This is a genomic window from Enterobacter sp. WCHEn090032, assembly GCF_003986875.1.
GTDB lineage: Bacteria > Pseudomonadota > Gammaproteobacteria > Enterobacterales > Enterobacteriaceae > Enterobacter > Enterobacter sichuanensis.
On the sequence record NZ_RXRN01000007.1, the window covers coordinates 113759 to 171034 of the forward strand.

Sequence of the window (57276 nt, forward strand, 5' to 3'; positions counted from 1 at the left end):
CACAATATTTGAGCTGACTGCCGCCGCGATCTGGTGCCAGTCCGCCCCCACCGTCAGCAGAATGGCCACGTAAACTGGAGACTGGAAGGTCACATACGCCAGAACGTCTGCCAGGTTTTTCACCCAGCCAGCGGGGCTGAGTCGCCGCGCAAAACGCATTACCGCATCGCGGTATAAACCGTAAGGCCAGGCAATAATAATATTGACCGGGATCGCTACCAGGCGAGAGGAAAGTGACTGCTCAAAGGTCATTCCGGAGAGGAATATTTCAATCAGCATGTTCACGACGGAACAGTAGACAACCATCGCGAAAGTATCCGCTACCGCATGGCGCAGGCGTGATTGCGGTGAGAACATGGCTGAACTCCTTGAGAAGAACACAAAAGAAACGATTTTCCCGCAGCGTATAGTGCTTTAGGTTGGTTTGTTTGACGTGTATAGCGTATCTCTCTGTGTTTGAACTAACAACTAGTGATTAATTTTTATTTAATCGCGTTTTGTCCACAAAATTCTCTAAAAATGATTGTTTTTTGGCCGGTTCGTTATAATCTGTCCCGCTTAATAATTTTTTATTTAAAAACAATTGGTTATTGGTGGTGGTGCTGACGTGTGTGTAAGAGTCGTTCCGGGTGGCGCAGAATGCTGTAATTTGGCTTAAGGTTGACCATTTATAGTGTGGTCAGAGATAAATGCAAACATACCCCGCAAACCGTATATGATAATATAAAGGGTGACATATAAAGGTATTGGCATTATTGGCAGAGCGGACCCGTGGGTAGATATTTTCACAGAAATGAATTATTCTTTCGGTGATTTATCTATTTACCCAAAGAAAAGGTTTTCAAATAATATGTCTTTGACGTTACAGAATCTTAATAATATCCGAACTCTGCGCGCCATGGCGCGTGAATTATCCCTGGACGTTCTTGAGGAAATGCTGGAAAAGGTCAGGGTCGTTGCCGAAGAGAAACGGAGTGAGCTGGCGGAATTAGAACAGCAGCGCGCTGAGCAGCAGGAAAAAATTAATGCCCTGCTGGAACTGATGAAAGCCGATGGTATTTCTCCAACCGAACTGCTGAACTCTGAACGGGCGCTGGCGGGTAAAACGGTGAAAAAACGTAAACCGCGTGAAGCGAAATATCGCTTTATTGACCAGAACGGTGAAGAGAAAACGTGGACCGGCCAGGGTCGTACGCCGAAGCCTATTGCCAGCGCGCTGGCTAACGGTAAATCACTGGATGATTTTCTGATCTAATCCGTGAGCCGGGCGGAAGCGTCCGCCCGGATGTCTGTTTAGCAGACGCCGAAATCACCTTCTTCGCTATACAGCACGACTTCTGCTGCTTTTAGGGTAAATTTCTCACCCTCTTCATTGCTGGCCTGCACCACCACAATGCTATCCCCCTTCACGTCGAGCACTTTCAGTTTTGGCCCGCCCTGACGCGGTTGTACATAATCACCGACAGCAAACATAGAACCTCCTCATCGTTTTAGCGATCTTCACCTTAGCCCACGCAGGACGTCGGGTACAGCGTATTTCACCGATGACGGATTACGAGGTGCGCCGGTTCCAGGGCATCACCCTGAGCAGTCTCGCCATACCGCAAAAGCCCGTCACACCGGCGAACAGCAGCCCGGCTCCGACAAAACCGCTGAGCAGGAAAAAACCGCCGGAGACGCTATAGCCCAGCACCACGCCGCACAGAATGAGCAGCCCGGCGGCAATCTGCACCTGACGCATCAGCGGCAGCGGCTGGGATCTGTCTTCGACGGTCTGCAGCCCGGCCTGCTTCCAGCCCTGAATCCCCCCTTCGATCACAAATGCCTGAGCAGGCGAGGCTGCCCGGGCAAGGCGATCGGCATTCCCCGAGGTCCGGGCACCGGACTGGCAGTGGAAAATTATCGTGTCACCGGCACCGGCTTTAAGCCCTGCGGACAAAGCATCCAGCGGCACGGACTGGGCGACAGGAATATGCTCGAGGGCGTATTCGTCGGCATCACGGATATCAATCAGTTTTGCCCCTTCTGCGACGCGCGCGCTGGCCTGTTGAGGTGAAATCAGAGGAAGTGACATGGCGGCTCCTTACGGACAATAAACGGTTTTCAGGGTGCTGATGAGCTGATGCACCGCATCGTTTTTTATGAAATAGAGAATGCGCTGCGCGTCGCGGGTGCTGTCGATCAGACCCTCTTCACGCATACGCGCCAGATGCTGCGACGTGGCAGAGGCGCTAAGGCCGGTCGCGCGGGCCAGTTCGCCTGCGCTGGTCCCCGGCGCGCCGCAGAGTGTGCAGAGGATCAGCAGCCTGCGTGGGTTGCTCATCGCTTTTAAAAGGGTGGCGGCCTGCTCTGCGCTGGCCTGAAGCTGTTCGAGTTCAGTCATGATAATTTAGCATTTACTTAATTAAGGTAATGCTAAAATAATTGCGGGCATTAAGCCAGTGTCAAAAGCGTAAAAGAGGGTAAAAGCGAGGCATGGAACTGGCGCAGACCGATAAACTGACTACGCTTAGAGGGTGTTCTTTTATTATTTTCAATGGATTAGCTTGCACGGAGTTTTTATGGGTTTTTGGCGTATTGTCTTTACCATCCTGTTGCCGCCGCTGGGCGTTCTGTTGGGCAAAGGGCTTGGCTGGGCGTTTATCATCAACATTCTTCTGACGCTGCTGGGCTACTTCCCCGGCCTCATTCACGCGTTTTGGGTACAAAGCAAAAGCTAAGCGCGCCAGAGTAAGTCGCTGTAGATCCCGGTCAGCACGCCCTGTGGGCCAAACTGCTGTTTGATCCAGCGCGTGACCTGGCCGGTTGCGGCATGCTGCGTGGCGAGCAGCATGCGCGAGTCCTGACGCGGGTTATTGATACGTCGCGTCACCAGCAGCCCGTCTTCCACCGCTTCCCGCGCCATATATTCCGGCAAAAATCCTATCCCTTCCCCCAGGATCTGACACTGGCATTTGGTATTAAAGTCCGGCACCAGAATCGCCTCCTGTCCGTGCAGCAGCCAGCCAACCTTCTTGTTAATGGTATGTGCCGTATCTTCCACCATGATGTTGGGATACAGGCGCAACTGGCTCTCCGCTATCGGTTCCGGGACGAAGGCCAGCGGGTGTTCCGGCGCGATGGCAAACACCCAACGGATGGCGCCGATCTCGGTGTAATCAATCCCCCCGCCGTCGAGCAGCGTGTCCGGGGCGCCAATGGCGATATTGGCCTGGTTATTAATGATCGAGTCCCAGACGCCGTTATACACCTCGGTGGTGACGGTGATCTGGCAGGTAGGAAACTGTTTTTTCAGCACCTGCAGCAGCCGCGCGGTATGGCGCGGGGTATATAACAGCTGATTAATACAGATGCGCACCCGCGCTTCGATGCCCTGAGAAATGGTATCAATTCCGCGCTTGATGGCATGAAAATCATTCAGCAGGTCGGTCGCTTTGCGATAAAAGTAAAAACCGGACTCGGTCAGCTCAATGCTGCGCGTGTTGCGGACAAACAGCACCACGTCCAGCCCGGTCTCCATCCGCTTAATGGTGTAACTGATGGCCGAAGTGGTAACGCCCAGTTCGGCAGCCGCCTTGCTGAAGCTGCCGAAACGTGCCGCGGTCGTGAAGGCCAGCAAATTCTCTTCAGTAAAGATCGAATTCATATTACGGCTCCAGGTTGCCATCAGTTTTGAACATATTTTAACAGCCTCGCAACACGGTATTTGACGCCGGTCACAGTTCTGATGATTTACTACAGGCCTTGTCGTGCAAGGCTTTATCAGCCATAAGAACAATGCCGTCTGCGGCGATAAAAAGCGGCCAGCCATAAGGAAAAGGTTGCACAGACGCACGTTTTAGCTGAACTATTGAATTTAACTCAACAATGAATTGACTGTCGATGAATGATTTTTAAGCGGATTCTTTTCTGAAAGGGCTGTTGCTATTCTCAGGTCATCAGCAACACATCATCGGGAGTCTTTATGTCTGCGAACGAACTCGTTACTGAATTTCTGCTGGCGGCAGAGCAGGGCAATGCCGACGCGCTAAAAGCCTGTCTGGAGAAAGGCGTGGATATTAACGCCACCAACCGTCAGAAAAGAACCGCGATTATTCTTGCCAGCCTGAACAAACATTATTCCTGCGTGTCCTTATTAATTGATGCCGGCGCGGATATTGATAAACAGGACCAGACCTGTTTTAACCCCTTCCTGATTAGCTGCCTGACCAACGATATCACCCTCCTGCGGCTGATATTACCCGCGAATCCGGACCTCGACCGCCTGACCCGCTTCGGCGGCGTGGGCATTACCCCTGCCAGTGAAAAAGGGCACGTGGATATTGTGCGTGAGCTGCTGGAAAAAACCGATATTAACGTCAACCACACCAACTTTGTCGGCTGGACGCCGCTGCTGGAAGCCATCGTATTAAATGACGGCGGAGCGAAGCAGCAGGAGATTGTGAAGCTTCTGCTGGAACACGGCGCGAACCCGCATATGACCGACAAATACGGTAAAACGCCGCTCGAACTGGCGCAGGAAAAAGGCTACCACGAGATAGCCGACCTGCTGCTGGCGGCGGGCGCATAACGTATTCGGCCAGCCTTTTCCGGCTGGCCAGTAATTAAAAAACGCATTTTTACCGACGTGTATTTCGCGCGACGGCGGCCCCCTTTTATCCGCTCTCAGGAGAAAATAATGCCCACGAAAATCGTGATTAAAAAGAACACGTATTTTGACTCCGTCTCATTAATGTCCGTTTCCACCAAAGCCAATAAATTGCCGGGCGTCGAGCAGGCCTTTGTGGCCATGGCGACGGAGATGAATAAAGGCGTCTTAAAAAACCTCGGACTGTTAACGCCGGAATTAAATGAGGCTAAAAACGGCGATCTGATGATCGTGATTAAAGGCGACGCGGCCAATGATGAAACCCTGGCGGCAATTGAGGCGCTGTTCACGCGTAAAGAACGCCAGGGCGCCCATGAAGCACGCTACGCCACGATTGCCAGCGCCAAAACCCATCGTCCTGATGCCAATCTTGCGGTCATTTCGGTCAACGGGACCTTTGCCGCCCGTGAAGCGCGTCAGGCGCTGGAAAACGATCTTAACGTGATGCTGTTCTCCGATAACGTGTCGCTCGACGACGAGCTGGCGCTGAAGCAGCTGGCGCACCAGAAAGGCTTGCTGATGATGGGGCCAGACTGCGGCACCGCCATTATCAACGGCGCGGGGCTGTGCTTTGCCAACGCGGTACGCCGCGGGCCCATTGGGATTGTCGGCGCATCCGGTACCGGCAGCCAGGAGCTGAGCGTGCGCATCCATGAATTTGGCGGCGGCGTATCGCAGCTGATTGGCACCGGCGGGCGCGATCTCAGCGAGAAGATCGGCGGCCTGATGATGCTCGACGCCATCGGGATGCTGGAGGCCGACGAGGGCACAGAGGTGATTGCGCTGATCTCCAAGCCGCCAGCCCCCGCCGTGGCCGAAAAAGTGCTGGCCCGGGCGCGCGCCTGCCGCAAGCCCGTTGTCGTCTGTTTCCTTGGGTGCAATGAGCCGCCAGCAGATGAAGACGGGCTGCAGTTTGCGCGCGGCACCAAAGAGGCGGCCCTGAAGGCCGTCCTGCTCACCGGCATCAAAAAAGCGTCTCTGGACCTGCACCCGCTCAACTGGCCGCTGATTGAAGCGGTGCGCGCCCGCCTGACCCCGCAGCAGAAATACATTCGCGGCCTGTTCTGCGGCGGCACCCTGTGCGATGAAGCGATGTTCGCGGCGCTGGAAAAATTCGACGACGTCTACAGCAACATTCAACCGGATCCGGCGAAGCGCCTGCGCGATATCAACGTCAGCCAGGGCCATACCTTCCTCGATTTCGGCGATGACGATTTCACCAACGGCAAGCCGCACCCGATGATCGACCCGACCAACCGCATCAGCCGCCTGCTGCAGGAAGCGCGCGATCCGGAAGTGGGGGTGATTGTGATGGACTTCGTGCTGGGCTTCGGCGCGCACGAGGATCCGGTTGGGGTGATGCTCGACGCCATCAAAGAGGCGCAGGCCATTGCGAAAGCCGATAACCGTCCGCTGGAGATCCTCGGCTACGTGCTGGGTACCGATCAGGATCCGCAGCCGCTGGCGCAGCAGTGCCAGCGGCTCACCGATGCCGGCGTCATCTGGGCCAGCAGCAGCACCAACACCGGATTACTGGCCCGTGAATTTGTCTGCAAAGGGGAGAAAGCATAATGACCACTTTATTTAACCAGCCGCTGGACGTGATTAACGTCGGCATCGCGATGTTCAGTGACGATCTCAAAAAACAGCACGTTCCCGTCACCCAGCTCGACTGGACGCCGCCGGGGCAGGGCAATATGCAGGTTGTTGAGGCGCTCGACCAGCTGGCACAAAAACCGCTGGCGGAGAAGATCGCCGCCGCCAACCAACTCGCTCTTGAGCGCATTATTCAGTCTCATCCGGTGCTGGTGGGCTATGACCAGGCGATTAACGTTGTGCCGGGGATGACCCGCACTACCATCCTGCATGCTGGTCCGCCTGTGACCTGGGAAAACATGTGCGGAGCGATGAAGGGTGCTGTCACCGGCGCACTGGTGTTTGAAGGGCTGGCGACGGATCTGGAGGACGCGGCCAGGCTGGCGGCCTCAGGCGACATCACCTTCTCGCCGTGCCACGAGCACGACTGCGTGGGCTCCATGGCGGGCGTCACCTCCGCGTCGATGTTTATGCACATCGTTGAGAACAAAACCTATGGCAACCGCGCGTTCACCAACCTCAGCGAACAGATGGCGAAGATCCTGCGCATGGGCGCCAACGACCAGAGCGTGATCGACCGTCTGAACTGGATGCGCGACGTGCTCGGCCCGATGCTGCGCGACGCCATGAAGATTATCGGTGAAATCGACCTGCGTCTGATGCTGGCCCAGGCGCTGCATATGGGCGATGAGTGCCACAACCGCAACAACGCGGGCACCACGCTGCTGATCCAGGCGCTGACGCCGGGGCTGATTCAGGCGGGCTACCCGGTTGAGCAGCAGCGCGAGGTGTTTGAGTTTGTTGCCAGCAGCGACTACTTCTCCGGCCCGACGTGGATGGCAATGTGTAAGGCCGCGCTGGATGCCGCCCAAGGCATTGAATACAGCACCGTGGTCACCACCATGGCGCGTAACGGCTACGAGTTTGGTCTGCGCATTTCCGGCCTGCCGGGACAGTGGTTCACCGGCCCGGCGCAGCAGGTGATTGGCCCTATGTTTGCGGGCTATAAGCCGGAAGATTCCGGGCTGGACATTGGCGACAGTGCAATTACCGAAACCTACGGCATCGGCGGCTTTGCGATGGCAACGGCCCCGGCGATTGTCGCCCTTGTGGGTGGCACGGTGGAGGAAGCCATCGACTTCTCCCGCCAGATGCGTGAAATCACCCTCGGCGAAAACCCGAACGTCACCATTCCGCTGCTCTCGTTTATGGGCATCCCGAGCGCCATCGACATCACTAAAGTCGCCGGCAGCGGCATTCTGCCGGTCATCAACACCGCCATTGCCCACAAAGACGCGGGCATCGGCATGATTGGGGCGGGCATTGTCCACCCGCCGTTTAGCTGTTTTGAAAAGGCGCTGTTGACCTTCCGCGATCGCTACTTTTTATAAGGCATGCATCCATGAAAAACATGAAACTGGAGTGGAAAAGAGGTGACTGGGCGGCCTATTTCGGGTTGATGACCAACAACCTGACCAATTTGCTGACCATGATGGGGTTGCTCATTTTTGTCGTCGGCATCCCGAAGGAGATTGTTTATGGACGCATTGCGCCCGCCTTCGGGCTGGCGGTGCTGGCGGCGAGTATTTGCTACGCATGGTTCGGCATGCAGATGGCGCGCCAGACCGGGCGCACGGATGTGACCGCGCTGCCGTCCGGCCCCAGCGCGCCGTCAATTTTTACCGTGACCTTCCTGGTCCTGATGCCGGTATATCAGCAAACGGGCGATGCGGAGTTCGCCATTCAGATTGGCCTGGTGTGGTGCTTTGTTGAGGCGATGATCCTGGCGGGCGGTTCGTTTTTAGGGGAAACCATCCGCAAGATGATCCCGCGTACCGTGCTGCTGTCGTGCTTGTCCGGCCTGGGCCTGCTGCTGCTGGCGATGAACCCGATGCTGCAGGCGTTCGAAGCGCCCACCGTGTCCTTCATCGTCCTGCTGCTGATCTTCATCAACTGGTTCGGTAAAAAGCCCATTTTTGCCCGCATCCCGACAGGGCTGCTGCTGCTGATTGCCGGCACGGCCCTGGCGTGGATCTCCGGCCTGCAAAGCCCGGAGGCGATTAAAGCCTCGATGTCATCGTTCGGCTTTAACCCGCCGCAGGTGCATGTGGAAGGGTTCCTGCAGGGGCTGCCGCACGCGCTGCCGTATCTTGCCTCGGCAGTTCCGCTGGGCCTGGCGAACTATATCTTTGACCTGGAGAACATCGAAAGCGCCCACGCGGCGGGGGACGAATACCCGACGCGTAAAGTGATGCTGGCAAACGGTCTGGCGTCGATGCTTGGTTGCCTGATGGGCAACCCGTTCCCGGTCACGGTCTATGTCGGCCATCCGGGCTGGAAAGCGATGGGGGCGAGCATCGGCTACACGCTGGCTTCCGGCGTGACCATGTTCATCGTGCCGCTGTTCGGGCTGGGGGCGTTTATGCTCGCCATCATTCCGATGACCGCCATCGTGCCGATTCTGGTGTTTATCGGCGTCGTCACCGCCAACCAGGTGGTGCGGGAGACGCCGAAGGTGGAGGTCCCCGTCATCTTCATCTGCCTGTTCCCGTGGATCGCCAACTGGGCGCTGACCATGATGAACAGCGTGATGGGCGCGGCCGGGACAAGTGCGGCGAAAATCGGTACCGACGTGCTGCACAGCAAAGGGATCTACTACGAAGGGCTGATGCATCTCGGCAACGGCGCGCCGCTGGCCAGTATGCTCTGGGGCTGTATCGCCATCTTTGCCATCATTAACAAACCGCTGCGCGGGGCTGTCGCCGCCGCGGGGGGCGCGCTGCTGGCGCTGTTTGGCGTCATCCACGCCCCGGTAGTGGGCTTTGCCGAAGGCAGTTCGCTGATGTTCGTGACGGCCTACCTGATGATGGGCGGTATGTTTGTGGTGAAGCATGTACTGGATAGCCGCGAAACGGCGAGCGTCGAACCCGGCCCGATTGTGAAGGAAAACGTATGAAAGCGCTTATGGTCGTCGCCATTGGCGGCAACAGCATTATCAAAGACAACGCCAGCCAGTCGGTCGAGCATCAGGCGCAGGCGGTGAAAGCGGTGGCAGAGTCGGTGCTGGAAATGCTGGCCTCGGACTATGACATCGTGCTGACCCACGGTAACGGCCCTCAGGTCGGGCTGGATCTGCGCCGCGCCGAAATCGCTCACGAGCGGGAAGGGCTGCCGCTGACGCCGCTGGCGAACTGCGTGGCGGACACGCAGGGAGGAATCGGCTATCTGATCCAGCAGGCACTCAACAACTGCCTGGCCGCCCGCGGGGAGCAAAAAGCGGTCACGGTCGTCACGCAGGTGGAGGTGGATAAAAACGATCCCGGCTTCAGCCATCCGACCAAACCCATCGGCGCGTTCTTCAGTGAGGCGCAGCGTGATGAACTGCAGCAGGCGCACCCGGACTGGCACTTTGTTGAAGATTCAGGCCGGGGCTATCGCCGCGTGGTGGCGTCACCCCAGCCGCTGCGCATCGTTGAAGCGGAGGCTATCAAAGCGTTAACGCAAAAAGGCTTTGTGGTGATCGGCGCGGGCGGCGGCGGGATCCCCGTTGTGCGCTCGGCGCAGGGCGATTACCAGAGCGTGGATGCGGTGATTGATAAAGATCTCTCCACCGCGCTGCTGGCGCGCGAGATCCGCGCCGACGTGCTGGTTATCACCACCGGGGTGGAGAAGGTGTGCGTCAACTTCGGCAAGCCGAACCAGCAGGCGCTGGACACCGTCAACGTGGCGCAGATGACGCGCTACATGGAAGAGGGACATTTCCCGGCGGGCAGCATGCTGCCCAAAATTGTCGCCTCGCTGGCGTTTTTACACCACGGCGGCAAGCGCGTGATCATCACCTCGCCGGACTGCCTGCCCGCCGCGCTGCGCGGGGAAACCGGCACCCACATTGTTAATGAAGGAAGATAAGATGAGTGAGAATAAAAGCCGCCGTGAATTCATTAGCCAGAGCGGCAAAATGGTCACCGCCTGCGCGCTGTTTGGCGCGACCGGATCCGTCGCGTATGCTGCTGATTCCGCAAAGCCACTCTGCGAGACCGGTAAACCGATGACCATCACCGCAAAACATTACTATCTGGACAACGTGCTGCTTGAAGCCGGGTTCAACTTTGACGGCAGCGTGGCGACAAGCACCCGCACCGAGCTGAAAACGCTGGAGATTAAAGACGGCAAGATCGTCGCCCTGCGCGACAACAAAAGCCACGCGGTCGCCTCGCTGCCGCACTATGACGCGGGCGGCAAGCTGATGCTTCCGGCAATGCGCGACATGCATATCCACCTGGATAAAACCTTTTACGGCGGACCATGGCGGTCGCTCAACCGCCCGGCGGGCACCACCATTCAGGACATGATCCGTCTTGAGCAGAAGCTGCTGCCGGAGCTGCAGCCGTACACCCAGGCGCGGGCGGAAAAGCTGATCGACCTCATCCAGTCGAAAGGCTCTACCATCGCCCGCAGCCACTGCAATATCGAGCCGACCTCCGGCCTGAAGAATCTGGAAAACCTGCAGGCGGTTTTATCGCGCCGCAAGCCCGGCTTTGACTGTGAAATCGTCGCTTTCCCGCAGCACGGGCTGCTGCTGTCAAATTCCGAAAAGCTGATGCGTGAGGCGATGCAGGCCGGGGCGCACTACGTGGGTGGGCTGGACCCTACCAACGTCGATGGCGCGATGGAGAAATCCCTCGACACCATGTTCCAGATTGCGCTGGACTACGACAAAGGGGTGGATATTCATCTGCATGAAACCAGCCCGGCGGGCGTGGCGGCGGTGAATTACATGGTGGAAACCGTGGAAAAAACGCCGGCGCTGAAGGGCAAACTGACCATCAGTCACGCCTTTGCGCTGGCGACGCTTAACGAACAGCAGGTGGATGAGATCGCCACCCGCATGGCGGCGCAGCAGGTCACCATCGCCTCTACCGTGCCAATTGGCACGTTGCATATGCCGCTGAAGCAGCTGCGGGATAAAGGCGTGTTTGTGATGACGGGCACCGACAGCGTGATCGACCACTGGTCGCCATACGGCCTGGGGGACATGCTGGAAAAAGCCAATCTTTATGCCCAGCTCTACATCCGTCCGAACGAGCAGACGCTTTCCCGCGCATTAGGTATTGCCACCGGCGACGTGTTGCCGCTCAACGACAAAGGCGAGCGCGTGTGGCCGAAAGCGCAGGACGACGCCAGCTTTGTGCTGGTGGACGCCTCCTGCTCCGCAGAAGCCGTGGCGCGCATCTCCCCGCGAACCGCGACGTTCCATAAGGGCAACCTCGTCTGGGGATCGGTGGGTTAATGTGGTGCCGGGTGGTGCTGCGCTTACCCGGCCTACGGTTCGGAGATTTTGTAGGTCGGGTAAGGCGAAGCCGCCATCCGACAATGCAGTATACTGTTATGCACATTCTTAAAGAGGGATCTGCCATGGCACAAAACATCTACGACAACCCCGCGTTTTTCGAAGGCTACGCCCAGCTTCCGCGCTCGGTACAGGGGCTGGACGGCGCGCCGGAGTGGCCCGCGCTGAAAAGCATGCTGCCCGATCTCACCGGTAAATCGGTTGTCGATCTCGGCTGTGGCTACGGCTGGTTCTGCCGCGCCGCGCGTGAGCTGGGCGCGTCTGAAGTGACCGGCGTGGATATCTCAGAAAAGATGCTTGCCCGCGCCGCTGAGCTGACGCATGACGCCCGGATCCACTACCAGCGTAGCGATCTCGAATCGCTGACGCTTAACGAGAACAGCCTCGATCTGGTCTATAGCTCCCTGGCACTGCACTACCTGCCAGAGCTGGACACCCTGTTTGCTAAGGTTCAGCGCGCGCTCAAACCCGGCGGCAGCCTGGTCTTTTCGATGGAACACCCCATTTACACCAGCGCCACGCGTCAGGGCTGGCTGACCGATGACAACGGCGAGCGGTTCTGGGGTGTGAATCGCTATCAGGACGAAGGTAAGCGCGTCAGCAACTGGCTGGCAGACGGGGTGATCAAGTATCACCGCACGCTGGGCACCACGCTTAACGCGCTCATCAGGGCCGGGCTAACGATAAGTGAAGTCAACGAGTGGGGCCCAACGCAGGCGCAGATTGACGCCTGGCCTGCGCTTGCCGAAGAGGCGGAACGCCCGATGCTGGTGTTGATCGCCGCGCGAAAGGCTTAATACCCCACCTTATACACCCGCCCGCTCTGCACGCCTTCCACGCTGCGGCGATAGGCTTGCGCCACCGTCGCGGCAGGCACGCTTTCGAAGCCCGGGAAGAAACCATCGTAGGTTTCGACGGATTCGGTGAGCACCGTCGGGCTAATCAGGTTGATGCGGATCCCGCGCGGCAGCTCGCAGGCCGCGGCGCGCACAAACCCTTCCAGGGCCGCATTCACCGTGGTGGCATTCACGCCCTGAGCGATCGGCTCGTGCGCCACGATGCCGCTTATCAGGGTGATCGAGCCGCCTACGTTCAGGTAGTGCTGGCCGGTCAGCGCCAGGCGCACCTGCCCGAGAAGTTTATCCTGTAAGCCCTGTTTGAAGTCGCTGTCCTTCATGGTCGCGAGCGGGCCAAAGTAGAGTCCGCCGCTGGCGGAGACAATGGCATCCACCGGGCCGATTTTTTCAAACAGCGCCTGGACGCTTGCCTGCGAAGTAATATCCACCTGGTAGTCACCCTGCGTGCGGCCCACGCGGATCACCTCGTGGCGACGACTCAGCTCTTCACTTACCGCACGACCCACTGTACCGCTGGCACCAATAATGACGATTTTCATAGCCGACTCCTTCTGTTGTGAGCCTCCATTCTTTAATAAATTAAAAACCGGATAAACTGGGCTAAAGTTAGAAGATTGCTAACCAGAGGTTTGGAATATGGATAAGCTTCGCGGCATGGAGACCTTCATCGCGGTCGTGGAAAGCGGCAGTTTTACCGGTGCCGCATCCCGGCTGGAGATGTCGTCAGTGATGGTGGGGAAGTACATTGCATTGCTGGAATCGCAGCTCGGCACCCGTCTGCTGGAGCGTAATACGCGGCGGCAAAGTCTGACCGACGCCGGACGGGTCTATTATGACGAAGCAAAGCGGGTGCTGGAGCAGGTATCGATTGCCGAAAGCGCGGTGGAGCGTCTGCGCGCCGCACCGGCCGGTACGTTGCGCGTGACGGCACCTACCTCGTTTGGGGGCTGTGTTATTGCTCCGCTGACCGCAACGTTTTTGCAGCGCTACCCGGACGTACGCGTGGAGCTGGACCTGACCAACCGGATGGTGGATCTGGTGGAGGAGGGTGTCGATCTGGCCATTCGCATTGGCGATATTCATCACGACGATCTGGTGGCGAAATATCTCTGCCCATACCGGATGGTGATTTGCGCCGCGCCGGACTATCTGGCGCGCTACGGCACGCCGCAAACGCCCGCCGACCTGGTGAATCACCTTTGCCTCTCCCACAGCGTATGGACTGAGCGCAACGAGTGGCGGCTACCGGGGGTCGAAGGGGAGGTGCGCTGGAAGCGGGATGCGGTATTAAGATGCAACGACGGTTACGGGCTGCGGATGGCGGCACGCGCCGGAGCGGGGCTGTTGCTGCAGCCGGAAGTGCTGGTGGCGGAAGAGCTGGCAAGCGGCAGGCTGGTACGGGTGCTGGAAAATTACATCCCGCAGCCGAGGCCGGTCCATCTGCTGTGGCGCCAGGATTTACGCCCGCTGCCTAAGCTTACGGAATTTATCGCTCATATTCTGCTAAGATTGGGCACACTATAAAAAAAGAAGGTAAGCAAACAATGTCAGTGAATAAACTCGCCAGCAGCGCGCAGGGCCTGCAATCATCTGCCATCCGTGAATTATTAAAACATAGCAAAATGGCAGGCGTTATATCGCTGGGCGGGGGGATCCCTAACCCGGCCTTATTCGATCACGAAGGCCTGAAAATGGCCGCGGATGCCGTACTCTCACAGCATTTTGGCGAAGCCTTTCAGTACGGTCTGACCGAAGGCGTGCCGGGGCTGCGCGAAGAAATTCAGCGCATCTGTGAAGGGCGCGGCATTGCCTGCAAAGCTGATGACGTGGTAGTGACATCCGGTTCGCAGCAGTCCCTGGACGTGCTGGCGCGGGCGTTGATTAACCCCGGCGATACCGTCGTTGTCGAGCGCCCAACCTATCTCGCTGCCCTGCAGGTGTTCGGCCTGGCGCAGGCGAGTTTTGAATCCGTAGGCACTGATGGCGACGGCATGATCGTCGACGAACTCGAAGCGCTGGTGGCCAAAAAAGCCATTAAAGCGGTTTATATTGTGCCGACCTTCGGCAACCCTGGCGGGGTTACGCTTTCTGAAGCGCGTCGTAAAAAGCTGGTGGAACTCTCGAAGCGCCATGACTTCGTGATCATCGAAGACGATCCGTACAGCGAAATTAACTACACCGATGAGCTCTTCCGTCCGTTACTTGCCCATGCCAAAGCTATCGGTAACGAAGAGAACGTGGTGTATACCTCCACCTTCTCTAAAATTCTCGCGCCGGGCACGCGTGTAGGCTGGGTGCTGGTGCCGGAGTGGCTAAAGCGCGCGGTGGTAAATCTGAAGCAAACCACTGACCTGCATACCAGCACCCTGTCGCAGCTGATGACCTACGAATACCTGAAAACCGGCCGTCTGCCGGATCAGATTAAAATGATCCGTGAGGCCTATCGTCAGAAATTCCAGACCTTCGCGACGGAACTGGAGGCGGAGCTGGGCGATGTGATGTCGTTCCACAAGCCAAAGGGCGGCATGTTCCTGTGGGCGAAAATGAACAACGGCATGAACACCACCCGCTGGCTGGAAAAAACGTTAAGTAATGGCGTAGTCTTTGTACCGGGCGAATTTTTCTACTGCAATGAGCCAGACCCTTCAACGCTGCGTATGTCGTTTGTCACGCCAACGGATGAAGATCTGAAAGAGGCGGTTCGTCGCCTGAAAAAATCGTTGTAAAAGACCTGCGCATAACGGTGGTTCTGCCGTTATGCGCAACAGGCGTTCAGGGCGGCAAAGCCGCGATCGTTCATGGTGATCTCCATGTTTGAATTTCTGATCGGTGTTGTGACGCACACCCCCGTCTGGGTGTGGGTGCTGTTTCTCTTCCTTCTCTCTCGCGGCATAAAAGCCCGCAAGCCCGCAACCGTGACCCTGGAGCGGCTCTCCATCATTCCAGGGATCTTTCTTGTCTGGGATATCTACGATCTGGTGGTCTATCGCCAGCTGACCTTTGTGACGGTAGCACTGTGGTTCGCAGGGATAGTTATCGGCGCGGCGCTGGGGTATGTCCTGATTAAGCGGACGGTTGTCACGCGTACGGATGCGCCGCGCACCCTGTTCCGTCAGGCTGATTACACGGCGCTGCCGTTTATGATGCTGGCGTTTGGGGTGAAATATGTGCTGGGTGTTATCAGCGCCATCTCTCCCCAGACCCTGCAGCAGCCCGCGATGAGCGCGCTGGCAATTGTCTCCGGCGGCGTCTTTGCGGGCGTATTTATCGGCAAGTTTGTGCGCTATGTCGGGGTGTATAACAGCGTCGCCCTGAACCCGGCGGAGTAGCGTTACTGTGTCGCGTGAGCCAGTGCGCGGTCTGATGCATTGCCGCTGAGGGCTCGCGTGACCTCATGGATCCGCCAGATTTTTCCTTCACGCAGCGCCGCAAACATGTACACCTCCAGTACGGCCTGATGACCCTCCGGATAGGTCACCGTTACGATATGCCGGTCTGCCAGAAGGTGGTTCTGGCAGCTTATCTCCTCCACGGTGAATGCGATCTCGCGGATCTGCGCGCGAACGTGGTTCAGGTGCTGCACAAAACCCTGATAATCAAGCGTATGGCCGTCTGTGAACTGCTGGTAGTCGGCAGTGAATACCTCTGCCGGATCGATTTCGCCTTTAAACAGACCCGTCAGCAGGCAGGCCATGTTCTCGCGCTGTGCGCTGTTTTCTGCAGGGTCGAGCAGGGATGTGATAATACGCATGATGACTCCTTGTGTGGGTGAGCCACCATTATCCTTGACAGAGGAAGGCGCAGTTTCTGTAATACGTCGATGAATAACGATTTTCGGTCAAATGCGATGTTCAGCACTGAGATACTCAGTCATCCCGGCGGCTATCGTACTCCGTGGCACAGTCATCATCCCGGCCAGCTCTGGCGCATTCAAACAGGGCTGCTGGTGATTGAGACGCAGCAGGGGCGCGCGGTGGTACCGGCAAAACATATCGGCTGGGTCCCGCCCGGCCAGCAGCACGCCGCCTTTGCGGAAAGCGCCGTTGAAGGCTGCGCGATCTACCTCGATCCTGAGCAGTGTGCTGCGCTTCCCGGTGCGCCTGCGCTTTTCGAACCCGACGATCTCACGCATGCGCTCTTTTCGCGTGTAAGCGTGGGAGGAAGTGAAGGCGATCCGCGAAAGCTCGCTCTGCTGCTGGATGAACTTGCCCTGGCGCCACAGGTCCGTTATTACCTGCCTGTACCGACAGATCCGCGCCTGAAGCACGTGGTCAGGCATCTGCTGCAGTTCGTCGATGATAACCAGACGGTTGAGGACCATGCGCGCCAGGCGGGGATGAGCGTGCGTACATTCAACCGTCGGTTTCGCGCCGGGACCGGCATGAACTTCGTCAACTGGCGGCAGCTGGCGCGCGTTATGCAGGCAATGGAGTGGCTCGCGGCGGGAAAACCGGTGGGGTGGATCGCGCTGTCGTGCGGTTACAGCAGCGTCAGCGCATTTATTGAGGTTTTCAGAGCATGGACCGGTAAAACGCCGGGACAGTGGGCGGTTAAAGACGTCCCTTTTGGGCGAAGGTAATGCGCGTGGCTGGATCAGGCGACATCCGGCTGACCAGATTTCCTTTTAGCCATGACTTCTGCAACGGTCTTTATACGGCTTAATTCCTCCCGCGTCCTGGAATGAGATTGCGCTTCCCGGATATCGACGTTCAGTTGTAAATTCAGCCAAAATTCAATAGTGGTATCAAAGGCTTTTGCCAGTTTTATTGCCATATCGGCAGTAAGCTTGCGATTGTTATTGACCAATGCGCTGATGGAATTGCGGTGGACATTAAGCATCTCCGCCAGATCGCTGATTTTAAGATTGAGCGGTTCAAGGTACTCGTACTGCAACACGTCGCCCGGCGTGGTGGGTTTGCGGAGTGCCTGCTGAAGTGTCATAGATGATGCCTCACTTGTGTTGCGTGTATTTGTGTGGAGAGAGGTAGAGATCGTCTGCTTTACCCGCAGTCCAGCGAAAAACGAGCCTGTATTGTTTGTTGACCCGGATTGAAAAATAGCCTTTCAACGGAGGATTCAATGCTTCATACATGTTGCCCGGTGGCGCTACGCTTGCACGGGCCTACGGGAATGTAGGCCGGGTAAGGCGAAGCCGTCACCCGGCAATCCAGACTCAACCCAGCAACGCGACGCCAGCCTCCGTTCTCAGCCAGCGCGGGGCGGTGAGCTGGTCGGCAAAGTAGCCCGTCAGCTCAAAGAGTAAATCCCCCATCACGCGGGCGGATTCAGGTGAGAGCACGCCTGCTATCAGCAGTTGTGTAATTTCCTCACAGTAGCGGCAGAGTTGATCGGACTCGGCGTGGAATGCAGGTTCAGGAAACACATCGACGGTAAGACGTTCCTCTAAGTGCTCAGGGATTGGCTCCAGCAGCATCGGGCGGAGCAGGGCGAGAGTTGAGGCAAGACGACCGCAGAGCGCTATTTTTCTTGCAGGATCGGTCTCTTCCACCAGCGCTTCGCAATAGCGTTGGCAGTTGTCGGCAAGTTCGGTGAAGTCGGTATTGCGGTCGAAAGGGGTTGTGAAAAGTGCGTTGCTGGTGGTCATATGACAGTTTCCATTAAGTGATTAAGACACTGCCAGAGAAATGCCAATTTCCCGGGTGGCAGGACTGAACGGAGTTGGCATTACCGGCCTTAATGGACACCGGCGCGTCTTGCGACGCCCCCGTCCAGCCCACCATTGGAATGTAGCCAGACGCACGGCGCAACAAGCGCTTACGCCGCCATTAAGTTTAACCGGGATGCCAATCCCGACGCCAGATTTTGCTGGCGTGGGAAGAACATACGCCCGGTTAGCCATAAAAAGAAGAGGGTTATACAGGAGAAATCAAATCCTGCGAGGCGGCTTCAGGAAATAGCATAGAGTTAGAGAAGTTGTACCTGAAACCAAAAAGATATGTAAAATCAATCCATAAAAAAGACCACCCTAAGGTGGTCTCTCTCAGAAGGTCTGGCCCAAAACCAATCCGGGACGTAACCACAGGCGAAAGGTGAGGGCCGTTTTTTTCATAATCCGTCGCTTTTTGTGTTCGGCGGCGGATGTTAATGCGTTATGATGGTTTAGAATTATAACAAAATAAAAATGAGATGCAACTCTTATGAGAATCGATACTCGCCTTGAACGTCAAGGATTGACACCACAGCAAATCTTTTTTATCGAGTGTTGGGGCAACTTATCCCATAAAGACAGCATAGATACTGATCGGGTCAGTTTCAATAATGTGCTCAATGCGCTGAATGAAATAAAATTTTTGTATAGTTTAGGGCATAAGTTCAGCGGCGCTGAAAAACGCTCTCGGGCTGCAGAAGAGCTTCTTGAACATCTTGAGGTCGATGTTGTTCTGCAAGCGCCTGTTTTCAAAAATGTTGTCAATGAAATAAAAGTTCTGTTAGGCACAAGGGAGCAGTTAAAGGATTCTGGCCAAAGTGTAATCGAAAAAAAGATTCGTTTGATGGAGAGCTTTTTTAAGCAATTAGAAAATAAGCTGCAAATTAATTATATTCCAATTGCAGTAGAATTAACGGAGGACGCGTTATCATCTGTCAGTCCTCCAACGGATACTGAATATGAAAAAATTGCTAATCTTTGTAACTCAATGATTAGTATGCTTTTGACTCTTGGGATGCCTCTTTCTGAGTGTTACTTAATTTATCAAAGGACGCTATTAGGACGTGATGGAGTCGATTTTAATACCAGAATTAATTCCTGGAAAGAAAAAATCCTGTCACCGATAAAAAAATATATTGTGAAATTGACTGTCGAAAATGATCGTCTTTATGAAATGCTCATTGCTGATTCACCGCCGCTAATATTTAATGAATGTAAGTTTATGCCCTTCCTAACGGCTAAAAATAGAAAGGCAACTCATATTGAGATTGTTACTAATGCCATATCTGTATTAGCTGCAAGAAATATGGCTGATGCTTTGCTTATGGAATCGCTCGATGTTATTACCTATATGCTTGGTAAAAGCGTAGTAAATGCACATAATGCATTCACTGTAATACTTGAAGATGGCAGTGAGGTGAATATCGCTACCTTCGATAATGAGATTAATGTTAATAGTGATAGATTGACCATTAGCGAATTTTCTCATTTTATTAAATGCATGAGTACGTTATATACGAATGCATCACCAGAATCAGTAAAAAAGATAAGTTCTGCTTTTCATTTTATGCGTAGTGGGGTTAGTAATAAATCAAAAGAAAGTCGGTTTACGTCTTTTTGGTCTGCCCTGGAGTCATTAACGCTGGGTGTTTCGCAAAATGAATTAGCTCACGATGAGCATGTCATTTATTCTGTCGTTCCTTGTATGGGATTAGACTACATAGTAAAACAATTGTTTGCATTGCGAGGTATGTTAAGATATTTAAAAGGAGACATTGTTGATGCTCAGAATAATAATATTGATTTTAGTACGGTTGACTTAGGGTCTCTATATGATTTTTTGAAAGATCCTGCTGTAGTTCAACAAATCGATTCATCTTTTGCACCATACCCCTATGCAAGATTTATGTTCAAAAAATTATCTTCTCTTTGTAGCGATCACAGAACAATGGCTGATAAGTTAATCAAACATTCAGAAAAAGTGACGCTTCATATTCATCGGCTATACATTTTGCGAAATGCCATTGTTCATAATGCTGGTTCAAGCCCCTATATCGAGCTCTTAACGGCAAATTTGGAACACTATCTCCGGGCAACAATTAATGCTATGTTTTATACTGTTGCAATTCTCCCTCATCTTCAATCCCCGGAGGAAGCTTTTACGCGTTATAAGCATATGTATGAATCGATGCTTTCTGCATTACATCCTGCATGGAATGTCAAAGCAAATAAAAAAGCGGGGGTAAATAAACAAGTTGACGAAGGGCAAATAAAAACAGATGACAACATTCTTTGCACATGGTTGAAATTACATAGCTAATGCAAGAATTCAGATCGCGTTATGTCTTATTCAGGGAGTTGTGGGCTTGCTGGCATTAAATAAACAAGCCCAACAACACAATTTCATCACCGCTCCCTCAGCGCCTCTTTCGCCCGGTTAAACGGTTTAATCATGTAATCCAGCACCGTTTTCTCACCAGTCTTGATATCCACCGTCGCAATCATTCCAGGCACAATCGAGAAGCGCCTGCCCGCCTTATTCACCAGATAATCCTGGCTGGTGCGGATAAACACCCGGTAATAGAACACCTCCGGCTTGGCTTCGTCCTGGATGGTGTCCGGGGAAATGGTCTCGACCACGCCGTGCAGCCCGCCGTAAATGGCGTAGTCGTAGGCCGTGATCTTCACCAGCGCTTCCTGGTTTGGATGGATAAACGCGATGTCCCGCGGCGAGAGGCGGGTTTCGATCAGCAGATGGTCGTCCACCGGCACAATCTCCATCAGCTCGCCGTTGGGCGGGATCACGCCGCCGATGGTGGTGACCTTGATGTTTTTCACGATCCCGCGCACCGGGGATTTCACCGTCAGCCGCGTGACGGAATCCTGACGACCTTTCAGAACCGCCGCGACCATATCGACTTCCGCATTGGCTTTGGAAAGCGCCTCGCGCGCCTGCACGTAATACTGCGAACGCACGTCGGTGAGCTTCAGCTCCAGATCACTTTTCTGCCGCTGCAGGCGCAGCACCTCCACGTGGCTGGCGGCACCGGTTTTCACCAGCCGCTGGGTGATGGCCAGCTCTTTATTGGCGAGATCGAGCGCGGCGCGCAGCTCCCGCTGAGTATCCTCCAGCTGCGCACGCCGCGAGTTGAAGAGCCGCGTTTCGTCGGCAATCAGATCCGGCCATTTCGCCAGCGAAGGGGGGAACTTCAGCGGCAGATCGTTCACTTCGGCGTACAGGCGGGCGCTGGAAGCCAGAGACGCGCGGTAGCGTGCCGCGCTTTCGCCGACGTTCGACTCGGAACGGGTAGGATCAAGGCGCGCCAGCACCTGCCCGGCCTGCACCTGATCGCCCTCGTGGACGTTCAGCTCGGTGAGGATCCCGCCGTCCAGCGACTGTAATACCTGCTCGCGGGAGCTGGGGATCACCTTCCCGGAGCCGGTGGATACCTCGTCCAGCACGCCAAACCACGCCCAGACCCCCAGCACCACAAACATCAGCAACGAAAAGATCACGATCCGACGCGCGCCGGTGTACCCGCTTTCGGAGTCGAGGGCGTTATCCAGATCGTCCATTGCCGCAACGTCACGCTGACTGATTTTCATTTTTCCACTCCCTTGCGGCGGCTGCCTGCTGTTGTTGCATGCGACTGTTGTTCAGCGCCTGCGCTTTCGGGGCATCCATCACCAGCATGCCATCCTTGAGCACGACCACCCGCTCGACCAGCTCCAGCACCGGTACGCGATGGGTGGCGACGATCAGGGTGCGGTTGCCGAGCCAGTCGCCCAGCCGCTGGATAAACTCCCGCTCGGTGTGCTCGTCCAGCGACGCGGTGGGTTCATCCATCAGCACGATATTCGGATCGCGCAGCAGCATGCGCGCCAGCAGAATCGACTGGCGCTGCCCGCCGGAGAGTCCCACGCCGTTTTCCATGATCGGGTAGTCGAGACCCTTCGGCAGCTTCTGCACAAAGCCCGCCGCGCCGGTCAGCTCCAGCGCCTCGAAAATCTCTTCGTCGGTGGCGCGCGGCATGCCGAGGGTGATGTTTTCACGCAGGGTGCCGTAAAACAGCCGCGCGTTCTGGGTCATAAAGCCGACGTTGCGCCGCACGTCGGCGACGTCGAGATGCGGCAGGCTGAAGTTGTCGAGTCGCAGTTCGCCGGCCGCCAGATCCATTCCGCCCGCCATCGCTTGCAGCAGGGTCGATTTCCCGGCGCCGTTGCGACCGAGGATCGCCACTTTTTCGCCCGGTTTGATCTCCAGACGGTTGATGCGTAGCGCCATGCGCGGATCCTCCGGATGATAGCGGAACTGCGCCTGTTCAAAGAGATAGTGCCCGCGCAGCACATCCTGACGGATCGGCGTCTCTTCGCGCTGGTTCTCGGTGGGAAGCTGCATGATACTGTCCAGCCCCTCTTTTGCCGCTTTGACCTGCTGCCAGCGGGCCAGCACGCCGCATAGCGTCGCCATGGGGGCAATCATCCGAGAGGCCAGCATTGAGGCGGCCACCACCGAACCGGTGGTCAGGGTGCCGTCGATCACCATCGGCGCGCCGACCACGATCACGGCGGCGTAAACCAGGCTCTGGATAGTCATCCCCCAGCTGATCAGGTTCTGCGTCAGCTCGCGGGTGCGCAGGCCGGATTCCGCGGTGATCTGGATATAGCTGTTCCACTGCTGCAAAAAGCGGTTTTCCGCCTGCATCAGCTTGATGTCCTCCAGCCCCTGCACGCTCTCCACCAGCACCGCATTGCGCAGGGTCGATTCATGTGCCGACTGCTTCGCCAGCGCCGCCAGCTTCTTCTGCAGCAGCAGGCCGGGCAAAACCATGATCACCGCGGCAACCGGCGCGATCCACGCCAGCTGCGGGGCGATGATCGCCAGCACGACAACAAACAGCAGGAAGAAGGGCAGATCGACAATGGTGGAGATGGTGGAGGAGGTCACCATCTCGCGGATCTGCTCCAGCTCGCGCAGCTGTGAGATAAAGCTGCCGGTGGAGCGCGGAATCGCGCTGTTGCGCAGCCGCAGGGCGTGACCGAATACGCGGTCCGAGACGCGCAGATCCGAGCGTTTGCCCAGCAGATCCATAATGTGCCCGCGCGCCACGCGCAGCACGAAGCCAAACAGGGTGGCAATGAGTACCCCGATGGTCAGGACGTAGAGCGTCGGATAGGACTGGGCGGGGATCACCCGGTCGTATACCTGCATGGAAAAGACAATCCCCGAAAGCGACAGCACGTTGATAAACAGCGCGGCGAGCATCACCCAGCTGTAGGGGCGCAGGTCGCGCATTACCAGCCGGTAGAGCCAGTCCGGCCGGTATTTCGAGATATAGGCGTCCACCCGGCTGTCCTTCAGCGCCGCCAGCGGCCTGAGAGCGATAACGTGACGGATGGCGGGCAACATCCCCGTCATCGACAGCCGGTTGGTGTAGGTCTGGTCGTCGAAAAAGCTGACCTCCAGCGTATCGTCGCCGTCGAAGTGTTCGATCACCCCGATCCTGCCGTCGTTCAGCGCCACGACTACCGGCAGACGCCAGCTGTTGAGCGACGCCTTATCGGCTGTGAGCAGCTGAAACGACAGCCCCGCCTCACGGGCAAGCTGAGTCAGAGCGGGTACCATCGGTTTGCCTTTTAGCCACGGCGCGCCCGCCAGCAGGGCGCCTGGGGAGCAGGCAACGCGGTAGCGCGTGGCGACAAAGCCAAAAGCCTGCGCCCACTGGACCAGAGCCTCATCCGTCATGTTTTCACCTTGCGGAATCTCACGCTGCTTCATGGCTGGATCTCCACGGTCTGGATGGTGCGGTTATCAAGGTCAAACGCATGACGCAGCTGCCCGGTGTTGTAGAGGCAGTTGAGCTGCAGCTGGTGCAGCTGGCCGAGGGTCTGCTGCTGGGTGAAACGTGCCTGATAGACCTCCTGCTCGGCGTTGAGCACGTCGAGCAGCGGGCGTGAGCCCAGGTCAAGATACTGCTGCTGGTACAGCTCGCGGGTGCGGGCGCTGAGCGCCTCCTGGCGGCCCTGAATCTGCAGGGTACTGAGCAGGCTCATCACCTGGCTGCGCGCCTCCAGCAGCTTCTGGCGTACCTCAAGCCGGGTGCGCTGGATGGTGGACTGCGCCGCTTCCACCGCGTGTCCGGCGGCGTTACGCCGGGCGGTGAGGCCGCCGCCCTGATAGAGCGGCATCTGCACTTTCACCCACGCGGAGTACTGGGTGCGATCCCGCGTTTCGTTTCCCGCGTAGCGGTCGTTGAGGTAATGGCGCACCTCCGGCTCCAGCGAGACGGTGGGCGTCATCTGCGCGTCGGCATAGTCAAGGTTGGCCTGGGCGACGTTCGCCTGCGCCCATGCCGCTAACACCGCTGGCACCAGACGATCGTCCGGCTCGGCGACGTCGCAGCTGCGGGCCAGCTTTTGCGGAAAATCATTTCCTACCTCGTTCAGTGAATTCCAGCCGAGAAAACTCATCAGCGTGGCGCGGGCGCTGTCCAGACTGGCCTGGTACTGCATCAGCTGGGCGCGGGCCCCTTCGATGCGGGCATCGGTCTGTACCACGTCAGAAAGCGAAGTCGCCCCTTCGTCGTTACGCTGGCGGGTCAGCTTGCCAATCGAGGAGAGGGCGTCGAGCTGCTCTTTGGCGGTGTCGACCATCTGTTGCCAGGTTTGCACCTGCACCATGGCGATGGCGGTATCATGGGCGATGGTGTCGATGCTCACCAGCACGTTCGCCTGCTGCTGGGCCACTCCGGCGCTTTCGGCACGCACCTGGCTTGCCACTTTGCCGAAGTCATACAGCATCTGGGAGAGAGAAAGAACCAGCGATGGGGTAAAGCCGTTATCGTCGCCGTCATGGCTGTAGCCGTTGTCCATTCCGGCATTAATCTGTGGATAGTATTTTGATTTCGCGACGTCCACCTCTTCGCTCTGCTGGTAGAGTTTTCCCACCGCTTCGCTAATCGCCGGGTGCCAGGTCACGGCGCGGTTAACGGCGTCGCTCAGCTGCAGCGTGCCGGGGGCGGCATTGCCCGCGACAGGCGCCACGCGGCCATTCAGTGAGGGGAGTTCCTGCGTTTCGCGAAGTTGTCCGGTATTGATCGTTGCCGCCGGGTTCGCGCAGAGAGCGGGTACAGAGATCAGGCAGCACGAAAGCCACCAGTAAGGCATCTTCATTCCCATGTCATGTCCCTAATAAAATAAGTACAGCTTTATTGTTTATGCCCGGGCGCTGTGCGCCCGGGTCAGGTACTACAGGTGCTATCAGGTAACGATGTGGTGCTGGTTGACTAACTCGTCGTAGGTGGTCTGAACGCCATCAAGCGTAACGAGTGCACTATTAGCGTAGGTGGTTCCTGTCCCATCGCGGTCGATGGAGATCACGGTATTGCCATTACTATTAGTAACATGGAGATAATTACCGAGCGTTGAGGCACTACCGTTCCAGCCCACCAGCAGATCGCCGATGTCGATTTTATCCCCCTGCGCCAGCGAGAAGTTGGTCCAGTGATCGCCGGTGCTGTTCCCCGCCGTGGCGTTGCCTGCGGTGCTGTTCAGCACCTGGTAAATCAGCGTATCGCCGTAGGCCGTACCGGTTATGACGTCGTTATGTTCAGAGCTGATGAACTGCGGCGCCATATTGATGGTCAGCGTGGCGCTGTCCGTTTTCCCGTTGGCATCGGTCAGGGTGTAGTTGAAGGTCTCCTTCGAGGTGATGGATGAGAGCGACACCCCGGTATTGAGGGTGTAGGTGTAGTGGCCGTCCGCGCCAATCGCCAGCGTGCCGTAATGGCCCACCACGTTCACCGTGGTGCTGCCGGTATACGGATCCAGCGTGGTGGTCACGCCGTTGTACCCGGTAATGCTTACGCGGGTGTCCACCGAGTGCAGCTGATCCATCGCCCCGGCGGAATCCGTGCCGTCGAAGATGTTGCCGTCAACCGTATGGCCACTGGTTGAATCGAACTGGGTCAGCGAGTAGGTGGTGCCGTTGACGCTCGGGGTAATGGTGATGGTGCCCACGCTCAGCCCCGGTACGCTGCCGGTATAGCTCAGCGTATAGGTCCCGGCGCTCAGGTCCAGCCCGGTCAGCGGAACGTCGATACTGCCGCCGAGCAGCGAACCGCCGCTGAAGGAGCCGTTACGGATCACCCCGTTGGCGTCGCTGATTGCCCAGTTCACCGTCAGACCGCCCAGCGCCAGCAGCGAGGAGACGCTAAAGTGCAGCGACGCGTTATGCAGCGCGGTGTTTGGATCCACCACAAAGGTGCCGCTTCCGCTGCCCTGGGTGGACGAGAACAGCGCCGTCGTCCACTGGGCGCTGCCCACGGTGGTATCGGAGTAGGTCGACGTGTGGTGTACCGAGGTCACGTCCATTGCGGCACTGACGTCGTTAACCGCATCCATCGCCCGCGCGGTTGGAGTGATGTTAAGCGTCGCCGTATCCTTCGACCCGTCTGGCGCAGTGATGGTGTAGACAAACGTATCCGGGGTGCTGATATGGTCCGCGCCCATGCCGCTCTTCAGGGTATAGGTGTACTGGCCGGACGAATCGATGGTCAGCGTGCCGTATTCCCCCTGAATGGTGGTGGTGCCACTGCTGTTGACCGCCACGCCGTTCACTTCCGAGACCACCGTTCCTGCCGGAACCGGGTCATTGGTCAGCACGTCGCCCGTGGTTGTCTCGCTGATACTCGCCACGCTGTAGACATGATCCTGCAGAACGCTCAGCGTATAGCCCGTCAGCGCGGTGATCCCCGCCGCGGTATTGAGCAGGAACAGATACTCCCCGGCAGGCAGGTTCAGCGTCAGCTGTGGTGACGTGCCGCCCAGCAGCGGGGCGCGCAGCCAGCCCGACTCAACGCGAACCTGCTCGAAGGTCTGGGTGGCGTTGTTGAACTTATAGACGTACAGATCGAACACCGACGCCAGCGCCACGCCGCCGACGGAGGCCTGGATGGTCATGGTGCGGGTGGTGCCTTCCTCCACGTTGTAGATGATCGGGTTGGTCATGTCGTCCAGCAGGTTCAGCCCGAGCGTGTTGCCGAGATTGATCCCCACCAGGGTAAAGCCGCTTTGCGACGAGGTACCGTTGTCGATGGCGTGTACGCTGGTGTCGAAGGTGAGGGAAGCCGTATCGTCAACGGCGACAATGCCGTTCGTTACGCTGCCCGCGCCGAGCGACAGCACGAGGTTTGCCGACGCGCTGATGCCGTTATGGGTAATGGTGTAGGTGAAGCTCTCCGTGCGGCCTATCACCGCGGCGCTGGTGTCGGTGAGGTTGTAGGTGTAGCTGCCGTCGCGGTTAATGGTCAGCGTACCGTACTGCCCCTGTACGACCGTGCCGTCAGCGTTCACGCTGGTGGTGACCCCCAGCGCGTTGGTGACGGCGGAGACCGTCGTGCCTGCCGGGGCGTTGTCGCTCCCCGCGGTGGGGTCGGTATCGAGGATCACGTTGCCGTTCAGGCTGGTGTCGCCGGTGACGGTGCCCGCGCTGGTCTCTTTCACCGCCACGTCGAGGCTGGTGTACGAGCCGGTGGCCAGCAGGTTGGTGTTATAGCTCAGCACGCGATAGTCACCGTTCGCCAGCCCGGTGAGGTTCAGCGATACGCCGGTGGCCCCCAGTGTCAGCAGGTCGGCGAACTGCGGCTGGCCGGTATCGACCACCGTGGTCCAGGTGCCATTGACGGTATCGAAACGCTGCACCACCAGCTCAAGGGTGTTGAGCAGAGAGAGCACGGCGCCGGTGGCGTTGGCATTCACCACGATGTCGGCACTGCCGCCGCTGCCTACCGTGAAGTCCACCTGAGCGGTGTCATTCCCCAGCAGCGTCAGGACATTGCCCACCGCACCCACCAGCAGGAAGCCGTAATCGCTGTACTGGCTGTTGGTGACGGTGGCGGTGGTGCTGAGATCCAGCTCTTCGACGTTATTGCTGGCGGAGAGCGGCACCACCGGCGCGAGGGCTGAACCCGGCTGCGAGGTATTCCCCGCGGCATCGGTGGCGGTGATCTGCAGCGTCTGGCCTTCCGTCTGCTTGTTGAGGAAGGTGTAGCTGTAGGTCCCGTTGCTTCCCGCGGTGGTGGTCACCGTGGTGCCGTCAGCAAGACGGATGGTGACGGTGCTGCCGGCCTCCGCGTTGCCGGTCAACACGCTGCCGTCGGCGTTGAAGGTGCCCGTTGGCGCCGTTGGGGCGGTGAGATCGACGATCACGGTGGTCGCGCCGGAGACCGGGCTGGTACCGGCGCTGTTACTCGCGGTGGCGGTAAAGGCGTGAGCGCCTTCACCTAACGCCGGAGTGGTGAAGCTCCAGTTGCCCGAACCGTCGGCCACCACGGTGCCCATTGACACGCCGTTGTTATACAGCGTGACGGTGGAGCCCGCCAGGGCCGTCCCGCTCAGGGTTGGCGTGGTGTCATCAGTGGTTTTGCCGTTGGTCAGATTGCCGGTCACGGTGCCCACGTTATCGTTGATGCTGGCGATAACCGGTGCGTTCGGGATCGGCGTAACAGGCGCGGTGACCGAGGCGCTGAGGCTGGCGTTACCGGCCTTGTCGGTGGCGTAGACCAGCAGGGATTCACCGTCGGTCTGTGCCGGGGAGATGGTCGCGTTAAAGTTGCCGCTGCCGTCCGCCGTTGCGGTACCGAGCACCGTGCCGGTGCTGCTGGTGATGGTGACGGTACTGCCCGCTTCGGCGGTACCGGTCACGTGCGTCCCGTTGGTGATGACCGCAAGGCTGCCCGGTGCGCCAGGCGCGGTCAGATCCACCGTAATGGTGGTAGGGGCCGAGGCCACGCTGGTGTTGCCCGCCGCATCCGTGGCGGTGGCGGTAAAGGTATGCGAGCCTTCCGCCAGCGTGGTGGTTTGCGGCAGCGTCCAGTTGCCGTTGGCATCAGCGGTGACCGTGCCAACCAGGGTAGCACCGTCGTAGATGCGCACGGTGGCATTGGCTTCCGCGGTACCGTTCAGCGTTGGACGCGCGTCGTTGGTTGGGTTGCCGCCGGTTATCGGTCCGGTGATGCTGCCCACATCATCCACAACCGAGCTGATGACCGGCGCCGCTGGCGCGGTGGCATCTACGTTGATCACATACCCGGTGGTGGGGGTGCTGGCGTTGCCGGCCGCATCCGTGGCGGTGAAGGTCAGGCTGTGCTGGCCGTTCGCGAGCGGTGTGGTTGGCGTAAAGCTCCACGCCCCGCCGGTGGCGGTCACGCTGCCAATCTGCACGCCGTTATCGAAGATTTTCACCGTCGCGCCCGCTTCCGCCGTACCGGTCAGGGTCGGCTGCGCGTCGTTGGTTAATCCGCCGTTGGCGATCGGCGTGGCGGCATTACCGACGTCATCCACAATGCTGCTCAGCGAAGGCTGCGCAGGCGGTGTGGTGTCGATAGTCAGGCTGAAGGTCGCTGACGGAACGCTGGTGTTGCCTGCCGCATCCGTCGCGCGGGCCGTGAAGCTGTGCGCGCCCGTCGCCAGGGTGGTGTTAAGCAGAATACTCCAGCTTCCGCTGGCATCCGCGGTGCCGGTTCCCACAAGCGTTGCACCTTCATAGATATTGACGGTGGCAAACGGCTCGCTGGTTCCGACAAGGCGCGGCACGGTGTCGTCGGTGGTCTGCCCGGAGCTGAGTGCGCCGGTGATACTGCCTACATCGTCAATCGCCTGGCTGATAACCGGCGCGTTTGGCGGGGTAGTATCCACCACCAGGGTGAAGCCAGAGGAGGCCGGGCTGACGTTGCCCGCCGCATCGGTGGCCGTGGCGGTCCAGGTGTGGCTGCCATTCGCCAGCGGTGTGGACGGCGTAAAGCTCCATGCGCCGCTGCCGTTCGCCGTGGCGGTGCCGACCGGCTGACCATTCTCGTAAATCGTAATGGTGGCATTGGCCGCCGCCGTGCCCGTCAGCGTTGGCGTGGTGTCATCGGTGCTCTGGCCGGAGGTGAGCGGGGCCTGCACGCTGCCGGCATTGTCCGCCGCGGTGGAGATCACCGGTGCTGACGGCGCGACAGTGTCCACCGTCAGGTTAAACGGTGCCGTGGTGGCGCCCGTGTTGCCTGCGGCGTCGGTGGCGTTGAAGGTGATGGCGTGTGCCCCCTCGCCGAGCGCGGTGCCCGGAGTAAAGGTCCAGTTCCCCTGAGCGTTGACCACCGCGGTGCCAATTTCGCTTCCGTCCACAATGATATGCACCGTGGAACCGACTTCGCCCGTGCCGTTGAAGGTTGGACGCGCGTCGTTGGTGCTGTTGCCCGACGTGAGCGTACCGGTGACCGGGCCGACATCGTCAATCACGCTGGTGATCCCCGGCGCGGAAGGGCCCGTAGTATCGACCGTGAAGACGAAGACTGGCGAGTTAGCGGAGACGTTACCGGCGGCATCGCTGGCGTTGATGCGGATGTTATAGCTGCCATCCCCCAGCGCCGGGTTAGGGGTAAAGCTCCAGTTGCCGTTGCTGTCTACCGGGGCGGTGCCAATTTCCACGCCGTTGTTCAGAATGTGGATGGTGCTGCCCGCGGTACCTCTCCCGGTGAGGGTTGGCGTAGCGTCATTGGTGACCTGGCCGGTCGTGAGATTCCCGACAATCCCGCCCGCCGCGTTGTCGCTGACGGTATCCAGCACAGGAACCCCGGGAGCCGTCAGGTCAACCACCACGCCCCAGGTGTTGGAGACCTGGCTGACGTTACCCTGCGGATCGGTGGCGATAGCGGTAAAGCTGTGCAGCCCTTCACCGAGGGCGGTTTCAGGGGTAAACGACCATGCGCCGGTGCCATCCGCGGTGACCACGGCAATCTGCGTGCCGCCATCGAAGATCGTCACGACGCTGTTCGCATCTGCCGTACCGGTAATCGTTGGCGTCGCGTCGTTAGTCGGATCGCCGCTGACCACGGTGGTGGGGGCGTTGCCGACATTATCGGTGACGCTGGTGATCACCGGTGTGGTGGAGAGGGTATCAACCACGATGGTAAAGCCCGTCGAATCTCCGCTCTGGTTTCCGGCCGGATCGGTCTCGCGGATGGTCAGGACGTTATTACCCTCCGCCAGCACAGGCGTCGTGTAACTCCAGGTGCCCGTGCTGCCAACCTGCGTGGTCCCCAGCAGCACGCCGTTGCTGTAGACGGAAATGGTATCGCCCACCGCGCCGGTGCCGGTAAGGGTAGGCTGGTTGTCGTTGGTGGCCTGGCCGTTGGTCAATGGGCCGGTGCCCGGCGCGACATCATCAATCACCGCGCCTATGGTTGGGGTGTCTGGGGCGGTGAGGTCGATGGTCACCGTGGCGGCCGGGGAACGGCCACTGGTGATTAAGTTGGCCGTGGTAGTCGCTTCAAAGAAGTGATCGCCAGCGCTCAGCGGTACGAGCAGCTGATAGCTCCATGTGCCGCCTGACCCCACCAAAATTGTGGTCAGCGGGATCAAACTGCCGTCCAGGTAGAGCGTGACGAGACTGCCGGCAGGGGCCGTTCCGCTGATGACCGGGGCGGTATCGTCCGAGGTTTTACCCAGTACGTTGCCCGTTACGTCCCCGATATTGTCAGTGATGTCGGTGATGATCGGTACATCCGGCAGACCTGGCAACGTACCGGTAACGGTATAGCTCGCGCCGGGGCTGCCATTGCCTGCCTCATCGGTGGCGATCACGGTCAGCGTTTTACCGTCCTGCTGGGCCGGGCTGAGTGCGATGGAGAAGCTGCCGTCAGCGGCGGCGACACCGGTACCAATCACCACATTACCGTCTTTTACGGTGATGGTGGCACCTTCTTCCGCCGTACCCGTCAGTGGCGTGCCCTGCGCGGCCACGTTGATATTGATCGGGTCTGCCGGCGCGACGGTATCCACCGTTACGCTAAGCGGTGCAGAACTGCCGGAGGCGTTACCCGCCGGGTCAACCGCAGAGACGGTAAAGGTGTGGGGGGTATCCGACAGCGTACTGCCCGCGGTCCAGCTCCAGCTGCCATCCGGCTGTACCGTCACCGTTACAGGTGATGGTACGCCGTCCACGGAGACGATCACCGTACTGTTCGGTTCGCCTGTACCGGTGAGGGTTGGCGTGCTGTCGCGGGTGTAAAGCGTGCCGTTTGCGAACTGGCTGTCTGAGATCGCGTTAATCTGCGGTATTTCAGGCGCAACGGTATCCAGCGTGACGGTAAAGACCGGGCTGGTGGCGCTGACGTTACCCGCCGCGTCAACGCCCGCCACGGTGATGTTCAGCGGACCGTCGGTCTGGGCCGGCAGGGTGAAGGACCATTCGCCATTGGTTACGTCAACACGTCCCACCTCGGCGCCGTTGTTATAGACGATCACCGTCTCGCCGTTGACGCCGGTTCCGCCAACGGTAGGCGTGGCGTCCGTGATCGTACTGCCATTTGCTCCGCCGCCGACGGCACCAATGACCGGAACGTCCGGTGCCACGGTATCAACGGTAATCGTAATGCCGGGTGAGGTGGCCGAAACGTTGCCCGCCTCATCTGTCGCCGTGGCGGTAAACTGGTGGCTTCCCTCGTCAATATCGCTCTCAGGACGCCAGCTCCAGTTGCCATTGCTGTCTACGGTGACGCGACCCACTTCGGTGGCAGGCTGATTATTAATGCTGTCATAAATAATAATCACGTCGTTTGCCGTACCGGTGCCGCTGAGTACCGGACGCGGATCGTTCGTGGTTTCGCCATCGGCAACCGGGCCGGTTATCTGGCTCACGCTGTCGGTCACGGTAGGGGCATCAGGCGTGGCCGGTGCGTCGGTATCAATGGTGATGGTCACCGGCTGGGACGGGGCGCTTTCATTGCCCGCGCCATCCTTGTTGGTGACGGTGAGGGTGATGTCATAGGTGCCGTTATCCAGCGGGGTCGTCGGCGTCCAGCTCCAGTTGCCGTCGCTGCCTACCGGGACCTCATCAACTTTGACGCCGCCGATATAGATAGCGACGGTATCACCCGCCTCTCCGGTGCCGCTCAGCGTTGGGGTGGTATCGCGGGTCACTTCTCCCGGGTTCAGCGGCGTTGGCGTTGTGTCATCCGGATTAACGGTGACGGCCGGGGTGTCCGGCGTGGCAGGGGCGACGGTGTCCACCACCAGGTCGAACGGATCGGAGACGGTGGTGTTTCCGGCGACATCCGTGGCATGGACGGTGATCGAATGCGGGCCATCGGTGAGCGGAGTCGTTGGTGTAAAGCTCCAGCCGCCGTTGCCGTCGAGGTCAGCGGTACCGAGCAGGGTATCGCCGTCATAGACGGTGATGATGGTACCCGCTGGCGCGCTGCCCTGCAGCTGCGGCAGGGTGTCATCCGTGGTATCGCCACTGCTGAGCGGGCCCTGCACGTCGCCCACGCTATCGGTCACGGTGGCGATGGTCGCCGCAGGCGGCGGCGTGATATCGACGGTAAAGGTAAAGCCGCCGGAAGGTGAACTGCTGTTACCTGCCGCATCGGTCGCGACGACGGTTAAGGTATGTGAGCCATTGTTAATCGGGGTGGCGGGGGTAAAGCTCCATGCGCCGTTGCTGTCGGCGACCGCCGTGCCAATGCTGTTACCGTCCAGACGAATGGTGACCGTCGCGCCTGGTTCGGCGGTGCCGTTGAGCGTCGGGGTCGGGTCGTTGGTGGTTTCACCCACGTCAAGCGCACCGGTGCGGCCTTCAACATTGTCCACCACCTGCGTGATGACCGGCGTGCCAGGGGCGACGCTGTCGACCGTGATACTCCAGGTATTTGACGTCCCACTGACGTTGCCTGCCGCGTCGATGGCTTTCGCACTCAGCACATGGCCGCCTTCATGCAGATGTACGCTTGGTGTAAAGCTCCACTGACCGGAATCCGGAATGATAAATGTGCCGATTTGATCGCTGCCGCTGTAGATATAGATCCGCGTGCCCGCCTCGCCGGTGCCGCTGATGGTTGGCGTTGCATCGTTGGTCAGCCCGCCCTGAGCGATGGTGCCCGTGGTGCCCGGGACGTCATCGACAACCGAGACAATCACCGGGGTTTGCGCCGGGGTAATGTCCGGCGCGAGAGCCGGCGTGGTTGGCCCGGTATTACCGGCAGGGTCGGTTGCATCTGCGGTCAGGGCTTCACCGTTGGCTTTTGGCGGATTCAGCGTCACGCTAAAGTTGCCCTGGTCGTCGGTAACGGCCTGGCCGACAATGACATCCCCCTGGCGAATGGTTACGGTGCTGCCCGCTTCTGCGGTCCCGGTAACGGTGGTGCCATCGCCGGAAACCACCACGTTGTCCGGTGCCAGAGGAGCGGTGTTATCGGGTGCCGTGGCCGTATTCGGCAGGCTGGCATTGCCGGCGCCGTCGGTCGCGATGACGGTCAGCACCTCACCGTTAGTCTGGGCCGGGCTGATCGGCGTGCTGAAGGTGCCATCATCATTGGCGGTGGTTGTGCCGATAACCGTGCCGTCCGGCCCTTTAATGGTGACGGTACTGCCAGCTTCCGCCGTGCCGCTGACGCTTTGCCCGTCCTCCGAGACCTGCAGGTTGCCAGGTGCCTGAGGCGGGGTGGTGTCTGTGGCGGTGACGGTGGCGGCCGGGCTCTGGTTACCTGCGGCGTCGGAGGCCACGACAGAGATCTCCTGGCCGTTGGTTTGCGCAGGCGTCAGCGTGGCAACGAAATTACCGTTACCGTCTGTCTTCGTGCGGCCGATCTCAACGCCGTCGCTGTTGGTGATCACAATGGTGCTGTTAGGCTCGGCGGTGCCGGTGATCTGCGTGCCCTCAGGGTTAAGGGCAATGACAGGCATGGCTGGCGGAGTGGTATCCACAATGAAATTGATCGGCTGCGACATTGCGCTGGTGTTACCGGCCGCGTCGGTGACCTGTACGGTGATCGAGTGGGCCCCCTCTGCAAGCGGGCTGTCTGGCTTGATGCTCCAGGTGCCGTCAGGCTGGACCTTAATTGTGCCCACCAGTACGCCATTATCGTAGAGGGAGATGGTCCCGCCGGGCTCGCCTCGCCCTGCCAGAATCGGTTGAGAGGCATCGGTAAACAGGCCCGAGGTAATCGCCCCTTTAATGAGACCCGTATCATCGTTCAGCACAATCGCAGTCGGGGTGCCAGGCGCGGTGAGATCGACAGTAATGGTGTAGACCGGGGACGCCGGACCGGTGTTACCGGCGGCGTCCGTTGCCCGGGCGGTAAGCTGATGCGTGCTTTCGCTGAGATCCACCGGCGGAGTGAAGGTCCAGATGCCATTGCTGCCGGTTACCGCCGTGCCAATGGCGACAGAGCCATCATAAATGGTCACCGTGGAGCCCGCTTCTGCGGTGCCGCTGAGTTGTGGTCGCCGATCGTTGGTGCTGCCGCCGTTACTGATTGATCCGGTCACCGGATCAACATCGTCCGTTGCGCTGGTGATAACAGGCGCGCCTGGCGCGACCGTATCCACGATAAAGTTCACGGCACCGGATGCCGGGCTGGTATTGCCTGCCGCATCGGTGGCGGTGGTGGTGATGGTGTGGCTGCCGTTGGCGAGATCGCTGGTGGGGGTAAAGCTCCAGCTCCCTTTGGCATCTACTTTGGTGGTGCCAATCTGCTTGCCATTATCGTAAAGGGTGATGGTGCTGCCGGGCTCGCCGATGCCGCTGAAGGTCGGGCGGGCATCATCAGTTCGCTGGCCGTTTTCCAGCGGGCCAGCCGTGGCGCCCGCATCGTCGTTCACGATCAGGATATCCGGGGCATCCGGCGCGGTGGTGTCCGGGGCGGTTACCGTCGTGCCCGGGCTGGTATTTCCCGACGGATCCGTTGCGGTGGCGGTGATCTGTTCGCCGTTGGTCAGCGGTGTTCCCAGGTCGACGGTGAATTTACCATCGCTGCCGGTTTTGCCGGTGCCGATCACGTTGCCGTTGGCGTCTTTCAGCGTGATGGTGCTGCCAGGTTCGGCGCTACCGGTGACGGTTTTACCGTCCGCAGAGAACTGAAGGCCGGTTGGGGCATTCGGCGGCGTGGTATCCGGATCGGAAGGGTTTGTCGGCGTGCCGGGGTTCGAGTTGTTGTCATCGTCACCTCCACCACCACCGCCTCCGGTGCTTGCCGCCGCCGCGATGCCGCCCGCGGCGACAATGCCACCCAGTACCCATGGCCAGATGGCGGCACCACCGGCATCACTGCCTGACGCCGCAAGCAGGACATCAGTAGAGGCAATGGATTCATAGGTGGCCGCACCGGCGGGATCCTGGACCCACCACAGCACCCCTTCACTGTCCTGCAGAACCAGCTGGCTCGCCCCCTGCGCATCGGTGACGTAGAAATTTTTAAGGGTAATCACCTCGCCGGAGTGGAGCGTGATCACCAGATCGTTACCGCTGCGGGCGAAATCGGCGACATTAGCTCGCTCAACCTTAAGCTCAACGATAGAGGAATGGTTCAGGGTTACCTGAGTGCCTTCCGTGGTGGTTTCCACACCGGTAAGTTTCGATATAACAGAGATTTGGCTCATTTATTTTTGACTCCAGCAGCGTTGTCGTGAACGGCGAGCGAGATGAGCCATCTGCGTGAAGGGTAAAGCGCGCTCCCGGCGGAGTGGCTGTTATAAAGCAGCACTCACCGTTATTTTTAGGGCGCACGATGCCCGCCAGGATTCAGAGTGGCAACATCAGAGCGAATCTAATGACATATGAAAGCGATCAGTTTTAATTCGTGTTTTTCGTCGTATAAAACCCTGTAATTAATAGAGGAATTGGTTTTCGAGGATATAAAAATGATATAGCCAGAAAACTCTGAATCTGCAACTTAAGTGTTGGGAAATAACGAGGTAAAAATCAAAGGTGTATTAATGTATTCATGGTGTTTATAAAGCAACATATCTATCTTTATGTTTTTAAAGGTTTTTTATTGAATGTCAGACGCTGTTAAATTCTTTTTTGATGTAGTGTGATAATTGGTAGGGAGGCGGGGTGAAAATAATTAAAAACGGTACTATTTAATCATGCTTAATGTGCATTTAAGTTAGGGTAACATCTTTGATATAAGATATATTATATCACTTAAAAAATGAAATATATTCTTATGCCCGCTTGAATTTCTGCTATCACGCGAAACGAATAACATTAAGAAGACAAAAATGAATATAACCTGATTCATTTTCACTGCGGCGATAACGTCAGCCTGATGTTAAGACAGTAAAAAAATGAACCGGAAAATGAATAAAAATCATCAGTCGGGCGTTTACTGACGTCACTCTCTTCTGACTCAGGAGCTAAATATGAACACCACCTCGTTTCGTCTTGTCCCGCTGCTGATTTTTTCCCTGCTGTCTCCGCTGGCGCTGGCCATGGGCGATAATAGTACCGAGAGTAAAACGCCTGACTGTCCGTCCGGACAGGTGTATGACAGCTCAACCCAGAAATGCGTGCCGGACAAGAGCAGCAGCCTCAGCGACCAGGACAAAACCCACTATGCGTACCATCTCGCGAAAAAAGGAGAGTACCAGGCGGCGCTGAACCTGCTGGATTCCCTGAAAAACGGCAACACGGCAGAAGCGTGGAACTATCGCGGGTATGCCACCCGTAAGCTTGGCCGCACGGATGAAGGGATTGGTTACTACCAGCGTGCGCTGGCTATCGCCCCGGATTATGCCAAAGCCCGGGAATACCTCGGTGAAGCGTGGATGGTGAAAGGACGGCCTGACCTCGCGAAAGAACAACTGAAGGTGATTGCCGGTATTTGTGGCCACTCCTGCGAGGAGTACCGTGACCTGCAGGCGGCCATTAACGGACATCCGGAATCCTGATTTTCTCGTGGAGGGAAAACCCATCGCTAGCCGTGAGGTTCGTCAACAGCTCGCCGCACACCTGCCGCGCCTCTGGCGCTATGGGCTGGTGTTGTCGCGAAACCGGGATATCGCCGAAGAGCTGGTTCAGTCCACCTGCGTGCGCGCGCTTGAAAGAAGCAGCCAGTATACGCCGGGTACACGCATCGACAGGTGGCTGTTCGCGATCCTGCACTCCATCTGGATCTCCGAGCTTCGGGCGCGGCATGTCCGTCAGGGGCAGGGGTTTGTCGCCAGCGACGAGCTTCTGGCACCGGACACGCGTGAGCAGGCTGAGACGCACCTGCATTACCTGAAGGTGATGCAGCGCGTTAACGCGCTGCCTGAAGCCCAGCGCAACACGGTTTTTTTGGTTTATGTCGAAGGCTTTACCTACCAGGAGGCGGCGGACACCCTGGCGGTGCCAGTCGGTACCGTGATGAGCCGGCTGGCCACGGCACGGGCAACGCTTGCCAGGTCCGCCGATGTATTGCCTCCGGTAAAGGAGAAACGCTCTTGAACTCGCACCGTTTTACACCGCCCTATAACGACGAAGCTATCGTGGCATGGATAGATGGCGAGATGTGTCGCGCCGACGCGCAGCAGTTTGAAGAACAGCTGAAGCGTGACGAACGCCTCTCCGGGCGGACCGCCGAGCTGATGAAAAGCAGCCAGGATTACGCCGGGGCGTTTGCCTCTCTGCTGGACGACGCGCCTTTGGCACAGATGGAGGCGCGTCTGGCGGCACTTCCCGACCCGCAGGCCACCACGCCGCCCGGCGTCAGCAGGCGGGCGCTGATTGCCGCCTCGGTCAGTTTTTTGCTGGTGGGTTCCGGGCTGGGGTATCTGCTGCGTCCTGCTTCCGCCCCTGACGATGAGAACGCCCATATCCGCGACCTCGAAGCACAATATATGTCCCTGTACAGCGTGGAGACCCTGCTGGATATGGACAGCGCAGCGCCGGTCCTGCAGCGCGGGCTGGAACGGGCCGCGCAGGATATCGGTATAAAACTGCAGATGGCGCAGCTTACCCTGCAGGGAGCAGAGCTGAAAATGGTGCGGATGCTGCGCTATGAAACCACCTCGATCGCGCAGGTTGCGTGGATCAACGCCGACTACGGCCCGATGGCGCTCTGTATCTCTCCTGTCGATGAGAAGACAACGGCCTCTCTGCGTCAGGAGCAGCGGCACAGTATGAACCTGGCGTGGTGGCAGGATGCGGGCTACCAGTTTGTCCTGATTGGCCGCAACCCGTCGTCTCACCTGCGGGAAAACGCGGAACAGCTGCAGCGCGCGATCTCAAGATGACGGCACCGTGTTCGTCTGTATCGCAATGGTGATGGCAATCCGATCGTCAACGACCAGCGCAAATTTATCCATCCCGTAGGACGCGCGAGATATCGCGGTGGTGGCATCCAGCGTGAGGGCCAGCGCATGCGGGTCTTTCACTATCGCCTCCAGGATCACCGGGCGGGCGAGGTTGCGTACGGTCAGCGTGCCGAACACCCTGAACCGCCCGGCGCCCCGGGCGACCACCCGGGAGCTGATGAACTCGATAGTCGGGTAGTGCTCTGCATCAAAAAACATATCGCTTTTCAGCTGCCAGGTGAGCAGCTTGTTTGAGGCCACCAGGGTAGCCACGGGTATGGTGACGTGGATATGGTCGTCGAGGTCGTTATCCGGATTGAGCGTCACGGCACCCGTCACGCCGCTGAATGTCGCCCAGGAAAGTATACCGCCGAAGGCATGCCACGAAAGTCGAATGGCGGTGTTTTCGGTATCGATAAGGTAGCTTGTCGGGGCAGCCAACGCCCACGGACAAACCAGAATCAGCAATATCACCAGGCGTCGTAGCATCTCAGGATCTCAGTCAGGGGGCTGGGAGTAAACGCGTCACCCCCGGGATCTATTCGACTTTTTTTGCGTTATCAGAGGCGTCTTGTGAGTAGTGTAGACGTTGGGAAGCAAAGCGGCAGGGAATAAAAAAGGCCGCGTGGGCGGCCTTTCGGAGGGGTTACTCAGTGACTTTCTTTTCCAGCTCGCTGGCACCTTCTTTGGTTTTGTTCCAGCCTTTCTCAGCGCCTTCTTTGGTGGCATCCCACCCTTTCTCGGTGCCTTCTTTGGTTTTATGCCAGGCTTTCTGGGAATCTTCGCTGACCTTGCTGCCAAAGCTTTCGCTTTTACCTTCCGCAGCGTGTTTCTGCTTCAGCTTCAGCTCTTCACCTTTGTTCTGCTCTTCATGCAGTTTTTGCTTCGCCTCGTTGGCGTTTGCGTTCGCCGCCGCGACGGTATCGTCAGTTGCATGTGTGGTCGCAGCAAATACTGGAGAAGCCAGCAGAACGGCAGATAATGCGATAATTGTTTTTTTCATAATATCCTCATTTAACGTTATCGGTTATGAGCGTGATTCAGCATGGCACAGACGAAACGGGGTGGCTTTAGGAAAAAACTGTAATGAGATCAATGTGCCGTGATGAACGGTATTTCTCTTGAGGATTATCCAAAGGATAAAACGCCTGTTTCAATGAGGGCGGCAAGGGTCAGGAGAATGAAGAGAATGACGACGATGGGTCTGTACATGGTGAGGTTCCTTCCGGGTTTGGGCGGCTAATCCGTAGCGCTGGGTGGTGTGGATTTTTTATTCTCCACAGGGGAAGGGGAGGTGTCGTTGATATTGGTCAAAGGGATGGGGGGAGCAATATAAAGTACTGGTCAATTGGTCGGTTTTTTTGTAAAGATAACGGTATATCGCTTCCCGCGAAATTATCATTTCATCAGGTGTTGCTGTACTCTTTATCTTTGGGATCTTCTGTTGGATGGCTCCCCTCAAATTAACATATAAAGCCTGGCGTTTAATAAGAGCGAATTAGCCCTCTGTTCATTTAATGAAAAATGACTGTTCCTTCAAAAATTTCTGGCCTGAATATAAATCACTCGATATTCTGTAATGCTTTGTCTTTTTTGTGAACAGGAAAAAGTATGCTTAGTGCATTACCCGAGTTACACAGAAGTTTTGCAGAGCAACTCAGGCTTACATTTCAGGCTGATTCGCGGATCCACTCCCTTCTCGCTGGCGGCTCGCTTGTTCATGGCGCAGCGCTTTGCGCTCGCCGGAACACTGGGCCATCTGCTCCATGCTTTCACCGGGGAACATGTCGGAGAGCCTCGTCTGCTTATCTGCCTGTTGGGCGGTGCTTGCCATGCTGAAAGCCAGAACGTGACCCTGAAAGGTATCAGTCTGGTTCGCCCCCGCGTTCAGACGACGTTTGCGAAAAAATGGTCGTCTGAATTTCGGTTGTGACGCTCTGACGGAATGCTTAGATTCATTTTCAATCTATCGAGAGGATATGAATATGAACTATGCAGACCTCCACAACCCGCATGATCTCCTTCTTATCGCTAACGTCTGGGATGCTGCCAGTGCTGTCGCAGCGCAAGAAGCCGGTTATCAGGCACTGGGAACGTCCAGCGCAGCAATCGCGTCCACACTGGGATATGAAGACGGGCAGGGAATGCCGTTTGATGAGCTATTTTATATGGTCACCCGTATCCAGGCTGTCAGTAAACTGCCCCTGAGCGTTGACATGGAAGCAGGGTATGGGGATTCAGCCGAAGAGATAGCAGCCAACCTCAGACGCCTTGCACAGACAGGCGTAGCAGGCGTTAACCTTGAAGACAGCAGAGTCATAAACGGGGTGCGTCAGCTTGACGATGCCTCTGATTTTTCCCGTATTCTGAGCACAGTATGTGATGCGCTGAGAAGCGAAAATTGTCGCCTGTTTCTGAACATCCGGACCGATACTTACCTGCTCGGGCATAAAGATGCGTTGCAGGAGACAATATCACGGGGTCAGCGCTATAAAGCTGCAGGTGCTGACGGCCTTTTTGTTCCCTGTCTGACGTCAGAGAAAGACATCAGCCTCATTGCACAGGCATCGGGGCTGCCTCTGAATGTGATGTGCATGCCCGATCTTCCGTCATTCGACAGGCTGAAACGGGCCGGGGTAAGCCGCATTTCAATGGGCAATTTTGTTCATTCGGCCATGCAGTCAACGCTGTCTGACATCATGCATGCGATCCGATCCCGTCAGACGTTTGAAGGACTTTTTAGTGATGAAAATAACCGATAAGAATTTATGCGATATCTGGTATCAGGCATTACTTGAACGTGCTTCAGAATATACTGGCGTGTTTTTTGTTGGCGTCAAAACCACGGGCGTATTCTGTATCTCGGTATGCCGGGCACGAAAGCCCAAACGCGAAAATGTTGAGTTTTATAAAGATGCCAAATCTGCCCTTGCGGCCGGCTTTCGTCCCTGTAAGGTCTGCCGACCCGCTGAAAATGCGCACAGTGCGCCATTATTTGTTGAACAGGCGCTTGCGCTTGTCAGGCGCGATATTAAATCCCGCGTAACCGACGCGGAGCTACGCCAGCATGGCATCAGTCCGGAGCGGGTAAGACGCTGGTTCCTGCAACATCACGGCATCACTTTTCAGGCTTTCCAGCGAATGCAGCGGGTCAACGTTGCCCTGCAGGAGCTGAAAAGCGGACGCGCGGCGACGGACGTTGCGCTGGACAATGGCTATGAATCCCTGAGCGGGTTTGGTTATACCTACAAGCGGCTTACTGGTGCAGCGCCGACTCAGACAACCCAGGTGATTGTGATTCACCGGTTTACCACCACGCTTGGGCCGATGTTTGTCTGTGCGACAGAGCGGGGAGTGTGCCTGCTGGAGTTTACCGATCGCCGGATGTTAGAAACAGAGTTTCGCGATATTCAGCGGTTATTTAACGCCAGAATTGTCACCGGAGAAAACAGCCATACCCGGCAGGCAGTAAAAGAGATTGGCGAGTATTTTGCCGGAACGCGCCGACAGTTTGATCTTTCTTTAGATGCTCCGGGCAGTGATTTTCAACAATCCGTCTGGCAAGAACTGCGTGCAGTTCCCTATGGACAGACCTCACACTATCAGGCCATTTCACTGCGGCTTAATAAGCCAAATGCCGTGCGCGCTGTCGCTGCTGCTAATGGTGCAAACCGGATTGCGATTGTGATCCCTTGTCACAGGATAATTGGAAAAGATGGCGCGATGACGGGTTACGGAGGGGGAATTTCACGCAAAGAATGGCTTATTGAGCATGAGAGGAAGAATGTTTAATGGGGTGATGCTTCAGTGTCGCCGGGAAATCTTCTGGGCTTTCAGGTCTTCATCAGTCGCTGAGTCTGCATACTTCTCAGGAGCATTTATCCAGCTCAGCGGAAAGCTTTTTCATTCTGTTAAATAGTGACTTCAGCTTACGTTTTCCGACGCCGGTGCGGCAGTTATCGTTATGTACTTTTTCAGACCTGACACCCGTTTAACACCTTTGGGATCCGAAACAAAAGGAAGCCGCAGACGAGGTGAATCGGACACTTTCAGTATCCAGATATAATCCCCAATAAACCTGAAATCCACGCTATTGTCAGTAACCTGGAGATCCGCAAACGTTCCTGTCGAGTACTCATTTCCTAAATGAACAATTTCTTTAAGCCCGTCATGAACGTCAATAAGGGCAATTGTCAGGGATTCCTCGAAAATAATGTTATCCGTCAGAAACAGGATGTAGCGCTGCCCATTAACCTGGACTGCTGCTTCAAGCACCTTCCCCGGCACAAGAATGCCGGTGCTTTTACCATTGAGCACAACGTCAGATTGAGCCTGGGATACATCGGTAGCTTCGCGAACCATAACCAGAGATATTGAATTAACCTGTTGCATAATCACTTCCACAAACGTCCTGTTACCCATGCAGTACAAGCACTGCCGACGAAGCCATCGATAGTTGTGCCAACGCCTCCTATTGAATGATAAGGCCGTCTGGCAATTTCTGGTATCCATTGAAGCCTGAATACGCGCAAAGTTGTTCATGCCGGGAACCTGGTTTGCATCTTTTCCCAACATTTTTTGTCGTGGCATCGTCTGAACCCAAAATTAGGATAACGTTAAGGCGTATGTTCTTAACGATAACATCACCTGATTTATTCGTAGGAAAAGATGGCTGAAAAAAATGCAACACGGGTACGCAAGGGTATCAACTTTTGACCAAAATCTTGAATTTCAGTTAGAGATTCTAAAGCGATTAGAATGCGATCACATTTTTGAAGATAAAATATCCGGTTCAAAATCAAAACGACCGGGCCTGGATAAGATGATGAAGTCATTGCGGCCAGGCGACACCGTCATCGGCTGGAAGCTGGACCGGCCTGGACGCTCACTCTTACACCTTGCCACTTTACTGCGCTATTTTCGGGCTAATAATATTGAACTTATCTTAATCACCGAAGGAATAAGAATAAGCACTTCAATCGACCGATTCGCATACACAATGCTGAGTACTGCGGCTGAGATGGAAAGAGAAAATATAATTGAAAGAACGCGAGCAGGGTTAGCTGTGGCCAGGGCAAAGGGGGAGAATAGCTGGCAGGAGACCGAAGTTAACACCAGAGCAATGGGTGCAGGCGGGACGTTTGTTCGCAAACGGCGTGGACAGAAAGCAGGTTGCGATTATTTATGAGGTAGCAGTGTGCGCTTTGTATAAAAAATTTCCCGCTCTGACTGTCGAAACTACTGATATGTAAAGGGCTATTGATTGTAGTCTGAACGAATGTATTATTGAAAAGCATTAGTGACATGGAGGTCTAATGTATAACCATAACCGTGACAGAAGTCAGTTTGAGTATAAAGTGCGAGAAATTGAGCTTCTTACAGAGCAAATCTCCTTAAGGCATTTATTTTATGGTACATCTGGTCTGTTTTTTGATGTTCAACAGCTCGTTGGTCATTTGAAAAGAGAGATTGAATCCCACTGCCTTACCTTTCTCGGGGGGACTCAAATCCTTGACGAACAGATAAGACACCTCCGTGAACAGGATGAGTTGCTTACGTTTAACCGAGCAAAAGTATTTATAATTGTCGAAAAAAATCAGACAACAACGACCATTGCTCTCAAGCAGATTGGCTTTGTTGCAGGCGGAGCGCAGGTTTATGGTGGGGCTAGTTTATGTGTTGGATCACTGGGGCTGGCGTGTGCTGCGTACGGAGCTCCGATGATTGCTCATGGGTTAAATAATGTATACGAAAACGGGTACTATCTTCTTTTCCGTGAAGAACAATCAGGAACCCTGAGAGATGCGTACAGATATGCTGCAAAAACGCTGGGTTATGGTAATAAACAGGCAGATTTAATTTACGGTGTAGTTGATCTCTCTTTATCAGCATACGGCGCGGGAAGAAAAGTTCTGGCACCCAGAGAAAAGTCATGGAGTTTGTTTCATAATATCCAATCTGATTATATCAGAGGCTGGCAAGAGGCATCCAAAACCGCAATCACTCTGGACGCGACCAGTAGTAGCATTACAGGTTGGCAGATGTACCAGATAACTAAAGGGAACTGATTATGCCACAAGATTTGGAATTTTCGCTTTATCCTCCTATCTGGCCTGCTGTGGTCTATTTTATTGTATCTATTGTGGTTTTCTTCTTGCTTTATCTGGGGAAGTTAAAAGTTAACAGGCTTCATAAATATCCATTATTTATTGCTTATATGATATTTGTAATCGCTATTGCATCCATTCAGATAAACATCTTTGCAAATGGCTACGAATTTGTAAGCGGCTTTTTGCATATTAATTTTGATCCCTATCGATATGACTCGGTATATTGGGGATCCTTGTTTTTCTCCATGCTTTACTTGCTGGCGACGCCTAAGAACAATTTTTAGCATTCCAACTTTAATAGAGACGAGGTAGTTCAACGTGTCGGTTTTGGTGGCTGAGAATATGTTATAAGCAATAGTGGGCTGTCCAGTGTGGTTAAGGTTGCGGCCAGCGATCACATGCGAGCCGTGTGGACTGACTCCGCCCTGATAGACGATCCTGCCCTATAGTTTGAGCATAGGAGGAATGTATGGGCATCCCACGATTTACACCTGAATTTAAGGAAGAAGCCGTCCGTCAGATAACGGAATGCGGTTATCGACGTTAAAAAATGGGAAATTAATCAGGCTGCCGGTCGCTACATCCGCTCGCATGAGGAGGTGCAGCGCATCAGCATCCGCGACCGTTTAAATGATTTTATGCAGGTGCACGGCGCGGAGCTGGCCGCCGCCCTTGCCCCTGAACTGATGAATTATTCCGGGCAACACTCCGCCGTTCAGCGCTGCGCCATGCAGCACTCACTCGACTATCTGCGTGAGGCGCTACAGCTCTGGCTGGTCGCCGGTGAAAAAATTAATTATTCGGCGCAGGATAATGACATTTTAACGGCCATCGGATTCAGACCTGACGCGGTTTCGCGCGATGATAGTCGTGAAAAATTCACGCCTGCACAGAACCTGAATTACCCCCGCCGCCGTGCAGAACTGGCCGTGCAGTAGTCCGCTTAAAACTCCCGAAAATCCCGCTATTATCCCGTAAAAAAGCCATGCATGCATAAGGTGCATGGTTTTGCATACGTTTTACCGACACTGAATCCCCCACCAGCGCCAGCACTGACGAGCCCTGAGGCCGCTAATGCATCTGCATTAAAAGCGATCCCTTAAGCGGGCAGGCGGGGCGGGGAGAGCATTGCGCGCAGATAAAAGAGATTAAACAATATCTTAAAATGTATTTTGCGATGACAAACTATTTGCAGTAATAGTTCGCGAGCTCCAGTGTTGAATAATATTTTGAGTGAAATCATTCCTAACGAGTTTTGCTCTGAAAAATGTTTCTTCATTATTTGAAGCTCTTACGTAGATACCCTCAGCTAGAGAGTCGCTATAAAAAGATTTTTTAATAAACTTGGGCAACTCTTCCAAAGAGAAAAAACCTTTTTTGATCAATGGGACAGTCTCGATGCCCATGAGTGTAATGAGTTCATTTCGTTGTTCGAAATTAATGAATTTACCTGAGGCTTTGTTGTAAATATCAAATGCCAAAAAATAATCCGGGAGGTGTGTGTAATGAATTGAATGTTTAGCGTAACACCACTCGCCAAAAAGTATATGCTTATCGCCTAACACATCAAATAGAATGTCTCTTTTTGATGATATCCATTTCTCTAAAGGCTTCCATTGCCCAGTGAATGGGGGCATTAAGATAGCGCCTCTGTTTTGTAAGATAATATCAGCGTCTGAGTTGAAAGATATTCCTAAATTAGCGCCATCAATTTTTTCTTCTATAATTAACTCCTTGTTGAATATTTCTTTCTGTAAATTTTCAAGAAGAACTTTATCGTTTCTTACGTCCTTTTTCGTTGAAATCGAAAAGTGTGGTGTGCTTGGGAATTTTAAACTAATCTCATTCATTTGCATTACCCATTTTTCTTTGGTAAATTGCTTGAATATAATTTTCATCCATAAAATGCACTTCAATGCCAACTTCCGCTAATGCGTTTTTCCATCCCCACCATTTACTATCAACTGCCTGATAAATGCAAGGTTTCTTCGGGTGCGCATTGGATACTGCTACAAATTTCCGATCTGAAATATCGAAATTTTCCAAGCCTTGGTGTTCAGGAAACTCCATATAAGTATCATTATGCTTTGTTATGTTTACTCTATCTTCATCTGGAAAATTCCATCTATTATCATGTAGCCATTTCATAAATGCATCCCCCTGACCAGGGGAGCCGCCAAGATTTAATTGACCTCGATATTCATTAAATATTTCGTCTGAAGCATCAAGAACTAGTCCTTTGTCTTTTGTGCTAGTTATTTTTTCTAATAGGCTAATGCAACTCATTACACAATCATAGTTTTCAAGAGTAACTCCAGCACCACCAACTGCTAAGTTGGCAGTTTTGGGAACATTTGTATCTAAAATATAATTATTAGGAATTTTCATTTTTTTTCAACTCCTTGAGCCTTTTTTGCATGGCAGCTTTTGATTGTGCAGTTATATCACCCATCTCATCACCGAAGAAATGCTCAGGCCAGTTTTTTATATTCCCAAAGTCATCAATTAATAATGGGGTTAGTGTCGGTTTGTCTTTTATAAAATCTGAAAAATATGCCGATACTTTTTCTTTGCTGATTTCATTTTCCGCGATTCGTCGCTGTAACCTTCTCAGAAAATGTTCGGAATGAGTTTCAATTATTAACTGAATGTTTCTATCTGTACCATTTTCTTTCGACCGAATTACATCAATTAATACATCGGCTAAAACGGATTGAGCCTTCGGATGAAGATGTATTTCTGGTTGTTCCATAAGTATAACCGATCCACTAGGAGCATAAAAACACTGTACTAGAACAGGTAATACTTGAGATATGCCAAATCCGACATCAGGTAAATCCACCCAAGACCGTGAACCCTTGGTGCAAACTTTAACCTCATACTCTTGGCGATTCTCAGATATAGGCTTTACGATGAAATCATCAATGAGACCCATTTCCTTTAACTTAAGAGCTATAATTTCTTCGAATGGCTTAGCCGTTTTTCTATAGCCAAGGCCAATTTTACGCTCTTTAGCGGAGAGAATGGCGGAAATTGTATTTTCACCAGCAAAGCCAACGCTTTCAGGTCTTATTCCTGACCAAGGGTATAACCTAGAAGGTTTAATTCTTAATGGGCCAAGATAATAAAGAGAACGGAATAATTGCTCATGGCGAAGATTTAATTCTTGTACAAAGTCTGCATTCTGATAATAAGCTACAACCTCATCTGGGAAACCATAGAATCGGACTGCTTCTTTAATTGACCATACTCGACCTTTCTGCCTTATTAAATTATAATTTGAAAACTCTGTTTTGAAATCATTCTTTGAGTTTTCATTTCTATTTAGTCCAACAGAGAAAGTTAATTTGCTTTCTTTATAAATATCATAATTAAATCCCGCCAGTTCAACAAGGCGTTGGTTTGCATTAAAAGAAACCGATGCGCTAAAAGATATTTCATCACCTAGGAACGTGTTTGTGCTGATAGGATCTCTAACTTTTAATTCATCGGAGAGAGCCCATGTGTATTCGAAAGATATATTTTTGGAAATATCTCTTTGGTTTACCATCTCATGGTATGAACCAAGTTGTACTGCTGTTTGTGGTCCACCAGAGTACAGGGGGCTTTTTCTATCTGGTGAATCGATGGTTTGTTTAAGCATCATCAAAAGCTGACCAATGCTTGATTTACCCGAGCTATTTCCCCCAAAAAATAAAGTGATAGGAGCCATAGCAATATCTTGCGTGTCTTCCCATGCTTTAAATTCTTTTATTCTTAATCTCTTAAACATTTCCTCTCCCAACTAAATTTTATAAACAGCATTACCCCACCAGTGCATTAGATCTAACCTTTGCTCTAGGTAGGTTGAGCGGTTATAAGCCCTACGCACTTCATTTTTATCGGAGTGAGCCAGGGCAGATTCAATCACATCAGGATTGAAGTTCGCTTCATTTAGAGCGGTGCTTGCGATTGAACGTAAACCATGTGCCACCAATTTTCCACCATAACCGATTCGTTTTAAAGCAGCATTTGCCGTTTGGCTATTCATTGGTTGCTTTGGATCATTCCGACTCGGAAAAACATGTTCACGATGAGCACTGATTGGCTTCATCACTGCCAGAATCTCTAATGCCTGAGGAGATAAAGGTACAATGTGTTCACGCTTAGCCTTCATCCGTTCGGCTGGAATAGTCCAGAGCTTTGCATCTAGATCGATCTCTGCCCACCGAGCACCGGAGGCCTCAGAAGGACGCACAAGCGTCAGGAGTTGCCATTCAATGAGACAGCGAGTCGGCACAGACAGATTTGACATGATTAAAGAACGCATAAGCTTCGGCAATTCTTCCGGTCGCAATGTCGGCATATTTTGTTTTTGGGCTTCTCAAAGGCCATCCCAACACCGGATGCTGGATTGGCATCAATCAAACCAGTGTTTACCGCATAAATCATTATCTCGTTAATACGCTGCACCAGTCGACGTACAGTCTCAAGCGCTCCACGAGCTTTGATTGGCTCAAGGGCTTCAACCAATGTTCGGGCTTTGATTTGCTGAACGGGGATTTCACCGATGGCAGGGAATACATCTTTCTCCAGTGAACGCCAAATGTCTTTTGCGTAATCAGGGGTGACGCTTTTGCTTTTGAGCTGGAACCAGTTAGCAGCGACCGTTGAAAAATACTGTCCAGAGCGATTTGCTGCTGTTGCTCTGCAACTTCGGCCTGAATTTGTGGGTCAATTCCGTTAGCTAACAAGGTAAGGTAATCCGTTCTTAACCCTCGGGCATCAGCAAGCGAAAGGGCGGGGAAAGCACCTAGCCCCATCATTGTCCGTTGTTTTGTCGCAGGACGTTGATAACGAAAGCGCCAGAGCTTTTTTCAACTAGTTTTCACTATCAGGAAAAGGCCATTGCCATCATGCAGCGTTAGATCCTTCTCTAACGCTCTAGCGCGAAGAACTTCGGTATTGGTCAGGGGGCGTGTTGTCCGTGCCACTGTGGCCGCTCCTTCATGAATTGGTATACGCTTTTAGGTATACATCCTACCGTATACCTAAACGTATACCAATAATCACCGGATTTAGTCGGATGTTCTCGGACAAGGACAGACACAAAAAAGCCCGCAGGGCTTGTGCCGTGCGGGCTTTCAGGACTTCATCAGTCGACTCTGGTGATCGCTGATGGAGAATTTTGGTGGAGCTGGCGGGAGTTGAACCCGCGTCCGAAATTTCTACATCCTCGGTACTACATGCTTAGTTTGTCTTTACATTCGCACGCCAGCTGCGGACAGACACGCCACTAACGAACTAGCCTGATTAGTTTTAACGCTTCAACCCCAGGCAGGGCTTCCACGCGATCTCTTTTGGGTTTGACCTCTCTTTGATCCCCGTCTTAAGAGCGGAAGCTAGGGAGAGAGGGCTCAGAGCAGGTTATTAAGCTGCTAAAGCGTAGTTTTCGTCGTTTGCGACTATTTTTTTGCGGCTTTTAACGAGGCAAACCGCCCCTCGGCATGCACCTTGGGTTTCGCAAATCCCGTCGAATCCAGAATCAGCCCCAATAGTGTTGAACTAAGTATACCAGATTTCACTTCCTGGATACCAGCCCGGAACGCTAACTTATTGAATAGTACAATAAGTGTGCAGAATCAACGTCCTGCGTTTTTCATGATGCGCGCTTTGTCGAGCTGCCACTCGCGCTCTTTCAGGTCAGTACGTTTGTCGTGCTGTTTTTTACCTTTCGCGACGCCAATTTTCACTTTGCACCAGGCGTTTTTCCAGTACAGCGACAGGGCGACCACGGTGAAACCTTCACGGTTAATGCGCCCGTAAAGGGATTCCAGCTCACGCTTGTTCAGCAGCAACTTACGGGTGCGCGTTGGGTCGCACACGTAGTGTGAGGAGGCGACGGTCAGCGGCGTAAAGTTCGCACCGAACAGGAAGGCTTCGCCATCTTTCAGGATCACGTAGCTATCGCCGATGTTGGCTTTTCCGGCGCGCAGCGATTTTACTTCCCAGCCCTGCAACGCAAGGCCCGCTTCGAATTCTTCTTCAATGAAATACTCGTGGCGAGCACGCTTGTTGAGCGCAATGGTCGCCGAGCCTGGTTTATGTGCTTTTTTCTTCGTCATAAGTGTCGTAAAGCCGTCGGTAATCTGATTTCAAAAAGTCACCTCATTGCGTCCTGTGAGGTCTAACGCGCTATCTTAGCACGAGATGAGGCTTAGCGTTTTTTTAACAGGTGATAAATGTTATTATTTGTCCGTTGTGTGACCATGGGAAATGCTATGCCTCAGATTAGCCGTACTGCGCTTGTGCCTTACAGCGCGGAACAAATGTATCAGTTAGTGAACGATGTTCAGTCTTATCCAGAGTTTATTCCGGGATGCACCGGGAGCCGCGTTCTGGAGTCCGGCCCGACGCAGATGACGGCGGCGGTGGATGTCTCCAAAGCGGGGATCAGCAAGACGTTCACCACCCGTAATACGCTGACGAGCAATCAGAGTATTTTGATGCATCTGGTGGATGGTCCGTTTAAAAAGCTGATGGGAGGCTGGAAATTTACGCCCCTGAGCGCTGACGCCTGTCGCATTGAGTTCCATCTGGACTTTGAGTTTACCAATAAGCTGATTGAGCTGGCGTTTGGCCGCATCTTTAAAGAGCTGGCCTCGAACATGGTTCAGGCGTTCACCACCCGCGCCAAAGAGGTTTACAGTGTCGCATAAGATTGCGGTAGAAGTGGTGTATGCGTTGCCGGAGAAGCAGTACCTGCAGCGCGTGACGCTGGAAGAGGGGGCGACCGTCGAGGCGGCTATCCGCGCTTCCGGCATCCTTGAGCTTCGCAGCGATATCGACCTGGCGAAAAATAAGGTCGGAATTTACAGCCGTCCGGTGAAGCTGGGGGATGTGCTGAAAGAGGGCGACCGGGTGGAGATTTATCGTCCGCTGATTGCTGACCCGAAAGAGCTGCGTCGCCAGCGTGCGGAGAAATCTGGTAAGTAGCGGTTTCTTTCCCTCACTCTGACCCTCTCCCCAATGGGGCGAGGGGGTCAACAAAAAACAAAAAAGGTGCTCAATGAGCACCTTTTTGCATTTCTGACACCGAGTTATTTGGTCAGGGCAGGCTTGTTGTCGATGTTAGTCAACACACCAGCGCTGCTGAAGGTCAGCGTCAGGGTCTGCTGGGTTGCATCTTCATGGCCCGGCTTCTGACGGAAGACATAGAACCAGGTGTTAGTGCCGAACGGATCGGACATCATCGGGGTTCCCAGTGCATAAGCGACCTGCTGTTGTGTCATCCCCACACGGATTTTAGACACATCGTTAGGGGTAAGGTAGTTCCCCTGGTTGATGTCAGGACGGTAAACCACTTTCTCCAGAGTGGAACAGCCTGCGGTCAACATCAGAAGAACCGCTGCGGCAGCGGTCAGCATTTTACAACGCATAGTGATTTGATTCCTTTTCGGGCCCGAGCAGAACGCGGCTCATATGTAATATGCCGATGATAATAGACCTTGCCCCACTTTGAAACCGGTCTGGCGGCGTTTTTGTTGTTCTGTATGACCCTGAGATCCCGAAAAAGTTTATGCCGCCAGCAGTTCTTTCGCGTTCGCGAGCGTATTACGCGTCACTTCGCTGCCGCCGAGCAGGCGCGCCAGCTCCTGCAGACGTGCACGTTTATCCAGCGGCTTCATGTGCGTTTCGGTCATCTCGCCGTCGGTTTCCTTACTGACGATAAAGTGATGATGTCCACAGCCCGCTACCTGCGGCAGGTGGGTGACACACATCACCTGCGTTGATTCGCCTAACTGGCGCAGCAGTTTACCGACCACCGCCGCCGTCGGGCCGCTGATCCCGACATCCACTTCATCGAAAATCAGCGCCGGGGTTTCCATTTTACGCGCGGTAATCACCTGAATTGCCAGCGCAATACGCGACAGTTCACCGCCGGAGGCCACTTTGGAGATTGCCTGCAGCGGCTGCCCCGGGTTGGTGGTGACGCGGAATTCGATGCGATCCGCACCTTCTGCCGTCAGGTGGTTTTCTTCGAAGCGAACATCAATGGTGAAGATGCCGTGCGGCATCGCCAGCGTGTGCATGCTGTCCGTGATGTGCTGGCTCAGCTCCTGAGCGTAATGCTGACGGATGTCGTGCAGCTTTTGTGCTGTCGCCAGCGCCTGTTCATGGTGCAGGCTCACTGCCAGAGAGAGGGTTTCCAGGGAGTCAGCCTGATCGTCAAGCTGCTGCTGCTCTTCCAGCAGAGACTGATAGTAGCCCGGTAGCTCTTCCGGCGTGACGTGATGCTTGCGTGCAAGCGAGATCTGACGGGAGATACGCTGCTCCAGCTCAAACAGACGGTTCGGGTCGAGATCGAGACGTTCACAGTAGTGGCGCAGTTCGTCACCGGCTTCGGAGATCTGAATGGCCGCCTCTTCCAGCATATCCAGGACGCCAGAGAGTTTGCTGTCCATGCCGACCAGTTCGGTAAGCAGCTGACGAACGTTATACAGCTGGCTCTGCAGGTTCACATCTTCGCCATCCGCCAGCAGGTTGAGCGCATTCTGGCTGGTTGAGAGCAGGTGGCCGCTGTTCGCCAGGCGTTTATACTCTTCGTCGATTTGCTCAAACTCACCCGCCTGCGGGTTAAATTCGTTCAGCTCTTTCAGCTGGTATTCCAGCAGCTCTGCGCGAGCGGCGCGCTCCTGGCTTTGCTGTTGATGCTGGGCAAGTTCCCGGCAGCTTTGATGCCACTGGCGATAGTGCTCTGCCATAAGTTGAGTAAGCGCGTACTCACCCGCATAGCCATCCAGCAGCGCTTTCTGCTGTTCGGGTTTAACCAATTGCTGATGCGCGTGCTGACCGTGGATCTGGATAAGCAGCTGGCCGAGTTCGCGCAGCTGGGAAAGCGGAACCGCCGTGCCGTTGATAAAGCCACGGGAGCGACCGTCGCTGCTGATCACGCGGCGAAGTAAACACTCACGTCCATCTTCAAGCTGGTTCTGTTCCAGCCAGCGCTGAGCAGCAGGGGTGTCTTTCAGGGAGAAGCGGGCGCACAGGTCGGCACGGTTCGCGCCCATGCGCACCATGTCGCCCTCTGCACGGCCGCCAAGGCACAAGCCGAGGGCATCAATGGCAATGGATTTACCTGCACCGGTTTCCCCGGTGATCGCCGTCATGCCGCTGTGGAAATCGATCTCAAGCTCACGAACAATGGCAAAGTTGCTGATGGTCAGTTGTGCCAGCATAATTGTTTTCCTGTATGAAAAACCATAACTGTGTTTTCATACAGTATAAACTGGTTTTATATACAGTAAAGTGCTGGATGCAAAATCAGAACAATTTTTTTGACCAGCCAAGCTTTGAGCTTAATGTGTTGAAATAACTGTAATCTTTCGGGTGAATGAGATTCAGGTGGTAATCACACCGGCGAATCAGGACGTCTTCACCCTCCTGGATTGGCAGCGCTATCTGGCTGTCGCAGCTGATCTCCAGGTCGTTACGCCGGTGCGAGAACCGCAGACGTATCGTGCTGTCGCCGTTGATGACCAGCGGCCGGGCAGAGAGCGTGTGCGGGAACATCGGCACCAGGGTAATGGCATCCAGAGACGGGGTCAGGATCGGCCCGCCGGCAGAAAGCGAGTAGGCGGTTGAGCCGGTCGGGGTGGAGATAATCAGCCCGTCAGAACGCTGGGAGAAGGCAAAGATTTCATCGATATAAACCTCGAATTCAATCATGTGCGCCACTTTACCGGGGTGGAGGACCACCTCGTTAATCGCGGTGCTGATGCGTTTCTGGCAGTCCTGCTGGCACACCTGCGCTTCCAGTAAAAAGCGCTTTTCACTGATATAGTGGCCTTCCAGCACGTCGGCCAGCTGCTGCTGCGCATTGTCCGGGTCGAGGTCGGTGAGAAAGCCGAGATTGCCACGGTTGATGCCGATGACCTTGATGTCATACCGCGCCAGCGTGCGGGCCGCGCCGAGCATGTTGCCGTCGCCGCCCACCACTACGGCGAGGTCGGCCTGTTGGCCAATTTCCGCCAGCGTGCCGGTTTTGACGCTCTTAAGCTGCAGCTCCTGGGCAATCTGCTGCTCGACCATCACTTCATAGCCTTTGCTACACAACCAGCGATACAACATTTCATGTGTCGTCAATGCGGTAGGGTGACGCGGATGCCCGACGATCCCAATACACCTGAAATGATTATTCATTTTCTGGAGGTCCTTGTGCCTGATGAATGATGACAATCTGTCTTGTTCCCTTGAATCCCGGAAACTGATCCCCATAATAAGCGAAGTTAGCGAGATGAATGCAGAAAAACGCGGAGAAATTCATGAGTAGTAAAGAACAGAAAACGCCTGAGGGGCAAGCCCCTGAAGAAATTATCACGGAACAGCACGATGAAGTTGAGGCTGTAGAGCCAGACGCATCTGCTGAGCAGGTGGACCCGCGCGATGAAAAAATTGCGAATCTGGAAGCCCAGCTGGTAGAAGCACAGAATCGCGAGCGCGACAGTGTTCTGCGCATCAAGGCGGAGATGGAAAACCTGCGTCGTCGTACCGAGCAGGACGTTGAGAAGGCGCACAAGTTTGCGCTGGAGAAATTCGTCAACGAACTGCTGCCGGTGATCGACAGCCTCGATCGCGCGCTGGAAGTCGCTGACAAAGCGAATCCGGACAACGCGGCGATGATCGAAGGCATCGAGCTGACGCTGAAATCCATGCTCGACGTGGTGCGTAAGTTTGGCGTGGAAGTGATTGCCGATACCGACGTACCGCTGGATCCAAACGTTCACCAGGCGATTGCGATGGTGGAATCTGAAGAGATTGAAGCCGGTAAAGTGCTGGGCGTGATGCAGAAAGGCTACACCCTGAACGGCCGTACCATTCGCGCTGCGATGGTAACCGTGGCGAAAGCGAAAGCGTAATTTGCCGCACGCGTAGTGCCGGGTGGCGGCTTCGCTCACCCGGCCTACAACCTTACTCAGCGATACTTTCGCGCAGGGGTTTTACAGGCAGGACCTTCACCTGCTTAATCATATTGTCCTGCACGTCCAGGATATCAATATCGTACTGCTCAATGCGCACCCGCGTGCCTGCCGCCGGGATCTCCTCCAGCGCTTCCAGAATCATCCCGTTAATGGTGCGAGCCTCATCTTCCGGCAGATGCCAGTTAAAGGCTTTGTTGAGTTCGCGAATGTTCGCGCTGCCGTCAATCAGTACCGAGCCGTCATTTTGCGGAGTGACTTCTTCCGCAAGGGAAGGGGACATTGAGGTGGTAAAGTCTCCGACAATCTCTTCCAGAATATCTTCGACCGTCACCAGGCCCTGAATGTCGCCGTACTCATTGACCACCAGGCCAACTTTCTTCTTGTTACGCTGGAATTTCACCAGCTGCGTGCTGAGCGGGGTGCCTTCCGGCACGTAGTAAATCTCGTCGGCGGCACGCAGCATCACCTCTTTGGTGAACTCTTTTTTCTCGGTCATCAGACGGTAGGCTTCGCGCACGCGCAGCATGCTGATGGCGTCATCCAGCGAGTCGCGATACAGCACAATGCGCCCGTGCGGCGAGTGCGTCAGCTGACGGACGATGGCTTTCCAGTCGTCATTGATGTCGATACCGACGATTTCATTACGCGGCACCATGATGTCGTTCACGCTCACTTTTTCCAGATCCAGTACCGAGAGGAGCATGTCCTGGTTACGTCGGGAGATCTGCGAGCGGGATTCGTTCACGATGGTGCGCAGCTCTTCTTTGCTGAGCGCGCTGCTGATGGTGACATCGGCTTTGATCCCCACCATCCGCATCAGGACGCGCGTCACCATGTTCAGCAGCCAGACCAGCGGCATCATCAGGATCTGCAGCGGTGCCAGCAGGAAGCTGCTCGGGTAGGCGACTTTCTCCGGGTAAAGCGCGGCGATGGTTTTCGGCAGCACTTCGGCAAACACCAGCACCACAAACGTCAGCACGCCGGTGG

General features: G+C 55.4%; 48 protein-coding genes, 1 other RNA gene and 5 pseudogenes (2 of these 54 only partly in view). 27 read left to right on the forward strand and 27 right to left on the reverse strand.

The window, feature by feature from the left end; translation table 11 throughout:
* Positions 1–357: the 5' portion of an L-alanine exporter AlaE gene (gene alaE / locus EKN83_RS08005; RefSeq protein WP_025759727.1), read on the reverse strand. It extends 93 nt beyond the left edge of the window; 357 of the gene's 450 nt are visible here — the first part of the coding sequence; it begins with the start codon at positions 355–357; its stop codon lies beyond the left edge, outside the window.
* 493 nt (positions 358–850) lie between these two features.
* Here alaE and stpA point away from each other — a divergent pair, with 493 nt between their 5' ends.
* Positions 851–1255 (forward strand): DNA-binding protein StpA, encoded by a 405-nt coding sequence (stpA, locus tag EKN83_RS08010; protein WP_025759726.1) that lies wholly within the window; start codon positions 851–853, stop codon positions 1253–1255.
* Between the two features lie 38 nt (positions 1256–1293).
* Here stpA and EKN83_RS08015 read toward each other — a convergent pair whose 3' ends face one another.
* From EKN83_RS08015 to EKN83_RS08025, 3 genes are all read right to left on the reverse strand, one after another.
* Positions 1294–1473 carry a hypothetical protein gene (locus EKN83_RS08015; protein WP_126800636.1) on the reverse strand — a complete coding sequence of 60 codons (180 nt, stop codon included), beginning with the start codon at positions 1471–1473 and terminating at the stop codon, positions 1294–1296.
* A 79-nt stretch (positions 1474–1552) separates the two neighbouring features.
* Positions 1553–2074, reverse strand: coding sequence for a rhodanese family protein (locus EKN83_RS08020; RefSeq protein WP_126800637.1), 522 nt, complete (start codon positions 2072–2074; stop codon positions 1553–1555).
* Positions 2075–2083: 9 nt separating this feature from the next.
* Positions 2084–2383 carry an ArsR/SmtB family transcription factor gene (locus tag EKN83_RS08025; protein ID WP_045286358.1) on the reverse strand — a complete coding sequence of 100 codons (300 nt, stop codon included), beginning with the start codon at positions 2381–2383 and terminating at the stop codon, positions 2084–2086.
* A gap of 178 nt (positions 2384–2561) precedes the next feature.
* On the opposite strand from EKN83_RS08025, the gene EKN83_RS08030 reads away from it, so the two are divergent.
* Entirely contained in the window at positions 2562–2720 is a 159-nt protein-coding gene (locus EKN83_RS08030; RefSeq protein WP_008502562.1) for a YqaE/Pmp3 family membrane protein, read from the forward strand.
* On the opposite strand, the gene EKN83_RS08035 is transcribed toward EKN83_RS08030, so the two are convergent.
* Positions 2717–3646 carry a LysR substrate-binding domain-containing protein gene (locus tag EKN83_RS08035; protein WP_025759721.1) on the reverse strand — a complete coding sequence of 310 codons (930 nt, stop codon included), beginning with the start codon at positions 3644–3646 and terminating at the stop codon, positions 2717–2719. The two genes, EKN83_RS08030 and EKN83_RS08035, sit on opposite strands and share 4 nt — an antisense overlap.
* A gap of 318 nt (positions 3647–3964) precedes the next feature.
* Between EKN83_RS08035 and EKN83_RS08040 the strand changes: the two genes are divergently transcribed.
* The 7 genes from EKN83_RS08040 to EKN83_RS08070 all read left to right on the forward strand — a co-directional run bounded on the left by EKN83_RS08040 (position 3965) and on the right by EKN83_RS08070 (position 12391).
* Positions 3965–4570 carry an ankyrin repeat domain-containing protein gene (locus EKN83_RS08040; protein WP_126800638.1) on the forward strand — a complete coding sequence of 202 codons (606 nt, stop codon included), beginning with the start codon at positions 3965–3967 and terminating at the stop codon, positions 4568–4570.
* Between the two features lie 108 nt (positions 4571–4678).
* Complete coding sequence (fdrA, locus tag EKN83_RS08045) at positions 4679–6220, forward strand: acyl-CoA synthetase FdrA (protein ID WP_126800639.1); 1542 nt, start codon at positions 4679–4681, stop codon at positions 6218–6220.
* Positions 6220–7635: a DUF1116 domain-containing protein gene (locus EKN83_RS08050; protein ID WP_185857658.1), complete on the forward strand. Its 1416-nt coding sequence runs from the start codon at positions 6220–6222 to the stop codon at positions 7633–7635. The genes fdrA and EKN83_RS08050 overlap by 1 nt, the downstream gene beginning before the upstream one ends.
* Positions 7636–7646: 11 nt before the next feature.
* Positions 7647–9200, forward strand: a complete 1554-nt coding sequence (locus EKN83_RS08055) for a hypothetical protein (protein ID WP_045286355.1) — start codon at positions 7647–7649, stop codon at positions 9198–9200.
* Entirely contained in the window at positions 9197–10153 is a 957-nt protein-coding gene (locus EKN83_RS08060) for a carbamate kinase family protein (protein ID WP_095450535.1), read from the forward strand. Before EKN83_RS08055 ends, EKN83_RS08060 begins: the two co-directional genes overlap by 4 nt.
* Position 10154: 1 nt before the next feature.
* The gene (locus EKN83_RS08065; RefSeq protein WP_126800641.1) at positions 10155–11534 is read left to right on the forward strand and encodes an amidohydrolase family protein; all 1380 of its coding nucleotides are present in this window, start codon (positions 10155–10157) and stop codon (positions 11532–11534) included.
* Between the two features lie 125 nt (positions 11535–11659).
* Positions 11660–12391, forward strand: coding sequence for a class I SAM-dependent methyltransferase (locus tag EKN83_RS08070; protein WP_025759712.1), 732 nt, complete (start codon positions 11660–11662; stop codon positions 12389–12391).
* On the opposite strand, the gene EKN83_RS08075 is transcribed toward EKN83_RS08070, so the two are convergent.
* Positions 12388–12990, reverse strand: a complete 603-nt coding sequence (locus EKN83_RS08075; protein ID WP_126800642.1) for a short chain dehydrogenase — start codon at positions 12988–12990, stop codon at positions 12388–12390. The genes EKN83_RS08070 and EKN83_RS08075 overlap by 4 nt on opposite strands.
* 97 nt (positions 12991–13087) lie before the next feature.
* On the opposite strand from EKN83_RS08075, the gene EKN83_RS08080 reads away from it, so the two are divergent.
* The 3 genes from EKN83_RS08080 (at position 13088) to EKN83_RS08090 (ending at position 15780) form a co-directional block, all read left to right on the forward strand.
* On the forward strand, positions 13088–13975 hold the full coding sequence (locus tag EKN83_RS08080; protein ID WP_047959299.1) for a LysR family transcriptional regulator: 888 nt from the start codon (positions 13088–13090) through the stop codon (positions 13973–13975).
* 20 nt (positions 13976–13995) lie between these two features.
* Positions 13996–15177, forward strand: a complete 1182-nt coding sequence (locus EKN83_RS08085; protein WP_126800643.1) for a PLP-dependent aminotransferase family protein — start codon at positions 13996–13998, stop codon at positions 15175–15177.
* Positions 15178–15261: 84 nt separating this feature from the next.
* The gene (locus EKN83_RS08090) at positions 15262–15780 is read left to right on the forward strand and encodes a DUF6622 family protein (protein WP_126800644.1); all 519 of its coding nucleotides are present in this window, start codon (positions 15262–15264) and stop codon (positions 15778–15780) included.
* A 2-nt stretch (positions 15781–15782) separates the two neighbouring features.
* Here the strand turns inward: EKN83_RS08090 and EKN83_RS08095 are convergent, their stop codons facing one another.
* A complete protein-coding gene (locus EKN83_RS08095; RefSeq protein WP_126800645.1) occupies positions 15783–16202 on the reverse strand; it encodes a nuclear transport factor 2 family protein in 420 nt (139 codons plus the stop codon).
* A gap of 69 nt (positions 16203–16271) precedes the next feature.
* Here EKN83_RS08095 and EKN83_RS08100 point away from each other — a divergent pair, with 69 nt between their 5' ends.
* Positions 16272–17030, forward strand: a complete 759-nt coding sequence (locus tag EKN83_RS08100; RefSeq protein WP_260591154.1) for a helix-turn-helix domain-containing protein — start codon at positions 16272–16274, stop codon at positions 17028–17030.
* A 14-nt stretch (positions 17031–17044) separates the two neighbouring features.
* On the opposite strand, the gene EKN83_RS08105 is transcribed toward EKN83_RS08100, so the two are convergent.
* The 3 genes and pseudogenes from EKN83_RS08105 to EKN83_RS08115 all read right to left on the reverse strand — a co-directional run bounded on the left by EKN83_RS08105 (position 17045) and on the right by EKN83_RS08115 (position 18056).
* Positions 17045–17392, reverse strand: a complete 348-nt coding sequence (locus EKN83_RS08105) for a HigA family addiction module antitoxin (protein WP_126800646.1) — start codon at positions 17390–17392, stop codon at positions 17045–17047.
* Positions 17393–17402: 10 nt separating this feature from the next.
* Positions 17403–17558, reverse strand: a pseudogene (locus EKN83_RS08110) (type II toxin-antitoxin system RelE/ParE family toxin); the annotation flags it as partial.
* 66 nt (positions 17559–17624) lie between these two features.
* The gene (locus EKN83_RS08115) at positions 17625–18056 is read right to left on the reverse strand and encodes a hypothetical protein (RefSeq protein WP_126800647.1); all 432 of its coding nucleotides are present in this window, start codon (positions 18054–18056) and stop codon (positions 17625–17627) included.
* 553 nt (positions 18057–18609) lie between these two features.
* Here EKN83_RS08115 and EKN83_RS08125 point away from each other — a divergent pair.
* Entirely contained in the window at positions 18610–20439 is a 1830-nt protein-coding gene (locus EKN83_RS08125; protein WP_126800649.1) for a hypothetical protein, read from the forward strand.
* Positions 20440–20525: 86 nt separating this feature from the next.
* Here the strand turns inward: EKN83_RS08125 and EKN83_RS08130 are convergent, their stop codons facing one another.
* The 4 genes from EKN83_RS08130 to EKN83_RS08145 all read right to left on the reverse strand — a co-directional run bounded on the left by EKN83_RS08130 (position 20526) and on the right by EKN83_RS08145 (position 36539).
* Positions 20526–21695, reverse strand: a complete 1170-nt coding sequence (locus EKN83_RS08130) for an HlyD family efflux transporter periplasmic adaptor subunit (RefSeq protein WP_094918911.1) — start codon at positions 21693–21695, stop codon at positions 20526–20528.
* Positions 21696–21705: 10 nt separating this feature from the next.
* Positions 21706–23898, reverse strand: a complete 2193-nt coding sequence (locus EKN83_RS08135; RefSeq protein ID WP_047959295.1) for a type I secretion system permease/ATPase — start codon at positions 23896–23898, stop codon at positions 21706–21708.
* The gene (locus EKN83_RS08140) at positions 23895–25298 is read right to left on the reverse strand and encodes a TolC family outer membrane protein (protein WP_047959294.1); all 1404 of its coding nucleotides are present in this window, start codon (positions 25296–25298) and stop codon (positions 23895–23897) included. The genes EKN83_RS08135 and EKN83_RS08140 overlap by 4 nt, the downstream gene beginning before the upstream one ends.
* A gap of 81 nt (positions 25299–25379) precedes the next feature.
* Positions 25380–36539 (reverse strand): BapA/Bap/LapF family large adhesin, encoded by an 11160-nt coding sequence (locus tag EKN83_RS08145; RefSeq protein ID WP_126800650.1) that lies wholly within the window; start codon positions 36537–36539, stop codon positions 25380–25382.
* Positions 36540–37304: 765 nt separating this feature from the next.
* On the opposite strand from EKN83_RS08145, the gene EKN83_RS08150 reads away from it, so the two are divergent.
* The 3 genes from EKN83_RS08150 to EKN83_RS08160 are packed head-to-tail and all read left to right on the forward strand — an operon-like array spanning position 37305 to position 39158.
* Entirely contained in the window at positions 37305–37832 is a 528-nt protein-coding gene (locus EKN83_RS08150; protein WP_126800651.1) for a tetratricopeptide repeat protein, read from the forward strand.
* 7 nt (positions 37833–37839) lie between these two features.
* Complete coding sequence (locus EKN83_RS08155) at positions 37840–38370, forward strand: RNA polymerase sigma factor (protein WP_126800652.1); 531 nt, start codon at positions 37840–37842, stop codon at positions 38368–38370.
* On the forward strand, positions 38367–39158 hold the full coding sequence (locus EKN83_RS08160; RefSeq protein ID WP_126800653.1) for an anti-sigma factor family protein: 792 nt from the start codon (positions 38367–38369) through the stop codon (positions 39156–39158). Before EKN83_RS08155 ends, EKN83_RS08160 begins: the two co-directional genes overlap by 4 nt.
* On the opposite strand, the gene EKN83_RS08165 is transcribed toward EKN83_RS08160, so the two are convergent.
* Both EKN83_RS08165 and EKN83_RS08170 read right to left on the reverse strand, forming a co-directional pair.
* Positions 39150–39707 (reverse strand): YceI family protein, encoded by a 558-nt coding sequence (locus tag EKN83_RS08165; RefSeq protein ID WP_126800654.1) that lies wholly within the window; start codon positions 39705–39707, stop codon positions 39150–39152. The genes EKN83_RS08160 and EKN83_RS08165 overlap by 9 nt on opposite strands.
* Positions 39708–39864: 157 nt before the next feature.
* Complete coding sequence (locus EKN83_RS08170) at positions 39865–40221, reverse strand: hypothetical protein (protein ID WP_008502540.1); 357 nt, start codon at positions 40219–40221, stop codon at positions 39865–39867.
* A gap of 608 nt (positions 40222–40829) precedes the next feature.
* Between EKN83_RS08170 and EKN83_RS08175 the strand changes: the two are divergent.
* The 3 genes and pseudogenes from EKN83_RS08175 to EKN83_RS08185 form a co-directional block, all read left to right on the forward strand.
* Positions 40830–41076, forward strand: a pseudogene (locus EKN83_RS08175) (nucleotidyltransferase domain-containing protein); the annotation flags it as partial.
* A 127-nt stretch (positions 41077–41203) separates the two neighbouring features.
* On the forward strand, positions 41204–41980 hold the full coding sequence (locus EKN83_RS08180; RefSeq protein ID WP_126800655.1) for an isocitrate lyase/phosphoenolpyruvate mutase family protein: 777 nt from the start codon (positions 41204–41206) through the stop codon (positions 41978–41980).
* A complete protein-coding gene (locus EKN83_RS08185) occupies positions 41964–43010 on the forward strand; it encodes a bifunctional transcriptional activator/DNA repair enzyme AdaA (RefSeq protein ID WP_047959287.1) in 1047 nt (348 codons plus the stop codon). The genes EKN83_RS08180 and EKN83_RS08185 overlap by 17 nt, the downstream gene beginning before the upstream one ends.
* Before the next feature lie 132 nt (positions 43011–43142).
* Here the strand turns inward: EKN83_RS08185 and EKN83_RS08190 are convergent, their stop codons facing one another.
* On the reverse strand, positions 43143–43610 hold the full coding sequence (locus tag EKN83_RS08190) for a hypothetical protein (protein WP_126800656.1): 468 nt from the start codon (positions 43608–43610) through the stop codon (positions 43143–43145).
* Positions 43611–43899: 289 nt separating this feature from the next.
* Here EKN83_RS08190 and EKN83_RS08195 point away from each other — a divergent pair.
* The 4 genes and pseudogenes from EKN83_RS08195 to EKN83_RS08210 all read left to right on the forward strand — a co-directional run.
* Positions 43900–44470: pseudogene (locus EKN83_RS08195) on the forward strand (recombinase family protein).
* A 63-nt stretch (positions 44471–44533) separates the two neighbouring features.
* Positions 44534–45286, forward strand: coding sequence for a DUF4225 domain-containing protein (locus tag EKN83_RS08200; RefSeq protein WP_126800657.1), 753 nt, complete (start codon positions 44534–44536; stop codon positions 45284–45286).
* Between the two features lie 2 nt (positions 45287–45288).
* A complete protein-coding gene (locus tag EKN83_RS08205; protein ID WP_025759271.1) occupies positions 45289–45612 on the forward strand; it encodes a hypothetical protein in 324 nt (107 codons plus the stop codon).
* Between the two features lie 252 nt (positions 45613–45864).
* Positions 45865–46266: pseudogene (locus EKN83_RS08210) on the forward strand (phage polarity suppression protein); the annotation flags it as partial.
* Positions 46267–46488: 222 nt separating this feature from the next.
* On the opposite strand, the gene EKN83_RS08220 reads toward EKN83_RS08210, so the two are convergent.
* The 6 genes and pseudogenes from EKN83_RS08220 to smpB all read right to left on the reverse strand — a co-directional run bounded on the left by EKN83_RS08220 (position 46489) and on the right by smpB (position 51432).
* Entirely contained in the window at positions 46489–47184 is a 696-nt protein-coding gene (locus EKN83_RS08220) for an RNA ligase family protein (protein WP_185857659.1), read from the reverse strand.
* Positions 47171–47716 carry a hypothetical protein gene (locus EKN83_RS08225; RefSeq protein WP_126800659.1) on the reverse strand — a complete coding sequence of 182 codons (546 nt, stop codon included), beginning with the start codon at positions 47714–47716 and terminating at the stop codon, positions 47171–47173. Before EKN83_RS08225 ends, EKN83_RS08220 begins: the two co-directional genes overlap by 14 nt.
* The gene (locus EKN83_RS08230; protein ID WP_126800660.1) at positions 47703–49100 is read right to left on the reverse strand and encodes an AAA family ATPase; all 1398 of its coding nucleotides are present in this window, start codon (positions 49098–49100) and stop codon (positions 47703–47705) included. Before EKN83_RS08230 ends, EKN83_RS08225 begins: the two co-directional genes overlap by 14 nt.
* 12 nt (positions 49101–49112) lie before the next feature.
* Positions 49113–50301, reverse strand: a pseudogene (locus EKN83_RS08235) (integrase domain-containing protein).
* A 195-nt stretch (positions 50302–50496) separates the two neighbouring features.
* Positions 50497–50860, reverse strand: a transfer-messenger RNA (tmRNA) gene (gene ssrA, locus EKN83_RS08240).
* An 89-nt stretch (positions 50861–50949) separates the two neighbouring features.
* Positions 50950–51432 (reverse strand): SsrA-binding protein SmpB, encoded by a 483-nt coding sequence (gene smpB / locus EKN83_RS08245; RefSeq protein ID WP_024908331.1) that lies wholly within the window; start codon positions 51430–51432, stop codon positions 50950–50952.
* A 156-nt stretch (positions 51433–51588) separates the two neighbouring features.
* Between smpB and EKN83_RS08250 the strand changes: the two genes are divergently transcribed.
* Together EKN83_RS08250 and EKN83_RS08255 are read left to right on the forward strand one after the other, a co-directional pair.
* Positions 51589–52026, forward strand: a complete 438-nt coding sequence (locus tag EKN83_RS08250) for a type II toxin-antitoxin system RatA family toxin (RefSeq protein ID WP_003863117.1) — start codon at positions 51589–51591, stop codon at positions 52024–52026.
* Positions 52016–52303, forward strand: coding sequence for an RnfH family protein (locus EKN83_RS08255; protein ID WP_025759268.1), 288 nt, complete (start codon positions 52016–52018; stop codon positions 52301–52303). Before EKN83_RS08250 ends, EKN83_RS08255 begins: the two co-directional genes overlap by 11 nt.
* A gap of 104 nt (positions 52304–52407) precedes the next feature.
* Here the strand turns inward: EKN83_RS08255 and bamE are convergent, their stop codons facing one another.
* The 3 genes from bamE to nadK form a co-directional block, all read right to left on the reverse strand.
* Positions 52408–52746, reverse strand: coding sequence for an outer membrane protein assembly factor BamE (gene bamE, locus EKN83_RS08260; protein WP_008502502.1), 339 nt, complete (start codon positions 52744–52746; stop codon positions 52408–52410).
* Between the two features lie 138 nt (positions 52747–52884).
* The gene (recN, locus tag EKN83_RS08265; RefSeq protein WP_025759266.1) at positions 52885–54546 is read right to left on the reverse strand and encodes a DNA repair protein RecN; all 1662 of its coding nucleotides are present in this window, start codon (positions 54544–54546) and stop codon (positions 52885–52887) included.
* An 85-nt stretch (positions 54547–54631) separates the two neighbouring features.
* Positions 54632–55510 (reverse strand): NAD(+) kinase, encoded by an 879-nt coding sequence (gene nadK / locus EKN83_RS08270; RefSeq protein WP_008502500.1) that lies wholly within the window; start codon positions 55508–55510, stop codon positions 54632–54634.
* A 122-nt stretch (positions 55511–55632) separates the two neighbouring features.
* Between nadK and grpE the strand changes: the two genes are divergently transcribed.
* Positions 55633–56226, forward strand: coding sequence for a nucleotide exchange factor GrpE (gene grpE, locus EKN83_RS08275; protein ID WP_008502499.1), 594 nt, complete (start codon positions 55633–55635; stop codon positions 56224–56226).
* 52 nt (positions 56227–56278) lie between these two features.
* On the opposite strand, the gene EKN83_RS08280 is transcribed toward grpE, so the two are convergent.
* A protein-coding gene (locus EKN83_RS08280; protein WP_025759264.1) for an HlyC/CorC family transporter crosses the window boundary here: on the reverse strand, positions 56279–57276 show its 3' portion. 289 nt of this gene lie beyond the right edge of the window; the window shows 998 of its 1287 coding nt (coding positions 290–1287); the start codon falls outside the window, past its right edge — the gene reads right to left on this strand; its stop codon occupies positions 56279–56281.

What these genes read in the sequence shown, in the direction of transcription:
- fdrA (WP_126800639.1), top strand. Translation starts at nt 4,679, where the DNA reads ATGCCCACGAAAATCGTGATTAAAAAGAACACGTATTTTGACTCCGTC.
- EKN83_RS08250 (WP_003863117.1), top strand. Translation starts at nt 51,589, where the DNA reads ATGCCTCAGATTAGCCGTACTGCGCTTGTGCCTTACAGCGCGGAACAA.
- EKN83_RS08150 (WP_126800651.1), top strand. Translation starts at nt 37,305, where the DNA reads ATGAACACCACCTCGTTTCGTCTTGTCCCGCTGCTGATTTTTTCCCTG.
- EKN83_RS08115 (WP_126800647.1), bottom strand. Translation starts at nt 18,056, where the DNA reads ATGACCACCAGCAACGCACTTTTCACAACCCCTTTCGACCGCAATACC.
- EKN83_RS08220 (WP_185857659.1), bottom strand. Translation starts at nt 47,184, where the DNA reads ATGCAAATGAATGAGATTAGTTTAAAATTCCCAAGCACACCACACTTT.
- EKN83_RS08135 (WP_047959295.1), bottom strand. Translation starts at nt 23,898, where the DNA reads ATGAAGCAGCGTGAGATTCCGCAAGGTGAAAACATGACGGATGAGGCT.
- EKN83_RS08200 (WP_126800657.1), top strand. Translation starts at nt 44,534, where the DNA reads ATGTATAACCATAACCGTGACAGAAGTCAGTTTGAGTATAAAGTGCGA.
- EKN83_RS08140 (WP_047959294.1), bottom strand. Translation starts at nt 25,298, where the DNA reads ATGGGAATGAAGATGCCTTACTGGTGGCTTTCGTGCTGCCTGATCTCT.
- EKN83_RS08225 (WP_126800659.1), bottom strand. Translation starts at nt 47,716, where the DNA reads ATGAAAATTCCTAATAATTATATTTTAGATACAAATGTTCCCAAAACT.
- EKN83_RS08020 (WP_126800637.1), bottom strand. Translation starts at nt 2,074, where the DNA reads ATGTCACTTCCTCTGATTTCACCTCAACAGGCCAGCGCGCGCGTCGCA.
- EKN83_RS08025 (WP_045286358.1), bottom strand. Translation starts at nt 2,383, where the DNA reads ATGACTGAACTCGAACAGCTTCAGGCCAGCGCAGAGCAGGCCGCCACC.
- EKN83_RS08070 (WP_025759712.1), top strand. Translation starts at nt 11,660, where the DNA reads ATGGCACAAAACATCTACGACAACCCCGCGTTTTTCGAAGGCTACGCC.
- EKN83_RS08165 (WP_126800654.1), bottom strand. Translation starts at nt 39,707, where the DNA reads ATGCTACGACGCCTGGTGATATTGCTGATTCTGGTTTGTCCGTGGGCG.
- EKN83_RS08055 (WP_045286355.1), top strand. Translation starts at nt 7,647, where the DNA reads ATGAAAAACATGAAACTGGAGTGGAAAAGAGGTGACTGGGCGGCCTAT.
- EKN83_RS08080 (WP_047959299.1), top strand. Translation starts at nt 13,088, where the DNA reads ATGGATAAGCTTCGCGGCATGGAGACCTTCATCGCGGTCGTGGAAAGC.
- stpA (WP_025759726.1), top strand. Translation starts at nt 851, where the DNA reads ATGTCTTTGACGTTACAGAATCTTAATAATATCCGAACTCTGCGCGCC.
- EKN83_RS08095 (WP_126800645.1), bottom strand. Translation starts at nt 16,202, where the DNA reads ATGCGTATTATCACATCCCTGCTCGACCCTGCAGAAAACAGCGCACAG.
- EKN83_RS08090 (WP_126800644.1), top strand. Translation starts at nt 15,262, where the DNA reads ATGTTTGAATTTCTGATCGGTGTTGTGACGCACACCCCCGTCTGGGTG.
- EKN83_RS08125 (WP_126800649.1), top strand. Translation starts at nt 18,610, where the DNA reads ATGAGAATCGATACTCGCCTTGAACGTCAAGGATTGACACCACAGCAA.
- EKN83_RS08015 (WP_126800636.1), bottom strand. Translation starts at nt 1,473, where the DNA reads ATGTTTGCTGTCGGTGATTATGTACAACCGCGTCAGGGCGGGCCAAAA.
- EKN83_RS08035 (WP_025759721.1), bottom strand. Translation starts at nt 3,646, where the DNA reads ATGAATTCGATCTTTACTGAAGAGAATTTGCTGGCCTTCACGACCGCG.
- EKN83_RS08075 (WP_126800642.1), bottom strand. Translation starts at nt 12,990, where the DNA reads ATGAAAATCGTCATTATTGGTGCCAGCGGTACAGTGGGTCGTGCGGTA.
- EKN83_RS08040 (WP_126800638.1), top strand. Translation starts at nt 3,965, where the DNA reads ATGTCTGCGAACGAACTCGTTACTGAATTTCTGCTGGCGGCAGAGCAG.
- EKN83_RS08065 (WP_126800641.1), top strand. Translation starts at nt 10,155, where the DNA reads ATGAGTGAGAATAAAAGCCGCCGTGAATTCATTAGCCAGAGCGGCAAA.
- bamE (WP_008502502.1), bottom strand. Translation starts at nt 52,746, where the DNA reads ATGCGTTGTAAAATGCTGACCGCTGCCGCAGCGGTTCTTCTGATGTTG.
- EKN83_RS08170 (WP_008502540.1), bottom strand. Translation starts at nt 40,221, where the DNA reads ATGAAAAAAACAATTATCGCATTATCTGCCGTTCTGCTGGCTTCTCCA.
- EKN83_RS08130 (WP_094918911.1), bottom strand. Translation starts at nt 21,695, where the DNA reads ATGGACGATCTGGATAACGCCCTCGACTCCGAAAGCGGGTACACCGGC.
- EKN83_RS08100 (WP_260591154.1), top strand. Translation starts at nt 16,272, where the DNA reads ATGAATAACGATTTTCGGTCAAATGCGATGTTCAGCACTGAGATACTC.
- EKN83_RS08145 (WP_126800650.1), bottom strand. Translation starts at nt 36,539, where the DNA reads ATGAGCCAAATCTCTGTTATATCGAAACTTACCGGTGTGGAAACCACC.
- EKN83_RS08085 (WP_126800643.1), top strand. Translation starts at nt 13,996, where the DNA reads ATGTCAGTGAATAAACTCGCCAGCAGCGCGCAGGGCCTGCAATCATCT.
- EKN83_RS08185 (WP_047959287.1), top strand. Translation starts at nt 41,964, where the DNA reads ATGAAAATAACCGATAAGAATTTATGCGATATCTGGTATCAGGCATTA.
- EKN83_RS08030 (WP_008502562.1), top strand. Translation starts at nt 2,562, where the DNA reads ATGGGTTTTTGGCGTATTGTCTTTACCATCCTGTTGCCGCCGCTGGGC.
- EKN83_RS08060 (WP_095450535.1), top strand. Translation starts at nt 9,197, where the DNA reads ATGAAAGCGCTTATGGTCGTCGCCATTGGCGGCAACAGCATTATCAAA.
- EKN83_RS08105 (WP_126800646.1), bottom strand. Translation starts at nt 17,392, where the DNA reads ATGACACTTCAGCAGGCACTCCGCAAACCCACCACGCCGGGCGACGTG.
- EKN83_RS08230 (WP_126800660.1), bottom strand. Translation starts at nt 49,100, where the DNA reads ATGTTTAAGAGATTAAGAATAAAAGAATTTAAAGCATGGGAAGACACG.
- grpE (WP_008502499.1), top strand. Translation starts at nt 55,633, where the DNA reads ATGAGTAGTAAAGAACAGAAAACGCCTGAGGGGCAAGCCCCTGAAGAA.
- recN (WP_025759266.1), bottom strand. Translation starts at nt 54,546, where the DNA reads ATGCTGGCACAACTGACCATCAGCAACTTTGCCATTGTTCGTGAGCTT.
- nadK (WP_008502500.1), bottom strand. Translation starts at nt 55,510, where the DNA reads ATGAATAATCATTTCAGGTGTATTGGGATCGTCGGGCATCCGCGTCAC.
- EKN83_RS08190 (WP_126800656.1), bottom strand. Translation starts at nt 43,610, where the DNA reads ATGCAACAGGTTAATTCAATATCTCTGGTTATGGTTCGCGAAGCTACC.
- EKN83_RS08050 (WP_185857658.1), top strand. Translation starts at nt 6,220, where the DNA reads ATGACCACTTTATTTAACCAGCCGCTGGACGTGATTAACGTCGGCATC.
- smpB (WP_024908331.1), bottom strand. Translation starts at nt 51,432, where the DNA reads ATGACGAAGAAAAAAGCACATAAACCAGGCTCGGCGACCATTGCGCTC.
- EKN83_RS08205 (WP_025759271.1), top strand. Translation starts at nt 45,289, where the DNA reads ATGCCACAAGATTTGGAATTTTCGCTTTATCCTCCTATCTGGCCTGCT.
- EKN83_RS08180 (WP_126800655.1), top strand. Translation starts at nt 41,204, where the DNA reads ATGAACTATGCAGACCTCCACAACCCGCATGATCTCCTTCTTATCGCT.